The sequence below is a fragment of the Amycolatopsis sp. NPDC004772 genome (genome assembly GCF_053601215.1).
Window position 1 is genome coordinate 1 of the sequence record NZ_JBSGBK010000013.1, and the last position, 54687, is coordinate 54687.

The following is a 54687-nucleotide window of genomic DNA, read 5'->3' on the forward strand; positions in this document are numbered from 1 at the left end:
ATCCCCCCCCCGTCTCCCCCCCCCCCCGGGGCGCCCGCCCCCCGGGGCCCGGCCGCACGGGTGTAGCAACCCACAGATTTCCTGCAAAGGACGGATTTACCAGAATGGCGAACTACACCGCCGCTGACGTGAAGCGCCTGCGCGAGATGACCGGCGCCGGCATGATGGACTGCAAGAAGGCCCTCGAGGAGAACGGCGGCGACTTCGACAAGGCCGTCGAGTTCCTCCGGATCAAGGGCGCCAAGGACGTCGGCAAGCGTGCCGAGCGCGCCACCGCCGAGGGCCTGGTCACCGGCGACGGCGGCGTCCTCATCGAGCTCGACTCCGAGACCGACTTCGTCGCGAAGAACGCCGACTTCCAGGCGCTCGCCGCGAAGATCGTCGAGGTCGCGAAGTCGCTCAAGACCTCCGACGTCGAGGCGCTCAAGGGTGCCGAGCTCGACGGCAAGACCGTCAACGAGGTCGTCCAGGAGCTGTCCGCCCGCATCGGCGAGAAGCTCGAGCTGCGCCGCGTCGTGGCCTTCGAGGGCCAGACCGCGACCTACCTGCACCGCCGCGGCTCCGACCTGCCGCCGGCCGTCGGTGTGCTCGTCGAGTTCACCGGTGACGACGCCGAGGCCGCCCGCGGGGCTGCCATGCAGGTCGCCGCGCTGCGCGCGAAGTACCTGACCCGCGACGAGGTGCCGGCCGACATCGTCGAGAACGAGCGCCGCATCGCCGAGCAGACCGCCCGCGAGGAAGGCAAGCCGGAGCAGGCCATGCCGAAGATCATCGAGGGCAAGGTCAACGCCTACTACAAGGACAACGTGCTGCTCGAGCAGCCGTCGGTCAAGGACAACAAGAAGACCGTGAAGGCCCTGCTGGACGAGGCCGGCGTGACGCTGACCAAGTTCGCGCGCTTCGAGGTCGGCCAGGCCTGAGGCCAGGTCCGGGCGTAGGTTTCACCCAGTGCCCCGTCTCCGTCCAATCGGGGACGGGGCACTGTCAGGTCTGGATATGACAAAAACAGGTCGAGAGGCCTAGGAGGCGACATAGATGGGTGACCGGGTCGAAGGTGGCTACCGGCGGGTGCTGCTGAAACTGGGCGGCGAGATGTTCGGCGGTGGTTCGATCGGCGTCGATCCCGACGTCGTGCACTCGGTCGCGCAGCAGATCGCCGACGTCGCCCGCACCGGTGTCCAGGTCGCGGTCGTGATCGGCGGCGGCAACTACTTCCGCGGCGCCGAGTTGTCGCAGCGCGGCATGGACCGCGACCGCGCCGACTACATGGCGATGCTGGGCACCGTGATGAACTGCCTGGCACTGCAGGACTTCCTGGAGAAGGAGGGCCTGCCCACCCGCGTGCAGACCGCCATCACGATGGGCCAGGTCGCCGAGCCCTACATCCCGCGCCGCGCCGAGCGGCACCTGGAGAAGGGCCGCGTCGTGATCTTCGGCGCCGGGGTCGGCATGCCGTACTTCTCCACCGACACCGCGGCCGCGCAGCGGGCGCTCGAGCTGGGCTGCGAAGCCGTACTGATGGCGAAGGCCGTCGACGGCGTCTACACCGCGGACCCGAAGGCCGACCCCACCGCCGAGATGTTCCGCGAGATCACCCACCGCGAGGTGCTGGAGCGGGACCTCAAGGTCGCCGACGCGACGGCGTTCAGCCTCTGCATGGACAACAACATGCCGATCATCGTGTTCAACCTGCTCACCGAGGGGAACATCGCCCGCGCGGTGAGTGGTGAAAGAATCGGCACGTTGGTCAGCACCCCCACTGCCGGGGTGCCGGCCTAGACCTGCTGGGATCAGCAAGCGCCACCCATCACAACTACGGGAGTGACCGTGATCGACGAGACCCTCCTCGATGCCGAGGAGAAGATGGAAAAAGCGGTGTCCGTCGCCAAGGACGAGCTGCAGTCGGTTCGCACCGGCCGGGCTTCGTCGGCGATGTTCTCGCGGATCGTCGTCGAGTACTACGGCTCGCCGACCCCGCTGAACCAGCTGGCCAGCGTGAATGTGCCGGAAGCGCGGATGGCGCTCATCAAGCCGTACGACCAGTCGCAGCTCGGCGCGATCGAGAAGGCGATCCGGGAGTCGGACCTCGGGGTCAACCCGAGCAACGACGGGCAGGTCATCCGCATCGTCATCCCGCAGCTCACCGAGGAGCGGCGCAAGGAGATGGTGAAGGTCGCGAAGGGCAAGGGCGAGGACGCCCGGGTCTCGATCCGCAGCGTCCGCCGCAAGGCCAAGGACGAGCTGGACCGCATCGCCAAGGACGGCGAGGCCGGTGAAGACGACGTCGCGCGCGCGGAGAAGGAACTGCAGAACCTGACCGACACCTACGTGCACAAGGTCGACGAGCTGGTCAAGCACAAGGAAGCCGAGCTGCTCGAGGTCTGATGGCACAGGTGAGCGAGGAACGCGAGGACCGGGTGGACGCCACCGGAGCACAGCCGGCGGCCGCGCCCGGGACGCCGGAGCCGGGCGAAGCCGGCCCCCCGGCCACGCCGGACTTCCCGGGCGAGGGCGGGGCTTCGGCGACCTCGGAAACCGGCCGGGCCGCGGGGACGCCGGTCGTGCCGGAGACTTCGGAGGCCGGCGAACCGGCTCGGTTGTCGGCCGCCGGGACCACCGCTGCGGAAGCGCCTGCGGCCTCGGCCGACGGCACTCCCGCGGACCCGGAGACGGGGGCGTCGGACACGCCGGCGCCGCCCGAGGCGGTCAAGAAGGCCTCCAAGGCCGGGCGGAACCTGCCCGCGGCCATCGGGGTCGCCCTTCTGCTCGGGGCCGCGATCATCGTTTCGCTGCTCACCGTTCGCTACCTCTTCATCGGGATCATCGCGATCGCGATCGCGGTCGGCACCTTCGAATTCGCCGGGGTGCTGCGCCGGGTCGCCGACATCCGGGTCGCGATGATCCCGGTGCTCGTCGGCGGGCAGGCGATGATCTGGCTCGCCTGGCCGTTCGGGCGGGAAGGCGCGCTCACCGCGTTCGTCCTCACCGTGCTCGCCTGCCTGCTCTGGCGGCTGCCCGGTGGGGCGAAGGGCTACCTGCGCGACATCAGCGCGTCCACCTTCGCCGCCGCGTACCTGCCGCTCTTCGGAGCCTTCGCGGCGATGCTCGTGCCGCCGGAGGACGGCGTCGGACGGGTGCTCACCTTCCTGATCGGCGTCGTCGCGTCGGACACCGGTGGCTACATCGCCGGCGTTCTCGGCGGCAAGCACCCGATGGCGCCGACCATCAGCCCGAAGAAGACTTGGGAAGGCTTCGCCGGCTCGGTGATCGGCGGCGTCGTCGCCGGAGCGCTCACCCTCAGCCTGCTGCTCGACGGCCACGTCTGGCAGGGCGTGATCTTCGGTGTGGCCATCGTGCTGACCGCGACCTTGGGCGACCTCGTGGAGTCGCTGATCAAGCGCGATCTCGGCGTCAAGGACATGGGCACGCTGCTGCCCGGGCACGGCGGGATCATGGACCGGCTCGACTCGCTGCTGCCGTCGGCCGTCGTGTCCTGGCTGCTGCTTTCGGCGTTCGTGCCGGTCTAGTCGTCGTAGGGGTCGTCGACCTCCGCGCGGCCCCAGCCTTCGGTGACGCGCGAGTGGTCGATCACCGCGAACACCGCTCCCTCGGGGTCGGCGAGGATCGACATCCGGCCGAACGGCGTGTCGTACGGCTGGATCACCACCGTGCCGCCGTGCATGATCGCTTCGCCCGCGACCGCGTCGACCCCGCGGGCCGGGTCGATGTCGAAGTACACGAGCCAGTGCGGCGGGGTGTCGCGGCTGTACTCCGAACCCATCACGTACCGGTACAGCACCGGCTCGTGCTCGATGAGCCATTCGACGTAGTCCAGCATCTCGCCGTCGCCGATCTGATGGCTGCCGTAGGTGAACAGCTTGGTGTAGAAGTGATCCGCCGCGACGCCGTCGTGGGTGTTGAGGTCCGCGCCGCTGAAGGTGTTCGGGATGCCGGTGACGAACTCCCAGTTCGGCGGCACCTCCCAGAACACCACCGGCGCGCCGCACGCGTCGAGGGCGTGCATGATCGTGCCGCGGTCCGGGATGGCCACCGGCCCGAGCGTGATCCGCCCGCCGAGGTGCTCCACCCACTCGGCCGCGCTCGCGGTGTGCGGCACGGAAATGTGCGGCATCCACCCCAGCGGCGCGCCCTGGACCGCGCGGTAGAGCCCGCCGACCGGGAGGCCGTTGAGCGCGCCGATGGAGTAGCGGCCGTCGGACGTGGCCGGATCTCGCTGAGTGGTGTACTCCCAGCCGAAGAGGGCACCGTAGAATCTTTCCGCCACGGCCTGCTCCCGGCAGGCCAGCTCGATCCAGCACGGAATTCCGGCCGGGACCGGGGACGGGGTACTGGACGGGCCGATTGCCATGGGTGCTCCTCCCGATACCCACCGGATTCTAGGCGTGATCCGTGAGTTTTCCGCCAAGAATTCGCCACCGTGCGGGCACGGCCCGGCGACGAGGACCCGGAAGGAGCAGCGGGGGTGCGGTGGTCGTCGCGGCGCACGGAGGTCGTGCCGAGCCCCAACATCTGGTACTACCAGGCCGATTACGAGCTGGAGAACCGCGCGCAGGACAGCGGCGGGGAGATCTGGCGGGTGCTGCGGGAGGAGCACGACTGGGCCGGTCTGGACGTGCTGGACGTCGGCTGTGGTGACGGGTTTCACTTGCCGCGCTTCGCCCGGGACGCGCGCTCGGTACTCGGAGTGGAGCCACACGAGCCGTTGGTGCGGAGCGCGCTGAAGCGCATCGAGGGACTGTCGAACGTGGACGTCCGGATGGGCCGCGCGCAGCGGCTGCCGGTCCGCAGCGCGAGTGTCGACATCGTCCACGCGCGCACGGCGTACTTCTTCGGGCCTGGCTGCGAGCCCGGGCTGGCGGAGGCGGAGCGGGTGCTGCGGCCGGGCGGCGCGATCCTGATCGTCGACCTGGACGTCACCAGCGAGCCCTACGGCCGCTGGATGCGCGCCGACCTACCGCACTACGACCCGGGCGCCGTGGAACGGTTCTTCGCCCGGGCCGGGTTCGGCTGCCGCCGCGTCGCGACCGAATGGCGTTTCGCGACCGCCGCGGACCTCGAAGCGGTGCTGAAGATCGAGTTCAGCCGGCCGGTCGCCGAACAGGCGATCGCGGAGTCCTTGCAGCGTAACGGGAATCGCGCCGAGGACCTGACGTTGCCGGTGGGCTACCGCGTCCACGCGCGGGTCAAGCCCACCGGCCTCGTCCTGCCTGGTCACTCCGCCTTCTCCGGCGAAGCGGACTCGTCCTCGTCCTCGCCGAGGATGCCGTAGAGCGAGCGCCGGGCGTCGTTGAGGACCTCGGCCGCGCGGGCCTGCTGGCTCTCGGAGCCCGCGCGCATGATCTGCACGACGGCGGCGGCCAGGTTCTTGCCCGCCTTCGCGAGCCCGACCTCGACCGGGTCGACGTCCTGCGCGATCTGCTCCCACGGCGGGGTGCTGTCCTGCTCTTCCGCGGCGGTGCGGCCGGCGTCGGTCAGCTCGAACAGCTTCTTGCCGTTCTCGTCCTTGCTGATCACCAGGCCTTCGTCGGCCAGCATCTGCAGCGTCGGGTAGACCGAGCCCGGGCTCGGGCGCCAGAAGCCGCCGGAGCGTTCGCCGATCTCGCGGATGATCTCGTAGCCGTGCCGGGGCTGCTCGGCGAGCAGCGCCAGGATCGCGGCGCGGACGTCACCGCGGCGGCTGCGCCGTCCGCCGTGACCCCGCCGGTGCGGGCCGTGGCCGCGACCGCGTCCACCGGGGCCGAAGCCCGGGGGGAATTCGCCGAAACCACCGAAGGGCCCGAAAGGTGCGCGCCCACGTTCGTGAGCGAAGGGGTGTCGTTGCCTACGCATGTCATGTTCCTTTCTCGAACTGTTGCGACACGTTCACGATATATCGGAAACGGTCGCCTGGCAACCGGTCTTCGGTGACGCCGGTCACCTGGGAAGATCGGCGGGTGCCGGAAACCATCGACGAGATCGACGCGCGCCTGCTCCAGGCGCTGGGAGAGGACCCGCGGTCCACGGCGGTCGCGCTGGCCGAGCGGCTGGGCCTGTCCCGCAACACGGTGCAGGCCCGGCTCGTGCGGCTGGAGCAGCGCGGCGTCCTGAGGTCGTTCGAGCGCCGGATCGATCCGGCGCGGCTGGGCTACCCGCTGCGGGCGTTCGTCAACGCGCAGGTCGATCAGCGGCGCCTCGCCGAGATCGGCACCGCCCTCGCCGCGATCCCCGAGGTCACCGAGGTGTGCGGGCTGACCGGGGCGAGCGACCTGATGGTGCAGGTGGTCGCCGTCGACGCCGACGACCTGTACCGGATCGCCGGGCACATCCTGGCCTCGCCCGGCGTCGAGCGGACGAACATCTCGCTCGTCATGCGCGAGCTCGTCCCGTACCGGCTGGCGCCCCTGCTGGAGCGCGTGCATTCTGCGCAGCCGGAGGCCTGAGCCCTCGGGATCCGGTGCGCATTCTGCGCACCTGCGGCGGCATCGGTTGTGCGATGCGTCCACCAGTGCTGTCCTGGTGTGCGCTTCCTGCACGAAAGGTGTCGACGATGACCCATGCCCCCGTGACCGCCCCGGCGCTCACCGCGATCGAGCAGCGGGTCCTCTGGCTCGCCACCGCGATCGTGCACCAGGCCAATCGGGTCCGGCCGAACCCGTCCGGGCTCAAGGTGGGCGGGCACCAGGCGTCGTGCGCGTCGCTGGTCTCGATCATGACGTCGCTGTGGTTCCGGCACCTGCGTCCCGAAGACCGCGTCTCGGTGAAGCCGCACGCGTCGCCGGTGCTCCACGCGATCAACTACCTGCTCGGCGAGCTCGACGAGGCCTACCTGCCGACGCTGCGCGAGTTCGGCGGCCTGCAGAGCTACCCGAGCCGCGCCAAGGACCCGGACCCCGTCGACTACTCGACCGGCTCGGTCGGCATCGGCGCCACTGCCCCGATCTGGGGTGCGCTGGCCCGCCGCTACCTGACGACCCGCGGTTCGGCGGCCGGCACCGGACGGCAGTACTCGCTGGTCGGCGACGCCGAACTCGACGAAGGCGCGATCTGGGAGGCCATCCTCGACCCGGCCGTCGCCGAGCTGGGCGAGATCGTCTGGATCGTCGACCTCAACCGCCAGTCGCTCGACCGGGTGGTCCCGAACATCGCGGCCGGGCGGCTGCAGGGCATGTTCGATGCCTCCGGCTGGCAGGTGCTGACCCTGAAGTACGGGCGGCTGCTGGAGGAGCTGTTCACCCGGCCCGGCGGCGCCGAGCTGCGCGCCCGCATCGACGGCATGCCGAATCCCGAGTACCAGCGGCTGCTGCGCTGCGACGCCGCCCAGGTGCGCGACCGGCTGCCCGCGGGGAACGCCGCTTTGGGTGAGCTGGTCGCCTCGCTGGACGACGAGACGCTGCTGGCGGCGATCCGGAACCTCGGCGGCCACGACCTCGGCTCGCTCGACGAGGTCTTCGCGTCCATTGCGGACGACCGGCCGACGGTGATCTTCTGTTACACCGTCAAAGGTCGCGGCCTGCCCACGCAGGGGCACCCGCAGAACCACTCCTCGCTGCTGACCGTGGCCCAGATGGAAGAGCTGGCTGCTTCGCTGGGTACGGACCTCGCTTCGCCGTGGGAGGGCTTCGCTGCCGGGTCGCCCGAAGCGGCGTTGTGCGCTGAAGTCGCTTCGCGCCTTCGCCGTCCGGACGTTCCTTCGGCGTCTTCTCTGGACTTGCCGGTCGACATCGGACGTACACCGTCCGGGACCGCGACGACGCAGGCAGCGCTCGGGCGCGTCTTGCTCGACCTGACGCGCGAAGCGCCCGAAGCGGCGAAGCGCGTGGTGACGGTCAGCCCCGACGTCAGCTCGACGACCAACCTCGGCGGCTGGGTCAACAAGGTCGGCGTCTGGTCGGCGACCGAGCGCCGCGACTGGTTCGAGGACGACCCCGAGACGATCATGCACTGGCGGGAGAAGCCGACCGGCCAGCACGTCGAGCTGGGCATCGCCGAGACGAACCTGGTCGGCCTCCTGGGCGAGCTCGGCGCGACCTGGAGCCGCTGGGGCGAGCCGCTGCTGCCCATCGGCGTCATGTACGACCCGTTCGTCGAGCGCGCGCTGGAACCGTGGTCGTTCGGCATCTACGCGGGCGGGCAGTCGATCCTGATCGGGACGCCGTCCGGTGTCACGCTCGCCCCGGAAGGCGGCGCGCACCAGTCGATCACCACGCCGTCGATCGGCATCGAGCAGCCCGGCTGCGTCAGCTACGAACCGGCGTTCGCGATCGACACCGAGTGGACGCTGCTGGCCGCGCTCGGCCGGCTCGGCAAGCCGGGCGGGACGTCGTCGTACTTCCGGCTCTCGACGCGCCCGGTCGACCAGACCCTCGCCGCGGTGCCCGCCGACCCGGCCGCGCGCGAACGCCGTCGCCGTCAGGTCGTGGCGGGCGCGTACCTGCTGCGGCGCGCCGCTTCACCTGCCGTCACGCTCGCCGCGATGGGTGCGCTGGTGCCGGACACCTTGGCGGCGGCCGAGCGGCTGGCGCAGGTCGGCGTCGAGGCGGACGTCGTCTGCGTGACCAGCCCGGGCCTGTTGTTCGAGGCTCTCCAGGCGCGGTCGGGCCGGGGCGGCGCCGAGTCGTGGATCCTGGACCAGGTCTTCCCGGCTTCGCGCGCCAAGCCGCTGGTCACGGTGCTCGACGGGCATCCGCACACGCTGGCGTTCCTGGCCGGGATCAACCGGGTGCCGTCGGTCGCGCTCGGCGTCACCGGCTTCGGGCAGTCGGGGTCGCTGGAGGACGTCTACCGCTACCACGGCATCGACACGGACGCGATCATCCGGGCCGCACTCGACGCCGTCAGCTGAAGGTGGCGCCGGCGAGCAGGGTGTCCATCTTGGCGTCCCAGCCGGGGAAGGACCCGTACTGGACGACCAGGACCTTGCTCGTCGGCAGCCACCACATCCGGACCTGGTTGTTCTGCGCCGAGTTCTCGCAGGTGACCTGCCAGCGGCCGTACTCGGCCTTCTTGGGCCCGATCGGCGCGAAGCCGGAGTCGAGGAGCTTGCTGTCCTTGGCGCCCGAGGCCTTCCCGGGCGGCGAAGCGGGCGTGATGCAGGTCGGCAGATCGGTGCCGGTGTACCAGCCGAAGGGCCGCTTCGTGCTCGGCGGGTTGATCGGGGCATCGGGGTCCGTCTTGCGCAGGTCCAGAACGCGCGCTTCGCAGACCGCGGTGCCTTCGGCGATGCAGCCGTCGAGCAGGCCGTCCGGGCTGTGCTCGGTGTAGGTCGCGCCCGCCGGCAGAGGCAGGTGCAGGGCGCCGACGTTCGCCTGCGGCCCGCTCGGCTTCGCGGGCACGTTCTCCGCCGGGGTGCTGCAGGCGGCGACGCCCAGGGTGAGGGCGACAACCAGGACAAGGTGCCGGAGGGACACGCGCTCACCTCTCTCGTCGGACGCGGTGCACGGTGGATCATCCCTGTGGGTGATCCGGCCCCGCCGACCGGGGGCGGCCCGTGACCTGGGGTACACCTGGTGGGGGCGCCACGGGCAGCCCCGGCGGGCGCGTGGGACACTGGTCCGGTTATGACTGCCCTTCCCCTCGTCTTCGACGCGCCCAAGCGCGGCCTGCCGCCGCGCCACCTCGCCGACCTTTCGGTGTCCGAGCGTGCGGATGCCGTCGCCGAGCTGGGGGAGAAGCCGTTCCGCGCGAAGCAGCTGTCGAACCACTACTTCTCCCGCCTGACCGTGGACCCGGAGGAGATGACGGACATCCCGGCGGCTTCGCGCGCGCGGCTCGTAGAGTCGCTGATGCCGACGCTGCTGACCGAGGTCCGCGCCCTGGCGGCCGACAACGGCGCGACGCGCAAAACGCTGTGGCGCGCCCACGACGGCACGCTCCTGGAGAGCGTCCTGATGCGGTACCCGGACCGCGCGACGCTGTGCATTTCCAGCCAGGCGGGCTGCGGCATGGCGTGCCCGTTCTGCGCGACGGGCCAGGGCGGCCTGGACCGCAACCTGTCGACGGCGGAGATCGTCGACCAGGTCCGTTCGGCGGCGGCGGTCATGCGCGACGGCACGATGCCCGGCGGGCCCGGCCGGCTGTCGAACATCGTCTTCATGGGGATGGGCGAGCCGCTGGCCAACTACAAGCGGGTGGTGGCTGCGGTGCGGCGGATCACCGATCCCGCTCCCGGTGGGCTGGGGATCGGGCAGCGTTCGGTGACGGTGTCGACGGTGGGTCTGGCGCCGGCGATTCGCAAGCTGGCGGACGAGAAGATGCAGGTGCGGCTGGCGGTGTCGCTGCACACGCCGGACGACGAACTGCGGGACACGCTGGTGCCGGTGAACAACCGGTGGTCGGTGGACGAGGTGCTTTCGGCGGCGCGGTACTACGCCGATACCTCCGGTCGCCGGGTGTCGATCGAGTACGCGCTGATCCGGGACATCAACGACCAGCCGTGGCGGGCCGAGCTGCTCGCGAAGCGGTTGCGGCAGCACCTGGGGCAGCTGGTGCACGTGAACGTGATCCCGCTGAACCCGACGCCGGGCAGCAAGTGGGATGCGTCGCCGAAGCCGGTGGAGCGGGAGTTCGTGCGGCTGGTGAACGCCGGGGGAGTAGCGTGCACGGTGCGTGACACGCGCGGCCAGGAGATCGCCGCCGCCTGCGGGCAGCTTGCTGCCGAAGGCTGAGTTTTCGTTTCGGTTATGGAGAAATCGTCGTGATGTATGCGCCCAGCCTGCTGGACCCGGCTGCGGAATCGTTGAAACTGTCGGACTTCACCGGCGCCACGGACGTCGCCCGCCAGGCGCGGACGCTGCTCGGTGAGCGGTTCAGCTCGGTGACGTTCATGTACGTCCTGATGCGGGCGTACGAGGTCGAGTACAACGCGGCGCGCGACGCTTCGCGGTGGCACGAGTTCCACGGCGGCCCGCGGGCGCTTTCGGATGCCGATCTGGAGAAGCTGCTCGCTCCGTGGCTTGCCCGCTGACCGGCACGAATGGCGGCAGACACCCTGCGGCCGCGGTGTTAGAACGGTAGGCATTCCGCATCGGATTGCTCGATACGCCACGGTCGCCGTCGGGGTTGTCGCACTGAGCGGTGCCGGGGTTGCTCCCGCGCACGCCGTCAGTGGCCCGATCCGGAGCTTCACCTTCAGCGGGACCACGCTGACCGCGGTCAACCAGTATTCCTACTTCCCGCTCGGGCCCATCATCCCGTTGCCCGTCTCGATTTCGCGGCTTGCCGACGGTGGCGCGCAGGTCGTGGCCAGCGGCAAGGGTGTCGTGCAGTACGTGTGCCAGGGGACGGCGATCACCACCTACACCGCCAACGGCGCGGAACTCACCGTGCCGTGCGGCTGACCGGGGACGCCAGGGACTCCGACAACGTGACCAGCTCGCGGGCGTCCTCGTCCAGGCTGCCGCCGTCCGGGATGGCGATCGGCATCGGCTCCTCCGGGACCTGGTCCCGGCGGGCGTGGGCGCGCAACGCCTCCGTCAGCCGGTCCGGTAACGGCCCTTCCAGGCGAGCCACATACGGGCTGATCCGGACCAGTCCGTCGCGGCATTCGATCACCCTGCGGTAGTACCGGCGGTGGACGCCCAGGACGCTCAGCGTGTCCCAGTGGCCCCGCGGGGTGCGGCTCAGTGCGTCCTCCGGGAAGGCCTCGTGCAGCTTTGTCCACAGAGGACGGAGGCGGTGGTACGTGCGCAGGTGCTGCCACCACACCCTGGCCGCCGCCAGGCGGGTGGCGACGCCGGGGTAGGACAGACCCACCACGAGCAGGATCGCGCTCGGGAACACCAGGAACACCGTGCCCTGCACCAGCAGCCAGGGGATCGCCGCGCCCGTCCAGCGGACCAGGACCACCGCGATCAGGGTCGCCCCGCCCAGCGCGCCGATCGCAAAACCCACCGACGCCACCGACAACCCCCGCGCCAGCCGCGGGGCCGCCCCGCGCGCGTAGCGGCGTGCGAAGAAGCAGGCGCTGGCGATGCCGTACGTGAGATACAGGTCCGCCGCCAGGTAGAAGACCGATACCGCGGCCCGGGGGTACTGCGCCGGCGGGACGTCCGGCATGAGCACCGTCACCGTGGCCATCACCAGGATCGCCGTGGCCAGCGGGATCAGTTCCAGCAGCGCGCGGCGCCGGGCCCGCGCGGCCGGGAGGGCCGAGAACAGGAAGAAACACGCCAGGGAAAAGACCAGCCCGCACAGGAAGATGTGCTGGAACAGCAGCGGCACGATCCGCCCCGGGTCCGGCTGGTTGACGTCGCCCGCCAGCAGGCCCAGCGGGTACGCGGCCGCGAAGCAGGCCAGGCACGCGGTGACCATCCAGCGCGCGATGTCGCCCGGTGCGCGCGTCAGCTGGTAGATCTTCCACAGCAGCGCCGGGAACAGGATGACGCCCTGGAGCACGATCAGCGTGACCTTGCTGTTCACAGCCAGCCCAGCCGTTCGTCGAGCGCCGCGTCGATCCGCCGGGCGGCGCCCTCGTCCGACGACGGCGGTGCCACCCGGTCGAGGACCGAGGCCCACTCCAGGATGATCGTCGCCACCGTCTCGGCCTCCCGTTCGTGGTCGGTGTCGTAGGACGTGCGGAGCAGGGCGCGCCGGACCGCCTCCGGTTCCAGGCCCGGCGCCAGCTGGGCGACCAGGTCGGGGTTCTCCGCGGTGGCGCCGTGGCCGGCCAGCATGTGGCCCAGCTCGTGCAGGATGATGTGGCGCTGGTGGGCCTTGCTCGTGTCCTGCTGGTAGACGATGTAGTCGGCTTGGGCGGTGGCGATCCAGGCGCCGAACGGCCCCGGCACCGGGATCCGGTGCGGCAGCAGCCGGATCGGGCGGCCACGCTGCTCGCCGACGCTGCGGCACAGCTCGAGGACGTCCAGCGGGGGCCGGATGCCCAGTTCGTTCAGCAGCCGCCTGCAGCGGCGCCGCAACTCGCGTTCCTTCACCAGCCGCCTTGCCATCGCCGTCGGAGCACACGGACGGTAGCCCGTTCCACCCTTACGGTAGACGACGGCACCCCGGACGATCATCGCCCGCCCTGGGGACCCGGAGCCGCTAGCCGGTCTCCAGCGCGATCTCGCACAGCGACGCGCGCAACGGCGAACTGCCGCTCACCGGGTCGCTCGGTCCCTGGCTCAGCACGAGGTTGAGGTTGGCGCTGCCCTCGCCGGTGACCGGGTAGCCCGGCTCGCCGAGCCCCGCCGCCGGCTGCCACCAGCCGTGCTGGCCGCACACCACGCCCGGGTCGAGGTTGACGTTGAACTTCGCCCGCGCGCGGACGCTGCCCCGGGGCGTCTCCAGCCGCACCCAGTCGCCGGCGGAGATGCCGCGGGCCGCCGCCGTGTCCGGGTGCAGCTCGACCTGAGGGTCGGGGGCGGACTTGCGCAGGCTCGTGATCGCGCGGTGCTGGGTCTCGCAGAAGAACAGCGACTTGGCGCAGGTCAGGACCAGCGGGTAGCGGGCCGCCAGGTCCGGCCGCGACAGCGGGCCGATCGACGGCTCGTCGTAGGTCGGCAGCGGCGGATAGCCCTTCCGGAGCAGCGTTTCGGAGTACAGCTCGACGACACCGGAGGGCGTCCGGAAGCCCTGCCGTTCGTACTTGCGGTAAACCGTCTTCAGCGGCAGGCGGATGCCCTCCGGGGTGGCCCGCAGCTGGTCGAGGCTCAGGCCGCTCGGGGCGAGCCGGTGGCGCCAGGCCGCCTCGATGTCGCCGTCGAAGAAGTGCTCGCCCAGCCCGAGCGCGACGGCCAGGTCGAAGATGATCCGCAGGTCCGGACGCGCTTCGCCGCGCGGGGCGACCAGCCGACGCCGCAGCTGGACGGTGGCTTGCGCGTCCTGGCCGGTCTCGAACCCGATCCGCATGGCCTCGGCTTCCCACGCGCTCGTCGCCGGCAGCACGATGTCGGCCTGCTCCGCGGTCGGGCTCATGAACAAGTCCGTGTGGACGAAGAAGTCCAGCGCGCGCAAGGCGTCCCGGCCACGCGCGCTGTCGCCGTGGGCGAGCACCAGGTTGGCGCCGAAGTTGACCAGTGCCCGGGCCCGGTAGGGGACGCCGTCCAGCGCCGCCCGGTAGAAGTCCTCGCCGGTGACGTACTCGAACCGCGCCGGGCCGAGCGGCCGTTCGCCGACGCCGATGGCCTTGGCCCGCTGCCCGTCCGGCAGGAGCGCCGGTCCGTCGACCGGGTTCGCCGGCACGGACGTGAACAGCACGTTCCCGCCGGGCACGTCGAGGCAGCCGGTGAGGGCGTACAGCTGGCCGATCGCCCGGACGGTCTGCGTGGCGTTGCTGTGCTGCTCCAGCCCGCTCCAGGTGTAGAACGCGACCGGGCGCGCCTCCCACAGCAGCCGGGCCGCGGCGGTGATCCGGTCCGCGGGGACGCCGGTGATCCGCTCGGCGACGTCCGGGGCGAACCGGGCGCACTCTTCGGCGATGAGGTCCCAGACCCGGCGGGTCGCCACCCCGGCCGGCACCGGTGTGCCGGGGGCCAGCAGGTCGCCGGTGTCGGTCCGGACCGACCACGGCGCGTTGGTCCAGCGTTCGACGAAGTCCGGGTCGTACCAGCCGTTTTCGATCATCTCGTGGGTGATCGCCAGCGCGAGGGCGGCGTCCGTGCCAGGCCGGACGCGCAGCCAGTGGTCGGCCTTGCTCGCCAGGCCGGCCCGGCGCGGGTCCACCACGACGAGCTTCGCGCCCCGCCGCAGCGCCGCCGTGGTCGCGGTGGCGTGCGCGAGCCGGGACACCGACGGGTTGTACCCCCAGTAGAGGACGCAGCCGGCGTGGTCGAGATCGGGCAGGTAGGCGCCGGGCACCGGCTCGCCCCAGGTGTACGTGGTGGCCAGGTGCCGGCCCCAGCCGCATAGTTCCATGTAGCTGACCAGGTTCGGGCTCCCGAAGGCCCGCCGGAGCCGGGTCAGCCAGTCGACCGAGTCGGACATCGCCGACGTCGACGGCGAGGCGCTGCCGAACACGACGGCTTCCGGCCCGGACTCGGCGGCGACCGCCGTCAGCCGCGTCGCGACGGTGGCCAGGGCCTCGTCCCAGCCGATGCGCTCCCAGCCGGGGTCGGCCGCTCCCTTCGGAGCGGTCCGCCGCAGGGGGTGCAGCAGCCGGCCGGGGTGCTCGACGATCTCCGGCGCGGCCTTGCCCTTGACGCAGAGGGCCTGCCCGGTGGGGTGGCCGGGCAGCGGGCGCAGGGCGAGCAGGCGCCCGTCCTCGACGGTGGCGGTGGCTCCGCACCGGGACACGCACAGCGGGCAGAAGGTCGCCACTTCGGTCGCCATCGGCGCACCTTTCGATACGTCCGTCCGGAGCATTCATCGTGGCACCGGCGCACCCGGGTGGCGCACTACAAGTTGACAAAGGACTTTTCGTGGGGAACTCGCCGGGTTTAATTCGGTGGCGTGGCCGGGGAAGGCGGAGTTGAGTCCGGTCCCATGGTGCAGGTGCACGGAACGTGCGACGAGCGGTTCGGAGAGGTGCGCGACGCGCTCGCGGAGTCGTTGGCCAAGGACGACGTCGGCGCTTCGGTCGCGGTCGTTTTCCGCGGAGAGCTGGTGGCCGACCTGTGGGGCGGGTACGCCGACGCCGGCCGGACCGTGGCCTGGGAGGAAGACACGATCACCAACGTCTGGTCCACGACCAAGACGATGATCGCCTTGTGCGCCTTGATCCTCGCCGATCGCGGCGAGCTCGACCTCGACGCGCCGCTCGTCCGGTACTGGCCGGAGTTCGGCGCCGCGGACGTCCGCGTGCGGCACGTTCTGTCGCACACGGCGGGGCTGCCCGTCTGGGACACGCCGATCACGCTCGAAGATCTCGGCGACCCGGGCAAAGTCACCGCCTTGCTGGCCGCGCAGAAACCGCGGTGGACGCCCGGGGAAATCGGCTGCTATCACGCGCTCACGCAGGGGTTCCTGCTCGGGGAGATCGTCCGCCGGATCACCGGGAAGACGATCGGCGCGTTCTTCGCCGCGGAAGTCGCCGGGCCGCTGGGCGCCGATTTCCACATCGGACTGCCCGAGCGCCACCACCACCGCGTGGCGCCGTCCCTCGCCCCGCCCGGCGGGCTGACCGTGCCGCCGCCCACCGAACTCTTCGACGCCGCCCCGAATCCCGAGTTCGTGCCCGAGGACACGAACACCGCGGCCTGGCGGCGCGCGGAAATCCCGTCGGGGGCCGGCTACGGAAATGCCCGGTCGGTCGCCCGGGTCCAGTCGGTCCTGTCGGCCGGCGGAGCCGTCGGCGGCGTCCGGCTGCTCTCGCGGGCCGGGTGTGAGCGGGCGCTGGAGGAGCAGTACCACGGTCTCGACTACGGCTTCGGCGTCCCGATGCGGTACGGCCTGGGCTACGGCATCAGCGGCCGGAACTGCTTCTGGGGCGGCATGGGCGGTTCGCTGGTGTTCAACGACCTCGACGCCGGCCTCACCGTCGCCTACGCGATGAACCAGATGCTCGACGCCATCGTCGGCGACGGCCGCGGCATGACCATGGTCGGCGCGGCGTACAGCGGCCTGGGGTAGGCGTCAGCGCGGCCGGCCCGGCGCCCAGAGGCCGTCCGCGTCACCCGCCTCCAGGCGGCCCCGGTACACCCCGATCTTCCGGTCGATCAGCTTGAGGTTCTCCTCCAGCTCCGCCAGCCTCGCCAGCACGTCGGCGCGGTGTTCCTCCAGCAGGGCCAGGCGCTCCTGCTCGTTGCCGCGGCCGGCGGCGACCAGGTCCGCGTACCGGCGGATCGTCTTGATCGGCATGCCCGTCGCGCGGAGCTTGGTGCAGATCTTGATCCAGTCCAGGTCGAGCTTGTGGTAGCGGCGCCGGCCGCCGCTGGTGCGGTCGACCTGGGTCACCACCAGGCCCGCTCGTTCGTAGTAGCGCAGCGTGTGGGCGCTGACCCCGGTCCGGCGGGCCGCGTCCGCGATCGACAGGCCCTCCGCGGGGATCGGGTTGACTTCGAGCACGCTCTAAATCCTAGCGTCGAAAGCATGACCACCAACCGTCCCGGGCTCGTGCTCGCCATCTGTTGCGCCAGCATCGTCGTCGTGGTGATGGACATCTCCATCGTCACCGTCGCCCTGCCCGCCATCCGCCGTGACCTGGGTGCTTCCGTCTCCGGCCTGCAATGGACCGTCGACGCCTACACGCTCGTGCTGGCGGCCTTCCTCGTGCTCGCCGGGTCCGCCGCCGACCGGTTCGGCCGCCGCCGCGTCTTCCGGTGGGGGCTCGCCCTCTTCGGCCTCGGGTCGCTGCTGTGCAGCCTGGCCCCGGGCATCGGCTGGCTGATCGCGGCCCGTGCGCTGCAGGCCGCCGGCGGCACCATGCTCAACCCGGTCGCGATGGCCATCGTCGCCACCACCTTCCCCGCGCCGGCCGAACGCGTCCGGGCCATCGGCGTGTTCGGCTCGATGTCGGGCCTGGCGCTCGCGCTCGGGCCGATCCTCGGCGGTGCGCTCGTCGACGGCCTCGGCTGGCGGGCCGTCTTCTGGGTCAACGTCCCGATCATCGCCGCCGCGCTCGTCGCGACGACGCTGTTCGTGCCCGAGTCGCGTGCGCCGCGGGCCCGCCGGTTCGACCCGGTGGGGCAGGTGCTCGTGCTGCTGGTGCTCGGCAGCGTCGTCTCCGCGCTGATCGAGTCGCCGCGGCTGGGCTGGACGTCACCGTGGAGCGTCGGCCTGCTGGTCTTCGCCGGGCTCGGCGTCCTAGGCATCCTCGCGTACGAACCGCGCCGCGCCGACCCGCTGCTCGAACTGCGCCTGTTCCGCAGTCTCTCCTTCAGCGGGGCGATAGTCATGGCCCTCTTCGCGCTGTGCGGGTTCGGCGCCTTCCTGTTCGTCACGACGCAGTACCTGCAGGACGTCCGGGGCCTGACCCCGCTGACGGCGGGCCTGTGCCTGCTGCCGGTCGGCGTGCTGGTCCTGGTCCTGTCCCCGCGGACCGGACGGTTCGTCGGCGCGCGCGGGCCGCGGTGGCCGCTGGTGGCCGCCGGTGCCGCCCTCGCCGTGGGCGGCGTCGTCTCGGCGTTCCTCGGCCCGGCCACGCCGCTGCCCGCCGTGCTCGCGACCTTCCTGCTGTTCGGCGTGTTCCTCGGCACGGTGAACCCGCCGATCACCAACACCGCCGTCTCCGGCATGCCGGGTTCGATGGCCGGGGTGGCCGCGTCACTGGCCTCCGCCGGACGGCAGACCGGGACCACCCTGGGCGTCGCGCTCTCGAGCGCGGGGCACGGCGTGTGGTGGCTGGTCGCCGGGCTCGGAGCCGGTCTGGTCGTCCTGGCGCTGCTGAGCACCGGACGCCGGGCGGCCGCGACGGCCGGCCGGGCGGCGGCGCTGTTCGACGAGCTCAGCCTCCCGCGACCGACGGGATGATCTGCACCTCGGCGTCCGCGCGCAGCACGGTCGCGGTGCCGTCGCGGCGGCGGCACTCCTCGCCGTCGACGTAGAAGTTGACGTACCGGCGCAGCCCCGCCTGTTCGTCGCGCAGCCGCCGTTCCAGTGCCGGGTACCGTTCGGCGAGCGCGTCGAGCAGGGCGCCCAGGGTGGCCGGTTCGGCGACCTCGACGTCCAGCCGGGCCTCGCCGCCGGCCTTCTCCCGCAGCGTGCCGGGCAGCAGCACGGTGATCCGCACGGTTCACACCCTCGCGGCGCGGACGCTCAGCACGTCGGGCAGGTGTGCGACGACGAGCTGCCAGCTGTCGCCGTCGTCGCGGCTGGCGTAGACGTCGCCGGTCCGCGAGCCGAAGTACACCCCGGCCGGGTCGGCGTCGTCGGTGCACATCGCGTCCCGCATGACGCCGGCCCAATACCCGTCCGGCAGGCCCGGCCCCAGTGCTTCCCACGACTTCCCGGCGTCCTCGCTGCGGTACACCCGGCAGTGGCCCTCGGGCGGGAACCGCATCGCGTCGGCGACCAGCGGGAACGTGTAGATCACCTCGGGCCGGCCCGGGTGCACGACCATCGGGAAGCCGAAGTCGCTGGGCAGGCCCTCGACGATGGACTGCCAGGTCGCCCCGGCGTCGTCGCTGCGGTAGACGCCGTGGTGGACCTGCGCGAACAGGCGGTCCGGCGCGGCCGGGTGCCGGGCGACCTTGTGCACGCACTGGCCGTATTCGGGGTACGGGTCGGGCACGTGGACCGCCTTGATGCCGGTGTTGCTCGCCGCCCAGGACTCGCCGCCGTCCTCGGTGCGGTAGACGCCGCCGGTGGACATCGCGACCGTGATGCGGCCGGGATCGGTGGGGTGCGGGAGGACGGTGTGGACGGCCTTCCCGCCGCCCCCGGGCGTCCAGTGCTCGCGGTGCGGGTGGTCCCAGAGACCCCGGACGAGCGCGTAGGTGCGGCCACCGTCGTCGGAGCGGAAGAGGGCGGACGGCTCGGTGCCGGCGTAGACGACGTCCGGCTCGCTCTCCGGGCCCGGCACCAGCTGCCACGCCCTGGCCAGGGACTCGCCGGTGTCCGCGGGGAACGCGATCGGCGCGTGGTCCGGTTCGGTCCAGGTCGCGCCGAGGTCGTCGCTGGTGGCCACGCTCGGCCCGTAGTGCTCGCTGGTGACCCCGGCCAGCAGCCGCGGGGTGCCGCGTCGCGTGTCGATGCCGACCGCGTACACCTCGGTCATCGGGTGGTGCGGGCCGGTGACCTCCCAGGTGGCCCGGTCGTCCGTGCTGGTCGCCAGCCACAGGCCTTTGCGGGTACCGATCGCGAGGAGGATGGACATCGGACTCCCTCTCCGTGGTGATGCAGGTCACAGGTACTCTGCCGGAAAAATCTCCCCGGGGAAATGTCGAACGCCGGTCGCGGCCGTTCGACGCGGGGGTGAAGGCCGGTCACCGCGTCCGGGAACGCACCGGACCCCGGCCGACGGAACACCAGGGAGCACACCATGCGGTTTCTCATGATGCACCGGGTCGACGAGCAGGACCCGAAGAGCTGGAACCCGAGCCAGGAGTTCATCGAGCAGATGGGCGGGTTCATCCAGGAGGCGGCGGAGAAGGGCATCCTGATCACCGCGGAGGGCGTCCACCCGACGGAGAAGGGCTCGCTGGTCCGCAAGCCGCGCGGCGCCGCGATCCGCGTGACCGACGGGCCGTTCGCCGAGGCCAAGGAGGTCATCGGCGGGTTCGCGCTGATCAACGCGGCGGACCGGGCGGAGGCCGTCGAGTTCGCCAAGCGCTACGTCGAGCTGTTCGACCAGGACATCGAGGTGGAGGTCCGCCAGGTCGTCGAGTTCGACGAGCTGCCGACGCAGGACTGACGTCCGTCCGGTGGCGCTAGGCTGGCCGGGACGAACGACTCCGGGGGGTTGAGCGGATGTTCCTGGTCACCGGCGCCACCGGCAACGTCGGCGCGGAAGTGGTTTCGGCACTCGCGGCGGCGGGCGCCCCGGTCCGGGCGCTGGTGCGCCGGCCGGACGTCACCCTCCCGGACGGGGTCGAAGCCGCCGTGGGCGACCTCGATTCGCCCGGAAGCCTCACGGACGCGCTCAAGGGGGTCGCGGGCGTCTTCCTGCTGTCCGGGTACGAGGACATCTCCGGCCTGCTGCGCGACGCCGGGGTGCGGCGGATCGTGCTGCTGTCCGGCGGCTCGGCGGCGTTGGAGGACATGGACAACGCCGTCTCCCGGTACATGACGCTGTCCGAGCGCGCGGCGCGGGAATCGGGCCTGGACTGGACGTTCCTGCGGCCGCGCGCGTTCATGTCGAACGCCCTGCGCTGGCTGCCGCAGCTGCGCGCGGGCGACACGGTCCGCGTCCAGTTCCCCGACGTCCCGGTGGCGTGCATCGACCCGGCGGACATCGCGGCGGTGGCGGCGCTCGCTCTGGCCGGCGGGCACGAAGGGCTGGTGCACGAACTGACCGGGCCCGTGGCGATGCGGCCGGCGGAGCAGGTCGCGGTGCTGGCCTCGGTGCTGGGGCGGGACCTGCGGACCGTCGAGCTGTCGAACGACGAGACGCGGGTGGAGCTCGAAGCGGGCATGCCGCGCGAGTACGTCGACGCGTTCTGGAACTTCTACGTCGACGGGACACTGGACGAGGCGACGGTGTACCCGACGGTCCACGAGATGACCGGGCGGCCGGCGCGGACGTTCGACGAGTGGGCCGAGGCGCACGCGGGCATCTTCCGCTGACCCGGTGATCGGGCCCGGCCCGACCTGTCCGCCGTGCTCGCCGTCGACTGGCCGGGCACCCCGCCCACGTCGACCGGATCAAGAAGCTGCAGGACCGCCGCTTCCGAGCGTGAGCACGACCTTGCCCGCCGAGTGTCCCTTGTGGACGTAGTCGATCGCGGCCGCGGCGTCGGCGAGCGGGTACGTGCGATCCAGTGCGGGCGTGAGGCCGCCGGCTTCGATCGTCTCGCGCAGGACTTCGAGGTCGGCGCCGCGGACCGCGGAGACGAGGCCGCGCAGCCGGTGACCCACGAACAGGCTCAGCAGCGCCGCGCCGGCGAGCCGCTGGGTGCCGCCCAACCACCGCCCGCCGGTCTCGCTGCCGACGAGCACCAGCGTGCCGCGCGGCGTCAGCGCCCGGCGCAGGTGCGTGAGCCGGCGCGCGCCCGCCGTGTCCAGCACGAGGTCGTACCGCCGGCCGGTGAAGTCTTCGCGCGTGTAGTCGACGACGTGGTCGGCGCCGAGTTCGCGGACCAGGTCCGTCTTGCCGGTGCTGCACACCGCGGTGACTTCGGCGCCGAAGGTCTTGGCCAGCTGCACCGCGAACGACCCGACGCCGCCCGCGGCGCCGATCACCAGGACGGACTGGCCCGGCCGGACCCGGCCCGCGTCACGCAGGCCCTGCAGGGCGGTGCACCCGGAGATCGCGACGGCCCCCGCCTGCTCGAACGAGAGCCGGGCCGGTTTCGCGGCGACCCGATCGGCCTTCGCGACGGCGTACTCGGCGAACGCTCCAGCGCACTCGCCGAACACCTCGTCGCCGCGGCGGAACTTCGTGACACCGTCCCCGGTTTCCTCGATCGTGCCCGCGAAGTCGAGGCCGCGCACCGGGTTCTTCGGCCTGCGGACACCGAAACCGAGCAGGCGCACCAGGTACGGCTGCCCGGTGGTCAGGTGCCAGACGCCCGGGTCGACGCCGGCCGCGTGCACGCGCACGAGGACCTCGCCGAGCCCGGGCGCCGGTCTTTCGATGTCGCGCGGTTCGAGAACGCCGGGATTTCCGTAGCGGTCTTGGACAATGGCTTTCACGACGACTCCTCCGGGTACTGGAACACTTCTTCGAGCGGGACTGCGAACACGTGCGCGATCTGGAACGCCATTTCGAGTGAGGGCGAGTAGCGGCCCTGCTCGATGGCGATGACGGTCTGGCGGGTCACCCCGAGCCGGGTGGCGAGCTCGGCCTGGGTCATCTGGCCGTGCGCGAACCGGAGGGCGCGCAGCGAGTTCGTGACGCGGGTCGGCTTCACCACGGCTGGAAACCCCGCCGGTAGGCGAAGATCCGGGTGATCGACCCGAGGACCGCCGACAGGACGAAGGCCAGGTAGATGACGTTGGCGATCCAGAAGTGCGGCGCCTCGGCCATCGCCAGCAGCAGCGCGGCGACGGCGCCGATGACGACGAACGAGTGGCCGACGTGCTCGCCCAGCCGGCCGATTTCGACGTCGCGCTGATCCTTCGCGCCGTCCTTCGACACGATCGCGACGACGATGCTCAGCACGATCGTCGCGACGATGGACGTGCCGACCGTCCAGAGCAGCGCCGCGACGTACGGGACCTCGGTCAGCGGCCGCCCGCCGGCCCGGCCGAGGACCAGCACGAGGTACACCGCGTAGCTCACCACCGCGGCGATCCCGAGGATCCAGGCGTTCTTCTCTTCGTGGGTCACCTCGCCAAGGTAAAACAAATCAGACATCGTGTCAAAGTTTCTTGACATGAGAAAATTCCGGCGCAGGGGTGTCCAACGGGCCGGCCGTCGTTCGTAGTGCTGGCGTACGGCAACCGAGCCACAGGAGGAACCGTGAAGTACCTGATGCTGATCAACGCCGCTCTCGACGCCGACGGCGCGCCCACCGGCTGCAGCACGCCGGACGACTGGATGCTGTTCGACAAGTCCCTGAAGGAAGCCGGCGTCCACGTGGGCGGCGATTCGGTCGCCGACTTCACGACGGCGGCCACGGTCCGGGTCGACGAACGCGGCGAGCGGCTGGTCACCGACGGCCCGTTCGCCGAGTCCCGCGAGGTGCTCGGCGGCTACTTCGTCGTCGACGTGCCGGACCTCGACGTCGCGCTCGACTGGGCGGCGCGCTGCCCGGGATCCCGCGACGGCGGGTCGATCGTGGTCCGGCCGCTCGCCGGTTACGAGGGCTGACGGCGGTGGCGGGCGAGGCGCCCCGGCTCACCCTCGAGGCGGTGTTCCGGGAGGAGCGCGGGCTGCTGCTGGCCGCGCTCGCCCGCCGGTTCGGCGACCTCGACCTCGCCGAGGAGGTGACGTCGGAGGCGATCGAGGCGGCGCTGGTGCACTGGCCGGCCGAGGGCGTGCCGCCGAAGCCGGGCGCCTGGCTGATGACGACGGCCAGGCGCAAGGCGGTCGACCGCCTGCGCCGCGACCAGGCCTACGCGGCCCGGCTCGCGGAGATGCAGGTCGAGGCCGAGCGCACGGCGCCCGCCCCGCCCTCGCCGTCGGGTGGCTTGCCGGACGAGCGGCTCCAGTTGTTCTTCACGTGCGCGCACCCGGCGTTGCCGGCGGAGGACCGGGCGGCGCTGACGTTGCGCTGCCTTGCTGGGCTGACGACCCCGGAGGTGGCGCGCGCGTTCCTGGTGCCGAGCGCGACGATGGGCAAGAGGATCGTCCGGGCGAAGAACCGGATCCGCACGCTGCGGATCCCGTTCCGCGTCCCGGACGCTCCCGAACTGCCCAGCCGGCTGCCGGGCGTGCTCCAGGTGGTGTACTCGATCTTCACGGAGGGCTACGCGGCCAGTTCGGGCCCGGACCTCCAGAGGCTCGACCTGGCGGAGGAGGCCATCCGCCTGGCCCGCATCCTCCGGCGGTTGCTGCCGGGGGAGCGGGAGGTCACGGGCCTGCTGGCGCTGATGGTGCTGATCCACGCCCGCCGGGAGGCCCGAACGGGCCCGGACGGCGACCTCGTGTTGCTGGACGACCAGGACCGCACCCGCTGGGACCGCTCGATGATCGCCGAGGGAACGGAACTGGTGGAGAAGGCGCTGACGGGAGGCCCGCCGGGCTGGTACGGAGTCCAGGCGGCGATAGCGGCCCTCCACGACGAGGCGGCGGACGTGGCGAGCACGGACTGGCCGCAGATCGTGGCGCTGTACGACGTGCTGGGCAGGCTGGCACCGTCGCCGGTGGTGGACCTGAACCGAGCGGTGGCGGTGGCGATGAGGGACGGCCCGGAGGCAGGGCTGGCGTTGTTGGAGGGCCTGGCGGGGGAGCCGAGGTTGCGGGGGTACAGCCCGTTTCCGGCGGCGCGAGGGGATTTGCTGAGCCGGCTGGGGCGGGCCGAGGAGGCGGCTGCGGCGTATCGGGAGGCTTTGGAGCTGGCGGGGACGGAGCCGGAGCGGGTCCATCTGCGGGGGCGGCTGGCGGAGGTGGAGGGGTAAGGGGCTCGGGGTGGCGGGCGTTGCCGCTCGCTTCGCGCGGCTCGGCTTCCGCCGCTCCGCGGCTTGCGTTGCCGCTCGCTTCGCGCGGCTCGGCTTCCGCCGCTCCGCGGCTTGCGCCGCCGCGGTCGGCTTCGCCGCGGCGCACTAGCTCGTTCGGCCCGCCGCCGCAGCTTGCCTCGCCGCCGTGGGTCCACTTGCGGGGGCGGCTGGCGGCGGTGGGAGAGTAAAGGGCGCGGGATGGCGGGAGTTGCCGCTCGCTCCGCCGCCAGCCGCAGCTCGCCGCGGCTTGCTCCGCCGGTCGGCCGAAACTGTCGGTGGTCCCCGGTAAGCTGGATACCGGGGGCCGGAGGCCTACCCCGCCGTCCGCAGAGCCGCCACGGCCGGGGCGAACATCGTTGCCTTGATTGCGCCCAGCGTTCCGCGGTCCTTGCCCGCCAGTTCCTCCACTCGCTCCTGGGCCACCTTCAGCACGTCGCCCTCGGCCGCGACCTCGTCCACCAAACCGATCTCCGCCGCCGCCGAGCCGCCGAAGCGTCGGGCCGTCGTCATCGAGGCGATGGCCGCCGCGGGGGTCAGCTTTCCCTGGATCAGCGCCGCCATGCCCGGGGTGAACGGGATGTTGATGTCCGCCTCCGGGAAGCAGAAGTAACCCCGGTCGCTGCGCATCACGCGGAAGTCGTGGGCCATCGCCAGCATTGCGCCCGCGCCGAACGCGTGGCCGTTGATCGCCGCCACCGTCGGCACCGGCAGGGTCAAGACCCGCGCGAACAGCTCTTGGACCTCCGCGACGTACTCCGCCGCCCGGTCACCGTTCGCCGTCAGCCATTCGAGGTCCAGGCCGTTCGAATAGAACTTGCCGCTGCCGGTCGTCACCAAAGGACCTTCGACACCGTCCAAATAGGAATGGATGCGCTGGAGCCAGTCCGGCGAGAACCGGTTTTCGTCGGCGCCCAGGTCGAGTACGGAAACGGTCACGGTCGGTCCTTTTCTCGAGGGGGCACGGTCAGCACGGCCCGCACCGCGGCGGCCAGCCTGTCCCGCACCAGTTGATCGGTGATGTCACGCCGGAAGAACGCCGTCGGCAGGTCGACGACGCACGTCGTGATCACGTCGACGGCCCGTCCGTCCCCGCGGTCCCACAGCTGCCGGGCCAGCCGCACCAGCAGCGCGACCAGGCGCTTGTCCACCGCGTGCAGGGCCTCCGCCAGCTCGTCGGGCAGCTCCGGCCCGAACAGCCGGTCGCCGCGCACCGACAACAGCATCCGCGCGCCGTCGGGGCGCAGCAGCGCGAACTCCGCCGGCGTGTCCGCGGCCGCGACGACCGCCTCCACCGGCGAAGGAGCCTGATCCACCCGGGACGTCTGCAGGTCGAGGAACGCCGTGGCCGCGCGTAGCCAGACCTGAGCCTTCACCGCACTGAGCGACCCGAAAGCGTGGTAAATCGTCCCGTTCGGGACGCCCGCGGCCGCCGCCAGGCCACGGACCGTCACCTCCGTCGAGGAGGCGACGAGCCGCTCGGCGACGTCGAGCAGCGCGTCGAGGTCGTGGACGCGGGGGCGGGGCATGCCGAGACTTTAACAGAGCACGTGCTCCAAAACCAGGGCGGTAAGCTGCCGCCGTGGAGATCTGGATCAACCCGGCCTGCTCGAAGTGCCGGTCCGCCGTGTCGATGCTCGACGAGGCCGGCGCCCAATACACCGTGCGCCGCTACCTCGAGGACCCGCCGACGGCCGCCGAGCTCGAAGCCGTCCTGAAGCGCCTCGGCCTGGAGCCGTGGGACATCACGCGCACCGCCGAGCCCGTCGCGAAGGAACTCGGCCTCAAGACCTGGGGCCGCACGCCCGCGGACCGGCCGAAGTGGATCGACGCGCTCGCCGCGCACCCGAAGCTGATCCAGCGGCCGATCATCACGGCCGACGACGGCACGACGGTCGTCGCCCGCGATCCCGAGACCGTGCGGTCGGTCCTTTAAGGAATCGCGTCGGTCGTCGACAGGAGCGGGACGTCCAGAGGCACCGTCTCCGGGTACTTGATCCCGGCGCCGGTGTTGAGCACGACGACGTCTTCGCCGCCCTCGAGCCACCCCGACTCGCGTAGGTGCCTCAGCGCGGCGAAGCACGCTCCGCCCTCCGGGCAGACGAAGGTGCCTTCGTACGACGTCAGGTCCCGTTGCGCCTTGAGAAGCTCCTCGTCGGTGACGGCGATCGCGGTGCCGCCGGTCGCGTACACGGCGTCGAGCACCAGGAAGTCGCCCAGCGCCTTGGGGACCGTGATGCCGAAGGCGACCGTGCGGGCGTCCGGGAACGGCGTGCTTTCGCGTTCACCGCGCGAAAACGCCGTGACGATCGGCGCGCACCCGGTGGCCTGGACGGCGACGAGCCGGGGCAGCGGCCCGGAAACCCAGCCCAGCTCCCGCATTTCCAGCAGTGCCTTGTAGATCCCGATGATGCCGACGCCGCCGCCGGTGGGGTACAGGATGACGTCGGGCAACCGCCAGCCGAACTGCTCGGCGATCTCGTACCCCATCGTCTTCTTGCCCTCGATGCGGTACGGCTCCTTCAGCGTCGAGACGTCCTGCACGCCGGGCCGCCGCCCGACGGCCGCGGCGACGAGCTTGCCCGCGTCGCCGATGAGACCGTCCACCCGGTACAGCTCGGCGCCCGCCGCGACGCACTCGCGCATGGTGATCACCGGGGCGTCGTCCGGCATCGCGACCAGGCTCGACATTCCCGCGCGCGCCGCGTACAACGCCCACGCCGCGCCGGCGTTGCCGTTCGTCGGCATCGCGATCCCGTGCACCCCCAGCTCGGCCGCCCGCGAGACGCCGACCGCCGCGCCGCGCGCCTTGAACGTGCCGGTCGGGACCAGGCCTTCGTCCTTCATCCACAAGCGTGACAGCCCCAGCTCACGGCCGTAGCGCGGCAGGCGCAGCAACGGCGTCATGCCTTCGCCGAGGCTGACGACGTGCTCGGCCGAGCGCACCGGCAGCACCTCGTGGTAGCGCCACAGCGTCGGCTCGCGCCCGGCGATCTCCTTCGGCGTCACGGCTTCGCGGACCCCGTCGAGGTCGTAGCGCGCGAGCAGCGGCGCGCCCGCCGGGGACAGGCCCTGGACGGCGTCGGCGTCCAGGCAGTCGCCGGTCCGCGAGCACTCGAGGTGGCTGAGGAAGGAGTACGGCACAACGCCGATCCTAGGTCCTAAAGTGAGCACATGGACGCGCTGCGGGTGTGCCTGTACGTCTTCGCCGGGGTGACGCTCGGTACCTGGGTGGCCTCTGTGCTGACCAGGGAATACTCCTGGGTCGACCGGATCTGGTCGATCGTGCCGGTGGCCTACGTGGGGATCTTCGCCGGTTTCGCCGGGTTCGCCGACGCGCGGCTCGACGTGATGTTCGCGCTGGTCGCGCTGTGGGGCGCGCGGCTGACCTTCAACTTCGCCCGCAAGGGCGGGTACGCGCCCGGCGGTGAGGACTACCGGTGGGCCGTGCTGCGCGAGCGGATGGCGTCGTGGCAGTTCCAGCTGTTCAATTTCTTCTTCATCTCGCTCTACCAGAACGTGATCCTGCTGCTGATCACGCTCCCCGCGCTGACCGCGCTGGAGCACCCCGGCGGCTTCGGGGTCGCGGACGTCGTCGTCGCGCTGATCTTCGCCGCCTTCCTGGTCGGGGAGACGGTCGCCGACCAGCAGCAGTGGGCGTTCCACCGCGAGAAGCACGCCGGGCGGGCGCCGACGCGGTTCCTGCAGGCCGGGCTGTTCCGCTACTCGCGGCACCCGAACTTCTTCTTCGAGCAGGCGCAGTGGTGGGCGATCGCCGCGTTCGGCGTCGTCGCCGGCGGTCTGCAGTGGACAGTCCTCGGTGCGGTCCTGCTGACGCTGCTGTTCGTGGGCTCGACGCGGTTCACCGAGAGCATCACGAAGTCGCGGTACCCCGAATACGCCGACTACCAGCGGCGGACGTCGGCCGTGGTCCCGTGGCCGGTCCGCGGATGACGGTCGTCGCCGCGCTGCAGATCGCGACCGGCGTCCCGCTCGAGCGGGTCCTGGCGTTCGAGGACGAGATCCGGGGCGCCGACCTGGTCGTACTGCCCGAGGCCGTGCTCGGCGGCTATCCGGGCCGGACGCCGTTCGTGGAGTACTTCCACGCGGCCGTGACGGTGCCCGGCCCCGAAGTCGCCGAGCTGGCCGGGCTCGCGGCGCGGACCGGCGCGAGCCTGGTCGTGGGCGTCATCGAGCGCGGCGGCTCGACGCTGTACAGCACGGTCGTTTTCCTCGACCCGGCACTCGGCCTGGTGGCCCGGCACCGCAAGCTGGTCCCGACCGCCCGCGAACGCCTGGTCTGGGGCCGCGGCGACGGCTCGATGCTCCCGGTCGTCCCGACGGCGGCCGGCCGCGCCGGCGCGGCGATCTGCTGGGAGAACCACATGCCCCTGCTGCGGGCCGCGATGTACGCGAAGGGCGTCGACATCTGGTGCGCCCCGACGGCGGACGATCGCGACGTCTGGCAGGCGTCGATGCGCCACATCGCCGACGAGGGCCGGTGTTTCGTGGTTTCGGCGTGCCCGTACGAAACCACGGGCGACGACCCGTTCCGCGGCGGCAGCGTGATCGTCGGCCCGCTGGGGGACGTGCTGGCGGGCCCGTTGCGCGGCACCGAAGGCCTGATCACGGCGGAGATCGACCTGGCCGAGATCGTGGCCGCGCGGCACAGCCTCGACGTGTCGGGCCACTACGCGCGGCCGGACGTCTTCTCGCTGACGGTGGACGAGCGACCCCAGGACGGCGTCACCTTCCTGAGGTGACGCCGCCCCGCCGGACTCACACCGCCAGCCGGCCGCCGTCCACCGGGAGGATCGCGCCCTGGACGAAGCTCGCATCGCCCGCTGCCAGGAACGCGATCGCCGCCGCGATCTCCTCCGGGGACGCCACGCGCCCGGCCGGGCCCGCGGCCGCCAGCTCGTCCAGGCCGTCGCCGAAGACCGCCGTTCCTTCGGTGCGGGTCGGGCCCGGGCTGACCGCGTTGACGCGCACGCCCGACGGCCCGAACTCCGCCGCCCACGCCTTCGTCATCAGCTCGATCGCCGACTTCGACGCGCCGTACACCGCCATGCCCGCCATGCCGCGCACCGCGACCATCGTGGACACGTTCACGATCGCGCCGTGGCCGCGTGCCGCCATCTCCGGCCCCAGCGCGGCGACGAGGAAGAACGGCACCTTCACGTTCGTCGTGAAGACCGCGTCGAAGTCCGCCTCCGCGAAGGTTCCGGTCGGTCCGGTCGGGAAGATCCCGGCGTTGTTGACCAGCACGTCGATCGGCCCGGCCAGCTCCCGCGCCCGGTCCGCCAGCGCCCGCGCCGACGCGGCGTCGACGAGGTCGGCCGCGACGAAGTCGGCCTTCCCGCCCGCCGCGCGGATGGTCTCGACGGCCTCGGCGCCGCGCCCGGCGTCCCGGCCGGACAGCACCACGTGCGCGCCGAGCCCGGCCAGCGCCGCCGCCGTCGCGCGGCCGATGCCGCTCGTGGCGCCGGTCACCAGTGCCGCCGACCCGGACAGTTCTGCAGTCATCGTTCAGCTCCTCCGCAACCCGGGTGTTTCCCCGGTCGCAGAGTTCAAGCGAGACCACCCGGAAGGACTTCCGGCTGCGTGTTCGGCCCTCCTTATACCTCCGATCCGTTCCGCCGATGGTCTTCCAGCGCCGCGACGAACTCGGCGACGTCCCGCCGTCGCGACGCCGCCGGCCACACGGCCCAGGTCCGCCGGACGATCGGCGTGCCGGCCAGCGGCACCCACCGGACCGTGTCCGGCAGCGGGTAGGGCCACTCGGGCGGCGCGAACGCGTACGCCCCGCCCGCGCTGACCGCCGGGATCTTCAATTCGACGATCAGCCGCTGCTCCTCCGGCACCTCCGGCCCGACGTCGAGGCCGTGACTGCGCAGGATCGCGGCCAGCTCGTCGTACCAGGCCGGGCTGCCCGCACGCGGGAAGGCGAACCACTCCAGCCCGGCCAGGTCCTCCAGCCGGACCGGTGAACCCAGCTTCTCGGCGACCTCGGTGGCCAGCAGGACACCGACGTCCTCGGTCACCACGAGCGTCGCGTCCAGATCGGGCCCGGGCGGACGCTCGCGGACCAGCCCGACGTCCAGCTCGCCGGCCCGCAGCGCCGCCACCTGCGCCACCGACGACAGGTGCCGCGCCTGCACCCGCGTGTCCGGCAGCCGCGCGAGCGCCGCCGGCAGCAGCTCCGGCGGCAGTTCCAGCGGGACGCCGACGCGCAGCACGCCGCCGCCGTCCGCGGTGTGCCGGGCCATCGCGGCCAGCGCCTGGTCGTGGCGCGCCAGCACCGCGCGGGCCTCGCCGAGCAGCGTCGTCCCGGCGTCGGTGACCTGCACGCCGGTGCTGGTGCGCACCAGCAGCCGGACGCCGAGCCGCCGTTCGAGGGCCGTGATCGTCTGGGACAGCGCCGGCTGGCTCACGTGCAGCTGCCGGGCCGCCTTCGACATCGCGCCCGCCTCGACGACCGCGACGAACGCCCGCAGCTCCCGGATCTCCATCAGACGGCCCACCGGATCGGCAGCGACTTGAGGCCGTTCTGGAAGTTCGAGCGCAGCCGCACCGGGTCGCCCGCCAGGGAAACCTGGCCGAGCCGGTCGAGCACCGCGTCGAACATCGCCCGCAGCTGCACCCGCGCGAGGTGCGCGCCGAGGCAGAAGTGCGGGCCGTGGCCGAAGGTCAGGTGGTCGTTCGGGGTCCGGCCGATGTCGAACGTGTCCGGCTCCGGGAACACCGCGGGATCCCGGTTGGCCGCCGAGAACCAGACCACCACCTTGTCCCCGGCGGCAATGTCCACATCGGACAACCGGACGCCGGTGACGGCCGTGCGCCGGAAGTGCATGACCGGCGTCCACCACCGCAGCATCTCTTCGACCGCCGAGGGCAGCAGCGAGCGGTCGGCCAGCAGCCGGCGGTATTGCGCGGGGTGCGAGAGCAGCGCGAGCAGCCCGCCCGGCAGGCCGTTGCGGAGGGTTTCGTTGCCCGCCACGGAAAAGAGCCAGAACAGGTTCTCGAACTCGGCGAGCGAGACGCGGCCGCCGTCGTCCGCGACGTGCTGCATCAGGTTGCTCATCACGTCGTCACCCGGGTGGGCACGCTTGTACTCGCCCAAAGCGTTCGCGTACGCGTAGAGATCCGGCATGCCCGCGCGCGTCCGCGGGTCGGGCATCGACCCGTCCGGCCCCGGCGACGGCCGGACGGCGAGCGCGGCCCGGGCCAGCTCGCTCACCTCGGCTGCGGATACCGTCGAGCTCACCGCGTACTCGGCGTCCTGGTAGCCGATCACGCGGTTGCTCCAGTCGTACATCAGCCGCCGGTCCTGCTCCGGCACGCCGAACACCTCGGCCAGCGTCAGCAGCGGGAGATCGGCCGCCACCTGCGCGAAGTCACACCGGCCGTCGGAGGCGACGGCGTCGACGAGGTCCCGCGCCCAGGCCTCGATCTGCGACGTCAGCTTCGCGATCGCCCGCGGGGTGAACGCCTTGGTGAGCAGCCCGCGCAGCCGGCCGTGCTCCGGCGGGTCCATGTTCAGCATCATCCGGCGCACGTACGCGAGGTCGGCCGCGTCCCGGATCTGCGTCCCGCCCAGCTGCGAGGAGAACACTCCCGGGTCGCGCAGCACCCGCCGCACCTCGGCGTGCCCGAGCACGGCCCAGAAGTCGTCGACGCGCACCACCGGGCCGGCGCGCCGCAGCCGCGCCAGCTCGTCATACGGGACCCCTCGCACGTAGGTGTCCGGATCGGTGATCGTCACGGGCCGACCCTAGCCGCGGGCACCGACAATTTGGGAGGCTGCGCGGATGGACACGCTCAACATGCGCATCGGCGGCAAGGGCGAACCGGCCGTCCTCCTGCTGCACGGCCTCGGCGCGACCGGCGCCGTCTGGAACCACCTCGCCGTCCAGCTCGACCGGCGCGTCCTGGTGCCCGACCTGCCCGGCCACGGCCCGTCCGCACCCCTGCCGCACTACAGCTTCGCCACGCTCGCCGAAGCGGTGGCGCGAGCGCTGCCGGACGGCGGGCCGCTGATCGTCGCCGGGCACTCACTCGGCGGGGTGCTCGCGCTGGAACTGGCGTCCGATCGCCACGACGTCGAGGTGGCCGGCGTGCTGGCCCTCGGCGTCAAGGTCGAGTGGAGCCAGGACGACCTCAACCGCGCGGCGTCGTTCGCGGCCCGGCCGCCGCGGGTGTTCGCGACGCAGGAGGAGGCCGATCAGGCGTACCTGAAGGTGTCCGGGCTGCTCGGGATCGCGCCGGCCGACCCGGCCGGGCTTCGCGAGACCGAGGGAGGTTGGCGCCTCGCGATGGACCCGGCCGCGTTCGGCCTCGGCGCGCCGGACATGCCGGCCCTGTTGGCCGGGGCGCGCTGCCCGGTCGTGCTCGCCGCGGGGGAAAACGACCCGATGAGCCGTCCGGAGCAGCTGCGGGCGCTCGATCCCGGCGCCGTCACGCTCGCCGGTCTCGGGCACAACGCCCACGTCGAGGACCCGGCCGCCGTGCGGGCCCTGCTCGAACGCTTCGGCGTCTAGAAGGAGCGGGTGCAGCCGTCGTACCCCACTCGACGGCTGCTCCGCCAACCCCTCGCCACCATCGGACGCGAGAAGCCTAGGAAAGCGCGGTGGACGAGCGCCTGTACTCCCGCTCCGCGCCGCCGTCACGGTCCGTACCTGCGGAAACGGTTATCTTCGCCGATCGGTGGTACATCTCGGGCGGCACGATCGTGATGCTGGAGAGGTACGTTCCGCTCGGGGGACGCAGGAGAGGACGCCTGTGGACGAAGGTCCGTCGTTCGCCGGATGGCTGCGCGACCGGCGTGTGCTCGCCGGTCTCACCCAGGCCCAGCTCGCCGAGCGTGCGGGACTGAGCCTGCGCGCGGTGCGCAACGCCGAGCTCGGCAGCGTCCGGCGGCCCCGGCCGGAGACGGCCCGCAAGCTGCGGGAGGCGCTGGCCGAAGCCCCGCCGGAACCCGTGCGGCTCGGCGTCCTGGGCCCGTTGACGGTGACGCGCGGCGCCGAGGCCGTGGAGATCGGCGCGGAGAAGCAGCGCCTCCTGCTGGCGCTGCTGGCCCTGCAGCCGAACCGGACAGTCCGGCGCGAGGACCTCGTCGACGTCATCTGGGACGAGCCGCCGTCGTCGTGCCTGGAGCTGCTCCACACCTACGTCGCCCGGCTGCGGCGGGCGCTGCGGCCGGCCGACCTCATCGCCACGGACAAGGGCGGCTACCGGCTGGCCGTCGGCGAGGACGAGCTCGACCTGCTGCGTTTCGAAGCGCTGCTGGAACGGGACGCCCACAAGGAGGCCCTGGAACTCTGGCGCGGCCCGGCGCTCGCCGACGTCGAACGGCTGCGCCAGCACCCCGCCCGGCTCGCGCTGTCGATGCGGCGCGCGAAGGCCGTGCTGGCCTACGCCGCGGACGCCGACCCCGAGGACGCGGCGGTGCAGCTGCGGGTGCTGACCGCGGAGGAGCCGCTGAACGAGTCCGCGCACGCCAAGCTGGTGCTGGCGCTCGCCGCATCCGGGCGCCAGGCCGCCGCGCTGGATGTCTTCGACGAAGTGCGCCGGCGCCTGGCCGATGAGCTCGGCCTGGAACCCGGTCCCGAGCTGCGGGCGGCTCAGCAGCAGGTGCTGCGCCAGGACTTCGCCGCTCCGGAGCCGCCCGCGCGGGTGCCGGCCCAGCTGCCCGCCGACGTCCCCGGGTTTCGCGGCCGGGCCGCGCAGCTGGCCGAGCTGGACGCGCTGCTGCGGCGCGACGAAGGCGACACCGGCGCGCGCATCGCCGTCCTCTCCGGCACCGGCGGGGTCGGCAAGACCGCGCTCGCGGTCCGCTGGGCGCAGCGCGTGCCCGCGGAGTTCCCGGACGGCCAGCTCTACCTCGACCTGCACGGCTACGGCACGGTCCGGCCGGTGGACCCGGGCGACGCGCTGTCGGGGTTCCTGCGTGCCCTCGGCGTCGACGGCGCGGACATCCCCGCCGAGCCGGACGAGCGCGCCGCGAAGTTCCGGACCGCGCTCACCGGGCGGCGGATGCTGCTGGTGCTGGACAACGCCAACGCGGTCGGGCAGGTCCGCCCGCTGCTGCCCGGCTCGCCGACCTGCCTGGTGCTGGTGACCAGCCGGGACGCGCTGCCCGGGCTGGTCGCCCGTCACGGCGCCCGCCGCGTGCTCGTCGACCTGCTCACCGAGGCCGAGGCGCGTGATCTGCTGCGGGCGCTGCTCGGCCGGCGCGTCGACGACGAACCGGAGGCCACCGCGGCCCTGATCGGGTACGCGGCCCGGTTGCCGCTGGCGCTGCGGCTGGTCGCGGAGCTGGCGCTGAGCCGGCCGGGGGAGCGGCTCGCCGCGCTCGCGGCCGAGCTGGCCGACGAACGGCGCCGGCTCGACCTGCTCGATGGCGGCGGTGACGAACTGACCGCGGTCCGCGCGGTGTTCTCGTGGTCCTACCGCAACCTCGCGCCCGACGCGGCGCGCGTGTTCCGGCTCTGCGGCCTGCACCCGGGCCGCGACTTGACACCGCCCGCGCTGGCCGCGCTCGCCGGCGTCCCCCTGCCGGAGGCCGAAAGGCTGGCCGGCACCCTGGTGCGCGCCCACCTCGTGCAGCAGACCAGTGACGACCGGGTCCAGCTGCACGACCTGCTGCGCGTCTACGCGGCCGAGCTCGCAGCGGAGGACGCCGAGGAGAGCCACGAGGCGCAGCAGCGGCTGTTCGACTTCTACGTCACTTCGGCCGGGCAGGCGATGGACGTCGTCCTGCCGCAGGAACGGCACCTGCGGCCGCGCGTGCCCGACCCGGAGATCAAGGTGCTCGACGCGCCGGCGTGGCTGGAGGCCGAGCGGCGGAACCTGCTGGCGGTCGCCGCGCACGCCACCCGGCACGGCTGGCCCGAGCACCTGCGGCTGCTGTCCGGGATCCTGTGGCACTACCTCGACGTCGGCGGCTACCACGAGGAAGCGCTGGTGCTGCACACGCACGCGTCGGCGCTGGCCCACCACACCGGCGACCGGGCGGCCGAGGCCGAGCCGCTCATCCTGATCGCGCTGGGCCACTGGCGGGTCGGCCGGTCGCCGGAGGCCCTGCGGTACCTGGAGGAGGCGCTCGTCCTGGCCCGGGAAACCGGCGACTGGCGCACCGAAATCCACTCGGTCAACACCCTGGGGCTGGTGTGCCGCGCGCTGGGCCGGTTCGCCGACGGGATCCGGTACTCGACCGAGGCCCTCGCCCTGGCGCGGAAGACGGGCGACCGCACCAGCGAAGGCCTGGTCCTGGTGGTGCTCGGCTGTTCCAGCCGCGGCATCGGCCGCTACGGCGAAGCGATCGGCTACCTGGAAGAGGCCCTCGCCCTGGCGCGTGACATCGCCGACCGCACCAGCGAGGGCTACGCGCTGGTCAACCTGGGCGACGCGCTGTCGGCGCTGGGCCGGCACGACGAAGCCGTCCAGGCCCTGGAGGAAGGGCTGACGCACCTGCGTGCGATGGGCGTCCGGGTGAGCGAGGGGTACGCCTTGAGCATCCTCGGCGACATCGAGCACGCCCGCGGCCGGTACGCCGAAGCCGCGGAACACCTGGAGCGGGCCCTGGAAATCGCGCAGGAGACGGGAAGCCCGCCCAACCGCAGCATCTCGCTGAAGCACCTGGGCGACGTCCGGCTGGCGCAGGGACGGCACGCGGAAGCGGCCCAGCACCTCGAAGAAGCACTGAGCCTGGCCCGCGAATGCGGCGATCGGGGCGTGGAATCCCGCGTCCTCAACAGCCTCGGCAGCCTCTCCGCCGCGCGCGGCGCCACCGCGGACGCGCTGCGGTACCACCGGGAAGCCCTGGCCGTGGCGAAGGAAACGGGCTGCCGTCCGGAGCAGGGCCGGGCCCACTGCGGGCTCGGCGAAGTCCACAGCGGACTCGGTGACCCGGAGGCCGCCCGCTCGCAGTGGGAGCGGGCGCTGGCCTGTTACGCCGGGGAATGCGTGCCCGGCGCGATCCGGGTCCGGAACCACCTGACGGCCCTGGAGCGCGGCGCGCGGTGATCGGGTTCGCGGGCGGCCAGGTCGGCTTCGAGCCGCTGGAGGTCGCGGTCGACGACGTCGGTGCTGCCCGCGAGCCGGGCCCGGGGCTTCACGGCCTGCTCCCGGTGGCCTTGAAGAACGTGTAGTGGAAGGTGCCGTCGTCACGGGTCGTCCGGTGCAGGTCGGCGATGCCCTGGTCCCAGCGGTTCTGCGTGATCAGCCCGCGGCCGACGGCCGTTTCGCCGACGCCGTCGACCATCGCGGTGAACGTGTCGCGCGTGAACCCGGTGACCAGGCCGGGCCGGGACGCGTCGGCGTAGACCGTCCGCGGTTCGACCATGACGTCCCCGAACCCGGCGCCGGTCAGCAGCGGGTGGAGGCGGCGGCCGATGAGCCCGTCGCCGCCGGCGTCGGCCTGGAGCCGGATCAGGCAGTCGACGGCGGCCTGGGCGTGCTCGCTGCGCGGGTGGAAGAACGCCGAACCGTGGTCGCCCTCGATCACGGTGATCGTGCCGCCGGGGCGCAGCAGCGTCTTCAGGTGCGCGAGGGCCTTCTCCGGCTCCGGCAGGTGTTCGAGGACGAAGCAGACGAAGACGTGGTCGTACTCGCCGTCGAGGCCGAACAGGTCGGCCTGCCGGAAGTCGACGCCCTCGACCCGGGCCCGGGCCTGGCGCAGGGACGCCGCGGAGACGTCGACCGCGGTCAGGTGCGCGTCCGGGCTGCGGGCCGCGAGGTGGACGGTCTGGGCGCCGACCCCGCAGCCGGCTTCGAGCACGCGGCTGCCGGCGGGGTAGGCCGTCCCGGCGTGCAGGAGGTCGGCGAGGGTGTCGGCCTGGTCGCCGAGGCGGCGGGCTTCGGGTTCGGTGTATCCGTGCACGTAAACGGTGTCCATGCGTCCAGCGTGCTGCGACAATGGCCCGATGGACAGAGCCAAAACAGCGCCCTCGGAGGGGTCCATAGGCTCGGACTTCCTCCAGCTGGACGTCCGGTCGGCGCCACCGGGCGGGCTCGCGGACTGGCTCGCCGGGCAGCTGCGTTCCGCGGTCGCCGACGGCCGGTTGCCGGTGGGCGGACGGCTGCCCGCGTCCCGGGTGCTGGCCGCCGAGCTGCGCGTGTCGCGGGGCGTGGTCACCGAGGCCTACCAGCGGCTGATCGACGACGGCCACGCCGCGGGCCGCGGCCGGGCGGGCACGGTCATCGTCGCCGCGCCCGTGCTGCCGCCGTCCCCTTCGCCGGACCGGCGCTCTTCGGACGTGATCACGGCTTCGCCGGGCGTGGAGGTGTTCGACGCGGTCCGCGCGACCCCGGCCCGGATCGACCTCAGCCCCGGCGTCCCGGATCTGACGGCGTTCCCTCGGGCGGCGTGGCTGCGGGCGGAGCGGGCGGTGCTGGACGAGCTGGAGCCGTCCCACTTCGGCTACGGCGACCCGCGCGGCGCGCCGTCGATGCGGCTGGCGGTGTCGCGCTGGCTGGCCCGCAACCGCGGGATCCGCGTCGATCCGGGCGAGATCATCGTGGTGGCCGGGGTCGCGCAGGCGTTGACGCTGGTCGGCGAGGTGCTGCGGCAGCACGGCGTGACTTCGGTGGCCGTCGAGGACCCGAGTTCGCTGGGGGCGCGGCAGCACCTGCACCACTGCGGCCTGGCGACCCCGCCGGTGCCGGTCGACGACGACGGCCTGCGCGTCTCGGCGTTGACGGCGCCGGCGGTGCTGCTGACACCGGCGCACCAGTTCCCGATGGGCGTGGTGCTGGGCGGCGAGCGCCGTCGTGAGCTGATGCGCTGGGCGTCTTCCGGCGGCATCGTGCTCGAAGACGACTACGACGCCGAGCACCGCTACGACCGGGCGCCGGTGCCCGCGGTCCGGTCGATGGTGCCGGAGGTCTGCTACATGGGCAGCGTGTCGAAGCTGCTGGCACCGGCGTTGCGCGTGGGCTGGCTGGTGGCGCCGCCGCGGTTCTCCGCCGATCTCGTGGCGGCGAAGCGGTTCGCTGACCTGGGCAATCCGGTGCTGGCCCAGCTGGTCCTGGCGCGCTTGATGGAGACGGGCGAGCTGGAGCGGCAGCTGCGGGTGGTGCGAGGGCGGCACCGGCGCCGGCGGGACGCGATGATCCGGGCGCTGTCGGCGTCGCTGCCCTCGGCGGTGGTCCACGGCGCAGCCGCCGGCCTGCACCTGACGGTGACGTTCGACGCTGACGTGGACGACGTCGCGGTGGCGGCGGCCGCGCTGGCGGAGGGGGTGAAGGTCCAGCCGCTGTCGTGGCACCGGCAGCTCCCGGGGCGGCCGGGCCTGGTGCTGGGGTATGCGGCGCGGACGGCGTCGGAGATCGAGGACGGCGTGGCCGTTCTGGGCCCTCTGGTAAAGGGTCCCTAAAGGACAGTCAAGCGGCTGTGATCATGCTCTCCCATGCATTTCGCGCTGTTGGTTGCCATACGCAAGCAACTTGCTTAGCCTAGCTAAGGGACTTTGCGAGCAGAAGGGTTGCACAGTGGCGGAACGCCGGACGTATTCGATCGCGGAACTGGGGCCGCGGTACAAGTGGATCGCGCTGTCCAACACGACGCTGGGCATGCTGATCGCCACGATCAACTCCTCGATCGTGCTGATCGCGCTGCCCGACATCTTCAAGGGCATCGGCATCAACCCCCTGGAACCGGCCAACACGAGCTACCTTCTGTGGATGATCATGGGCTTCCTCGTGGTCACCGCGGTGCTGGTGGTGAGCTTCGGCAGGCTCGGCGACATGTACGGCCGCGCGAGGATGTACAACCTCGGCTTCGCGGTGTTCACGGTGTCGTCGATCATGCTGGCCATCACCTGGTTCGACGGCGACGCGGCCGCGTTGTGGCTGATCGGCTGGCGGATCGTGCAGGGCGTCGGCGGCGCCTTCCTGATGGCGAACAGCTCGGCGATCCTCACCGACGCCTTCCCGGCCAACCAGCGCGGCCTCGCGCTCGGCATGAACGGCGTCGCGGCCATCGCGGGCTCGTTCCTCGGCCTGGTCGTCGGCGGCGTGCTCGCGCCGGTCGACTGGAACCTGATCTTCCTGGTGTCGGTGCCGTTCGGCGTGATCGGCACGGTCTGGGCGTACCTCAAGCTGCACGACACCGGCGTCCGCAAGCACGCGCGGATGGACTGGTGGGGCAACATCACCTTCGCCGTCGGCCTGATCGCGGTGCTGATCGGCATCACCTACGGCATCCAGCCCTACGGCTCGTCCCCGACCGGCTGGGGGAGCCCGTTCGTGCTGACCTGCCTGATCGGCGGCCTCGCGGTGCTGGTGGCGTTCGTGGTCATCGAGTCGAAGGTGGACAACCCGCTGTTCCGCCTGTCGCTGTTCCGCATCCGCTCGTTCACCTGGGGCAACGTCGCCAACCTGACGGCGTCCCTCGGCCGCGGCGGGCTGCAGTTCATCCTGATCATCTGGCTGCAGGGCATCTGGCTCCCGCAGCACGGCTACACGTTCGAGCAGACCCCGTTGTGGGCGGGCATCTACATGCTCCCGATGACGATCGGCTTCCTGGTCTCGGCCCCGGCGTCGGGCGTGCTGTCCGACCGCATCGGCAGCCGCCTGCTCGCCTCGGGCGGCCTGCTCATCACGGCGGTGACGTTCCTGCTGCTGATCCTGCTGCCGGTGAACTTCGACTACTGGGCGTTCGCGGCGATCCTGCTGATCAACGGCATCGGCATGGGCATGTTCGCCTCCCCGAACCGCGCCGAGGTGATGAACAGCCTCCCGGCGGACGCCCGCGGCTCGGGCGCGGGCATGATGACCACGTTCCAGAACGCGGCGATGGTCCTGTCGATCGGCTTCTTCTTCAGCTTGATCATCGCGGGCCTGTCGTCGAGCCTCCCGTCGACGATGAGCGCGGGCCTGATCGAGCACGGCGTTCCGGCGTCGTCGGCCGCCCAGATCGCCAACCTCCCGGCGGTGGCGGTGCTGTTCGCGGCGTTCTTGGGGTACAACCCGATCCAGCAGTTGCTGGGCGGTCAGCTGTCGTCCCTGCCGCCGGACCAGGCGTCGTTCCTGACGGGGCGGAGCTTCTTCCCTAACCTGATTTCGGGCCCGTTCCAGTCGGGATTGGCGGTGGCGTTCGGCTTCGCGATCGTGGTGTGCCTGATCGGCGCGGTGGCGTCGCTGCTGACCAAGGACGCCCGCCCGAAGAACGGCGAGTCGGTGGGGGAGGAACTGGCCGCGGTGGCCGGGGAGTCGAGCGGCGGGCCGAGCGAATTGGTGTCGCCTTCGACCGAGCGCTGACGGTCGTTTCGGGAAGCCGGGTGCCGGGTGGCACCCGGCTTTTTCGCGTCGAAAGCGCCGTTGGAAGTAGGCCGAATGACGCAACTGTCAAAGAACAAGTAACTCTGCAAGTACGCCGAGACCCACCCGGTCAGTCGTGGGGACAACGGGCCGGAACTTCAGCTCGCGCCACCCAACCAGGGATATGACCCGTTCAAGGCGTGGGACCTGGTGGGTGACGACTGGAGCAACGGAACGAGTACGAAGCCTGGAACGGGGCCGGGCCGCGGCGGTGGCCGGCCGGACACGGGAACCGGCACGGGCCACGGTGGCAGTCGCGCCGGTGGTCCGCCGGCGATCGACTACCGGGCGGCGGGCCAGGCGGCGGTCAAGCACAACCCACTGCCCATCCCGAAGGCGGCGACGCAGCCGGTCTACGGCAACAACGGCGGGATCAAGCCGCCGGTGTCGTCGTCGCCGAACCTGCCGGCTTCCAGCGTGGCGCAGACGGTGGTCGGGGACCCGAACACGCAGAAAATCACGCAGGCGGTGACCGGGCAGGAGCCGGTGGTGCGGACGGTGGGCCAGGCACCGGTCTCGGAGCTGGCACCGTCCGGTCCAGTCCAGGCTCCGGGCTTCGAGGAGCAGGTCACCGGGCTGTTGAACTTGATCCCGTTCAGCGGCCTCAGCGTCGCGTGGCGCCTGGTGACGGCGGACAGCTGGGCGGACGCGGGGCACCAGCTGCTCGACCTGGTCGGATACATCCCGATCGCCGGCGAGGTGGCGGACGGTGCCAACGCGCTGTGGTACCTGGGCGAGGGTGACGGCCTGAACGCAGGCCTGTCCGCGGCGGCGGCGGTACCGTTCGTCGGCTGGGCGGCGGCCGCTGGGAAGATGGGCAAGCAGGCGGTGAAGTCTCTTGAAGAGGCAGCAGCCGACTTGCCGAAAAGCGCGGGAAAACCGGTTGTCAACACTGTTCCGCGGCGGCCTGGCGGAAAGTTCGCTCCGCGTGATGGTGCGCCTGGCCAAGATGGCGCGCTCGATGAGCGCACGGTACTAGACCAGTTGCAGCTTGACGGTGCTCCCATTATCAGCGGGCAGGTGCCGGCGTCGGTGCCAGGCTTTCCCCTCCGCAAATATGACGGTGCGGTCGAGTTGAACGGGAAATGGTATGGAGTCGAAACCAAGGGGGAAGCTCACCGCTGACGCATCTTCGACCAAGGGTTGAATACGCCTGGAAACTCTGTCACGTTGCGCAATGGGTTGACGCTTGAAGGTGTCTTCTACGCCTGGGTGCCTCGCTGATTGGTGGAATTCGTTGTTCTCGGCTGAGATGACCGCTGTGTGCATGTGCAAGCAAATGAGGATTGTCGGATGAGTTTTGATCTTGCGTTCTGGTGGGAGCCTCAGGCGATCTCTTCGGATGAGGCGGCCCGGAAGTATCATGCGATGGTGGAACTGCGCTCTGGTGTCGTGTTGCACAACGACAGGTTGGACAATTTCTTCGATGAACTGACCGAAAACTTCCCGGATCTGACAGAGGAAAACCTCGATGATTCTCCTTGGTCGGCGCCATTATATCGGACCTCTGAATGTGTCATTGTTTCGATGGATTTTCCTTCGCAGGGAACGATGGTCGATTTCCTTCTGTGGTTGAGTTCGGGTCATGGTGTTACCTGTTTCGACCCGCAGGCTGGGGAGGTTTTTCCTCCGGGGGAAAATTCTGGGATAGCGCTGGAGATGGCCGATGGTCGAAACATCGTCAACCCGGACCAGGGTGTCATTGAGCTGGAGCTGCGCAAACTGAGTGACGAGAATTGGTATCTCATCGCCGAGAAACGACCTGGATGGTATGTGCAAGTCGGGTACGGCACCGCCGCGGGGGTACGTTCGAACTCGTTCGTCGTGGAATTCAGAGAAGGTGGTCCACGGCAGCATTTCAGGGCAGTTTTGGACAGTATCGATGCGGTGCGGTCGGCCTTCCTGGGTTTCGTGAATGATCAAGACGGCTGGCGCGAGCGGTTGCCCTTTTATCGTGTGTCGGTTTAGGTTGCGGATGTGTCGGGAGGTATTGACGAGAGTTGGGTTCCGCCACCGGGGCAGAAGTCCATCGAGGAGCGGCTTTCAGCAGGGACTCGGGTGATCTACCAGCCGACTGTCGCTCGCTCAATCTTCACCGGCTTCGCCGGCGCCCCGTCCAGCGGCCCGTCCGGGTCGGTCGGGATGATCCCGTCCGCCACCATCCGATCAAGAGCGGACATCCCCCGGATCACCCGCCCCATCACCGAGTAGTTGGCCGGGATGTTCGCGAACGAGTGCACGATGAAGAACTCCGACCCGTTGGTCCCCGGCCCCTGGTTCCCCATAGCGATCGTCCCCCGCGGGTACGTCTCCGAACCCGAGACCTCGTCCGGGAACTTGTACCCCGGCCCACCCTTTTCCACCTCGTAGATGTCCCCGCATTGAAGAACACCAAGGCGAGCGGAGTTGGACAGCCGCCAGCACTGCGACCGGTCATAGAACCGCTGCAAAACCAGCGAGACCATGTTGTGCACCGCGCAAGGCGCCGCCCCGCCACGGTCCAGCCGCACGGTCACCGGCCCGTAGTTGAACCGGAGCGTCACGTCGACAGTCCCGCGCGTCAAGGCCACCGGCAAAGGACGCACCACCGGCCGCGCGGCCGGGTTCGAGGGCGTCGGCGTGAACTCGCACCGGACCAGCGGCACCGAAGCCGACGCCGGCGTGGCAGGGGCCACCAAGGCACTCAGAACGACACCGACGAGAGCAAGACCCCAGCGCAGCTTCATGCCGGGGACGTTAGCGAAAAACCGACTACTTGCGCCAGGCCGTGCGCTGCTTGCGGATGTCCAGCACGAGCAGCAGGATCAGGAACAACGACAGCCCCACCAGCCACACGTTCTCGGTGTTGTTCTCGTGGTTGCCCTTGATCATCACCAGCAGGATGATCGCGCTGACCCAGCCGGCGATGCGGGTGGCCTTCGGGAACGAGCCGTGCCAGCCCCAGGCCGCGGACGGCTCGTCGCGCGGGTCGACCTCGGGCCGCCTCTTCTCGACCGCCTTGCCTGCCACGATGAACTCCTCAAACCCCGTGAACCTCGGACCCGCCGATGATCCCACACCTCCGGGTGCGCCGCGGAGACGCCCCGCGCGACAATGACCGGCGATGACTACCTCGCGAAGCGTTCTCGTGCTCGGCTCGACCGGGTCCATCGGCGTGCAGGCCCTCGACGTCGCCGCGCGCAACCCGCACCTGTTCCGGGTGGCCGGGATCGCCGCCGGTGGGGCCGATCCGGCCGCTCTCGCCGCGCAGGCGATCGCCCACGGCGTCGAAGCCGTCGCCGTGACCAGGGCCACGGCCGCCGAGGACGTCCAGCTCGCGCTGTACGCCGAGGCGCAGAAGCGTGGGTACGCGCAGGGTGACTTCAAGCTCCCGCGGCTGTTCGCCGGCTCCGACGCCGTCACCGAGCTGATCGAGGCCGTCGAAGTCGACACCGTCCTCAACGCCCTGCCCGGCTCCCGCGGCCTCGAGCCCACGCTCAAGGCCCTGGCCACCGGCGCCACCCTCGCGCTCGCGAACAAGGAGTCGCTCATCGCCGGCGGGCCGCTGGTGCTCGCCGCCGCGAAGCCCGGGCAGCTCGTGCCCGTCGACTCCGAACACTCCGCCATCGCGCAGGCGCTGCGGGCCGGGAAGGACAGCGAAGTCGCCCGGCTCGTCCTGACCGCGTCCGGCGGCCCGTTCCGCGGCCGCAAGCGCGCCGAGCTGGCCGGGGTCACCGTCGAGCAGGCGATGGCGCACCCGACCTGGTCCATGGGACCGCTGATCACGATCAACTCCGCCACCTTGGTCAACAAGGGCCTGGAGCTGATCGAGGCGGCCCTGCTCTTCGGCATCGCGCCGGAGAAGATCGACGTCACCGTGCACCCGCAGTCGATCGTGCACTCCATGGTGACCTTCACCGACGGCTCGACGATCGCCCAGGCCAGCCCGCCCGACATGCGGCTGCCGATCGCGCTCGCGCTGCACTGGCCCGACCGGGTGCCCGGCGCCGCCGCCGCGTGCACCTGGAACACCGCCGCGACCTGGACCTTCGAGCCGCTGGACGACGAGGCCTTCCCGGCCGTCGAGCTGGCCCGCCACTGCGGCAGCGCCGGCGGCTGCCTGCCCGCCGTCTACAACGCCGCGAACGAGGAGGTCGTGGCGGCTTTCCTCGCGCAGAACACCAGCTTCACGTCGATAGTGGACACTGTTTCCGAGGTGGTGGGAGCCGCCGACGAATGGCGTCGCGAACCACGCGACGTGGAGGACGTACTCGCGGCCGAGCGCTGGGCTCGTGCGCGGGCCGGTTCGATCATCGAGGGGAAGTAGCGGGTGCTCGCCTACATCATCGGTGTGGTGCTCTTCGCGCTGGGGATCTGCGTCTCAGTCGCACTGCACGAGGCCGGCCACATGCTGACGGCGAAGGCCTTCGGCATGAAGGTCCGCCGGTACTTCGTGGGCTTCGGGCCCACGGTGTTCTCCTGGCGCCGCGGCGAGACCGAGTACGGCCTGAAGTGGATCCCGCTCGGCGGGTTCTGCGACATCGCCGGCATGACCGCGCTCGACGAGGTGACGCCGGACGAGGCGCCGCGCGCGATGTGGCGGTTCAAGACCTGGAAGCGCACCGTCGTGATGTCGGCCGGGTCGGTCACCCACTTCATCCTCGGCTTCGTGGTCCTCTACCTGATGGCCGTGACCATGGGCCTGCCGAACCTGGCCCCCGTCGACACCACGCCGGTGCTGGCGGCGACGTCGTGCGCGCAGTCGGCGACGACCGAGGCGCAGGCCCAGGCCCAGTCCGACAACCCGGGCTGCCCGCCGGGTGCGGTGCGGCCGGCCGAGGCGGCCGGGCTGCGGGCCGGCGACAAGATCCTCGCGGTCGGCGGGAAGCCGGTCGCCAGCTGGACCGAGATGCTCGCCGCCGTGCAGGCCACCAGCGGCCGGACCCAGTTCGACGTCCAGCGCGGCGACCAGCGGCTCGCGCTCATCGTCGACGTGCCGCAGGTGCAGCGCTGGACCAGCGCCGGCGTCAAGACGGTCGGCATGATCGGCGCGTCCCCGAAGCAGCCCGCGGTCACCACCCAGTACGGCCCGGTCGCCGCGGTCGGCGCCACCTTCAGTTTCACCGGCACGATGTTCGCCGAGACGGCGCAGCGGCTCGTCGAGTTCCCCCAGCGCATCCCCGCCGTCGTCACCGCGATCTTCGGCGGCGAGCGCGACCCGAACACCCCGGTCAGCGTCGTCGGCGCGAGCCGGATCGGCGGCGAGGCCGTCGAGCGGGGCATCTGGGTGCTGTTCTTCTTCCTGCTGGCCAGCCTGAACTTCTTCATCGGCGTGTTCAACCTGCTGCCGCTGCTGCCGCTGGACGGCGGCCACATCGCGGTGGTCTGGTACGAGCGCGTCCGCGACTGGATCCGGGCCCGGCGGGGCAAGGTCGCCGGCGGGCCTGTCGACTACACCAGGTTGTCCGGGATCACGATGGTGCTGGTGCTCATCGGCGGTGCGGTCACGCTACTCACCGTGACCGCGGACATCGTCAACCCGATCCGCCTGCAGTAGCGAACCGCCACGGAGGGGTTCCGGCCCCTCCGTGGGGCGCCACACCGCGCGTAACGCTGCTCACCGTGACGGTTGACATGGTGAAGGTGGCCCAGTAGGGGTAGGTACGCTGGAAGCCGTGACCGTCGCACTCGGTATGCCCGCCCTGCCCCCGCCCGTCCTCTCCGAGCGCCGCAAGACCCGCCAGCTCCAGGTGGGCCCGGTCGGTGTCGGCAGCGACTTCCCGATCTCCGTCCAGTCGATGACGACGACGCTCACCTCCGACGTCAACGCGACGCTGCAGCAGATCGCCGAGCTGACCGCCGCGGGCTGCGACATCGTCCGCGTGGCGTGCCCGTCGGCCGACGACGCCGAGGCGCTGCCGGCGATCGCGAAGAAGTCGCAGATCCCGGTAATCGCCGACATCCACTTCCAGCCGAAGTACGTCTTCGCGGCGATCGAGGCCGGCTGCGCGGCGGTGCGCGTCAACCCCGGCAACATCCGCAAGTTCGACGACCAGGTCAAGGAGATCGCGCAGGCCGCGAAGGACCACGGCACGCCGATCCGGATCGGCGTCAACGCCGGCTCGCTGGACAAGCGGATCATGGACAAGTACGGCAAGGCGACGCCGGAGGCGCTGGCCGAGTCGGCGCTGTGGGAGGCGTCGCTGTTCGCCGAGCACGACTTCCACGACATCAAGATCTCGGTGAAGCACAACGACCCGGTGGTCATGGTGCGCGCGTACGAGCTCCTGGCCGAGCAGTGCGACTACCCGCTGCACCTCGGCGTCACCGAGGCCGGCCCGGCGTTCCAGGGCACGATCAAGTCGGCGGTCGCCTTCGGCGCGCTGCTGCGCCAGGGCATCGGCGACACGATCCGCGTCTCGCTGTCCGCGCCGCCGGTCGAAGAGGTCAAGGTCGGCATCCAGATCCTGCAGTCGCTGAACCTCAAGCAGCGCAAGCTGGAGATCGTCTCCTGCCCGTCCTGCGGGCGTGCGCAGGTCGACGTCTACACGCTCGCCGAGCAGGTCACGGCCGGGCTCGAGGGCATGGAGATCCCGCTGCGCGTGGCCGTCATGGGCTGCGTCGTGAACGGCCCCGGCGAGGCCCGCGAGGCCGACCTGGGCGTCGCGTCGGGCAACGGCAAGGGCCAGATCTTCGTCAAGGGCGAGGTCATCAAGACCGTGCCCGAACACGCGATCGTCGAGACGCTCATCGAAGAGGCCATGCGCATCGCCGAAGAGGCGGGCGAGTCCCTCGGCGAGGGCGCGCCGGTGGTCACCGCCGGCTGAGCACTCCCGCTCGGAGCCCTCCTCGCCGGATCGGTGAGGAGGGCTCCGGCGCGTTTTCAGCCCTGCAGGTGGTGCTGGGCGGCGTCACGGATCTGCAGCCGCACGTTCTCGAGCGCGGCGGCGACCTCGTCGATCTGCTGCGAAGCGAGCTGGATGGCGCCCTGGATCGCGGTCGCGGTGGACGTCTCCCCGAGCAGGCCGAGCACCTGGGCCTGGAGGTCTTCGAGGTCGCTCTTCGTGGCGAGCGCGATGCCGGTCGGCACCTGGTCGGCGAGCAGCTCCAGCTGCTGCGCCTGCTCCTGGATCGTCATCGGGTGGTTCCTTCCGCGGTGGGGACGCACGTCCGTGTTATCAGACCCGGAACTGTCGGTGGTGACGTTTACCCTGGCAATCGTGAGCGTGACCTGGGCCATCCACGAACCGCACCCGGTGGTGCGGCCCCTGGTCACGCGCTACGTCGGGTACGCCCAGGACGACGTCACGCTGCCGGTCCACCGCGGGCTGCCGTCCCGGCATGTGACGCTCGTCATCAGCCTCGCCGGGCCGGTGCGTATGGGCGGGCGGAGCCTCCAGGCGCTGGTCGGCGGGCTCCATACGCAAGCGGTGCTGATCCGGCAGGACCGCGTGCAGGAGGGCATCCAGCTGGAGCTCGACCCGCTGGGCGTGCGGACGCTGTTCGGCGTCACGGCGGCGGAGCTGTCCGGCGAAGTGGCCGACCTCGCCGCATTCGGTCTCGGCTCGCTGCCGGATCGGTTGCGGGAGCTGCCGTGGCGCGAGCGGTTCGCGTTGCTGGACGACGTCCTGGCCGCCCGGGCCGTCGAGCCGGTGGTGCCGCCGCCCGAGCTGGGGGAGGCGTGGCGCCGGATGCGGGGCGCGGACGGGCAGGTGCGCGTCGCGGACCTCGCCGAGGAGGTCGGCTGGAGCCGTCGCCACCTGGGCGAGCGGTTCCGCACGGAGCTCGGCCTGGCGCCCAAGCAGGCGGCGCGGGTGCTGCGGTTCGAGCGGGCCGGGCGGCTGCTGCGGCGCGGCCGGACGGACCTGGCGGCGCTGTCCGCGGAGTGCGGGTTCTACGACCAGGCACACCTGACCAACGAGTGGCGCGCACTGGCGGGCTGCACGCCGGGCACGTGGATCGCCGAGGAGCTCCCGTTCCTCCAAGACCAGGAGGCGGAGGTGGCGCGAAGCTGACGGCATGACTCCTGAACCGAACGTCTGGCCCGCTCTCCGGTACGACGACGCCCCGGCCGCGGTCCGCTTCCTCGTCGACGTCCTGGGCTTCACCGAGGCGCTGGTGGTGCCCGACGGCGAGCTGATCGCGCACGCCGAGCTGCGCTGGCCCGAGGGCGGCGCGGTGATGCTGGGCAGCGTCCGGCCACCGGACGGCGTCCACGACGCGATGAAGCCGGGCGCGTCCGCGGTGTACGTGGTCTCGGACCGGGTGGACGAGGTGCACGCGCGGGTGAAGGCGGCGGGCGCCGAGATCACGGCCGGGCTGACGGACACCGAGTACGGCTCGCACACGTTCAGCCTGCGTGACCCGGAGGGCAACTCCTGGACGATCGGCACCTACCGCGGCGCGGCCTGACCCTGCGAAGGACGCGTCCGGGGCCTCCGGCGGCCCGGATGCGGCGTTCGCGGCTGTTCATCTCACCGTGTCGGGAGGCTTGCGTTCCGTTTAGCAGTCGAATCTGGCACCCTGGAGCCCGTGTTGCGGCTTGCAGGTGCACGGCTGCTCGATGATCGGGACTATCCGGCGGTCCGTGCCGCTCTGGCCGCGGACCCGGTGGGCAGCTGCATGGTCAGCGCCCGGGTCGAGGCCGCGGGCCTCGACCCGTGGCGGCTCGGTGGTGAGCTCTGGGCCGCCGACAGCCGTCCGGTCCGGGCCGGACGGCTCCAAGGGCTGTGCTTTTCCGGGCCGAACCTGATCCCGCTGAGGGGCAACGCGCCCGCGTTGCGCTCCTTCGCCGACCGCGCTCTGAGACGGCAGCGCACCTGCTCCTCGCTCGTCGGCCCGGCCGAACAGGTGCTCGGCCTGTGGGACGAGCTCGAAGGCGAGTGGGGCCCGGCCCGGGAGGTCCGCGACGACCAGCCGCTGATGGCCCTCGACGCCACCCCGCTCGTCGCCGCCGATCCGCTGGTGCGGCCGGTCCGGCCGGACGAGCTCGAGCGGTACTTGCCCGCGGCCGTCTCGATGTTCATCGAGGAGGTCGGCGTCGACCCGCGCAGCGGCGACGGCGGGGCCAGCTACCGGGCCCGGGTCACCGAGCTGATCGGGGCCGGTCGCGCGTTCGCCCGCTTCGAGGACGGCGAGGTCGTCTTCAAGGCCGAGATCGGCGCCATGTCGGCCACCGTCGGGCAGATCCAGGGCGTCTGGGTGCACCCCGACCGCCGCGGCGACGGGCTCGGCACCGCCGGCACCGCCGCGGTCGTGAACCGGCTCGTCCGCGGCCTCGGCCGCACCGCCAGCCTCTACGTCAACGCCTTCAACACCCCCGCCCTCGCGGCCTACCGCAAGATCGGCTTCCAGCAGGTCGGCCAGTACGCGACGGTGCTGTTCTAACCACTCTTCCGTGGCGGTGTTGCGAAGCCGTCACAACGCCCTGGCCAGGCATGATCCGGCCATGAGTGCACGTCGACACCGTGCTCTCGCGGCACTGCTGCTGCTCGTCGCCGCGACCACGGCCGGGTGCTCGGGCGACGGTCCCGAGGACGCCCTCTCCGCCTTCCTGGACGCCCTCGCGTCCGGGGACGTCGCCGCCGCGGCCGCGAACACCGACTCACCCGATGCCGCCAAGACCGTGCTGAGCCAGGTCCGCGGCGTGCTCGACCCCGAGGCGCTCGACGTCGACGACGAGGAAGTGAAACAGCCGGAGGGTGACGTCGTGACCGCCGGCTACCGGCTCACCTGGCACCTCCCGCACGGCCGCACCTGGGCCTACCGCGCCGACGCCCAGTTGCGGGCGGCCGAGAGCGGCTGGCAGGTGCACTGGCAGCCGACGGTCGTCCACCCCCAGCTCGCCGTCGGCCAGACCCTCGGCATGCTGCCGCAGCTGCCCGAGACGGCGCCGGTCCTCGACCGCGACGGTGTGGCGCTGATGCGCCCGCAGACCGTGATCGGCGTGGTCGTCGACCCGCAGAAGACCGGCGACGCGAGCGCGGTCGCCGGGACGCTGGCCAAGGCGCTGCACCGGTACGAGCCGTCGGTCACCGGCCGGTCCGTGCTGGACGGGATGAACAAGACCAAACCCGGCGACGCCTACGCGGTGATCACCCTGCGCGCGGGCGACTACCAGCGGGTCAAGCCGGTGATCTACGACCTGCCCGGCGTCCGCTTCGCCAGCCAGGAGCGGCTGCTGCCGGTGACCCGCGGGTCCGGGCAGCAGGTCCTGCCGGGCATCCGCGCGCTGGTCGAGCAGCAGCTGGCCGGGGCGGCGGGCTGGCGGATCGTCACCCGCGACGTCACCGGGGGCGAGGCCGCCGAGCTCAAGGCCGAGCCGCCGCGGCCCGCCCCGGCTGTCACCAGCACGCTCAGCGCGAAGATCCAGGCCGCCGCCGAGAAAGCCCTCGAAACCGAGCCGTACTCCGCGGCGCTGGTCGCCATCCAGCCTTCCAGCGGGGACATCCTCGCCGTGGCCCAGAACGACGCCGCCGACGAGGAGGGCTCGCTGGCCCTGTCCGGGCGTTACCCGCCGGGGTCGACGTTCAAGATCGTGACGGCGGCGGCCGCGCTGTCGGCGGGGGAGGTCGAAGCGGGCAGCCCGGTCGACTGCCCGGGGACGACGACGATCGAAAACCGCGTCGTGCCGAACGAGGGCCGGTTCGACCTGGGCCGGGTGCCGCTGAAGACGGCGTTCGCGCGGTCCTGCAACACGACCTTCGCCCGGCTCGCCGCCGGCCTCGACAAGGCGGCGCTCACCGACACCGCCCGCTCCTTCGGCCTCGGCGCCGACTTCGTCGTCCCGGGCCTGACCACGGTCACCGGGGACGTCCCGGGCAGCGACTCGGCCGTCCAGCGGGCGGAAAACGGCTTCGGCCAGGGCCGAGTGGTGGTCAGCCCGTTCGGCATGGCGCTGGTCGCGGCCACCGTGCAGGCCGGGAAGGTGCCGTCGCCGTCGATCGTCAAGGGCTTGCCCGCGGCGACGCAGAACGTCGGCGACCCGCCGTCGCAGGAGGTCCTGGACGCGCTGCGCGGGATGATGCGGGAGGTCGTCACGGCCGGTACCGCGACCGGCCTGCGGGACATCCCCGACGTCGCGGGCAAGACCGGCACCGCCCAGTTCGGCGACGGCTCCCACTCGCACGGCTGGTTCGTCGGCTACCGCGGCGACCTGGCGTTCGCCGTGCTCCTCACCGACGCCGGGTCGTCGAAACCGGCGGTGCAGGCCGCGCACCGGTTCCTGGCGGGGATCGGCTGAGCGGACCGTCGTAAGGTGGGGGCATGTCCGTTCGTGCTCCGCTCGTTCCCGGCGTCCAGACGCCGCGCCGTGACGTCCCCAGTTCCATCGCCCGTCCCGAGTACGTGGACAAGCCGGCGCCGAAGCGGGACACCGGCAACGGCGTGCGCACGCCCGAGGTGATCGAGAAGATGCGGATCGCCGGCCGCATCGCGGCCCAGGCCCTGGAAGAGGGCGGCAAGGCCGTCAAGCCGGGCGCCACCACGGACGACATCGACAAGGTGGTGCACGAGTTCCTGCTCGACCACCACGCCTACCCCTCGACGCTGGGCTACCGCCGCTTCCCGAAGTCGTGCTGCACGTCGCTCAACGAGGTGATCTGCCACGGCATCCCGGACTCGACGGTGATCGAGGACGGTGACATCTGCAACATCGACGTCACCGCCTACATCGGCGGCGTCCACGGCGACACGAACGCGACCTTCCTGGCCGGCGACGTCTCCGAGGAGGCCCGCCTGCTGGTGGAGCGCACCCGCGAGGCGACCATGCGGGCGATCAAGGCGGTCCGCCCGGGGCGTCAGCTGAACGTCATCGGCCGGGTCATCGAGTCCTACGCCAAGCGCTTCGGCTACGGCGTGGTCCGCGACTTCACCGGCCACGGCGTCGGCCCGGCGTTCCACACGCCCCCGACGGTCCTGCACTACGAAGAGCCCTCCGTCGACACGATCATCGAGGAGGGCATGACCTTCACGATCGAGCCGATGATCACGCTGGGCACCATCGACTACGACATCTGGTCGGACGACTGGACCGTCACCACGAAGGACAAGAAGTGGACGGCCCAGTTCGAGCACACCCTCGTGGTGACGGCCGACGGCAGCGAGATCCTCACGCTGCCCTGAGTCAGTGGCTGGTGGCCTTCTTGTAGCAGCGCACCGAAAGCGGCACGAAAACCACCAGCAGCAGCGCGATCCACAGCACCGAAGCCAGCACGGCGTGCTGCATCGGCCAGGCGGCGTGCACCGGCATCGCCGCGCTCGTGTTGCCGAACAGCTCCCGGGACGCCTGGGTGATCGCCGAGACCGGGTTCCAGTCCGCGATCACCCGCAGCGGGGTGGGCAGGCGGCCGCTGTCGACGAACGTGTTGGCCAGGAACGTCAGCGGGAAGATCGCCACGCTGGAGACGTTGTTGAACACCTCGGGCTTGCGGACGGCCAGGCCGAGCGTGCCCATCACCCACGACAGCGCGTAGGCGAAGGCGAGCAGCAGGAGCACCCCGCCGAGCGCTTCGAACACGCCGGTGTGGATGCGCCAGCCGACCAGCAGGCCGACCAGGCCCATGATCAGCAGGCTCGTCACGTTCAGGATGAGGTCCGCGGTGGTGCGGCCGATCAGCACCGCCGCCGGGGACATCGGCAGCGATCTGAACCGGTCGATGATGCCTTTCTGCAGGTCGTCGGTCAGCCCGTAGCCGGTGACGATGCTGCCCATCGCCACCGCGAGGACGAAGATCCCCGGGAGCATGAACTCGCGGTACGACATGTCGGGGATGTCGATCACGCTGCCGAAGACGTAGCCGAAGAGCAGCACGAACATCACCGGCATGAAGACGATGGACCCGAGCAGGTCCAGCGATCGGACGATCTTGATCGAGTTGCGCTTGGCGACGGTCACGCCGTCGGTGACGGCCATCTGCACCGCGTTCATCACACGGCCTCCTTCGCGGGTTCGGCCGTCTCGTGGCCGGTCAGGGTGAGGAAAACGTCGTCGAGGGTGGGACGGCGGACGCCGACGTCGCGGACGTCGACGCCTTCCGTGGCGAGCAGGGCGAGCGCTTCGGTAAGCGCTTTCGCGCCGTGGGTCACGGGCACGGTGAGCCGGAACGCCTCGGCCTGCGGCTCGCCGCTGGCCAGCCGGGCCAGCGCCCGCCGGGCCACGAGGACGTCGTCGTGGGTGCCGACGGTCAGCTCGATCCGCTCGCCGCCGACCAGGTCCTTGAGCTCGTCGGCGGTGCCGCGGGCGATCACGCGCCCGTGGTCGACGACGGCGATGCTGTCGGCCAGCCGGTCGGCTTCTTCCAGGTATTGCGTGGTCAGCAGCAGCGTGGTGCCGCCCGCGACCAGCTCGGTGATGACGTCCCACAGCTCGGTGCGGGCCCGCGGGTCGAGCCCGGTCGTGGGCTCGTCGAGGAACAGCACCGGCGGGTTCGCCACGAGCGCGCCGGCCAGGTCGAGCCGGCGCCGCATGCCGCCGGAGTAGCCCTTCACCGGCCGGTCGGCGGCGTCCTCCAGGCTGAACCGGGCGAGCAGCTCGCGGCCGCGGGCCTTGGCCCGCTTGGTGCCCAGGTGGTAGAGCCGCCCGACCATCTCGAGGTTCTCCGCCCCGGTCAGTTCCTGGTCGACGGCGGCGTACTGCCCCGAAGCGCCGATGTGCGAGCGCAGTTCGTGGGCGTCCTTCACGACGTCGAACCCGGCGACGGTCGCGTGACCCGCGTCCGGCTTCTGCAACGTCGTGAGGATCTGGACGGTGGTGGTCTTCCCGGCGCCGTTCGGCCCCAGCACCCCCAGCACCGTGCCCTCCGGTACGCGCAGCGA

General features: G+C 71.5%; 58 protein-coding genes (1 of these 58 only partly in view). 34 read left to right on the top strand and 24 right to left on the bottom strand.

Translation table 11 applies throughout. The features are described 5' to 3' along the window. The first annotated feature begins 104 nt into the window (after positions 1-104). The 4 genes from tsf to ACWEF6_RS10830 all read left to right on the top strand — a co-directional run bounded on the left by tsf (position 105) and on the right by ACWEF6_RS10830 (position 3527). On the top strand, positions 105-920 hold the full coding sequence (tsf, locus tag ACWEF6_RS10815; protein WP_310974433.1) for a translation elongation factor Ts: 816 nt from the start codon (positions 105-107) through the stop codon (positions 918-920). A 115-nt stretch (positions 921-1035) separates the two neighbouring features. Next, positions 1036-1779: a UMP kinase gene (gene pyrH, locus ACWEF6_RS10820; protein WP_013223864.1), complete on the top strand. Its 744-nt coding sequence runs from the start codon at positions 1036-1038 to the stop codon at positions 1777-1779. A 48-nt stretch (positions 1780-1827) separates the two neighbouring features. Continuing rightward, positions 1828-2385, top strand: coding sequence for a ribosome recycling factor (gene frr, locus ACWEF6_RS10825; protein ID WP_003065592.1), 558 nt, complete (start codon positions 1828-1830; stop codon positions 2383-2385). Next, the gene (locus ACWEF6_RS10830) at positions 2385-3527 is read left to right on the top strand and encodes a CDP-archaeol synthase (RefSeq protein ID WP_449682725.1); all 1143 of its coding nucleotides are present in this window, start codon (positions 2385-2387) and stop codon (positions 3525-3527) included. The genes frr and ACWEF6_RS10830 overlap by 1 nt, the downstream gene beginning before the upstream one ends. On the opposite strand, the gene ACWEF6_RS10835 is transcribed toward ACWEF6_RS10830, so the two are convergent. Beyond that, positions 3524-4369, bottom strand: coding sequence for a VOC family protein (locus ACWEF6_RS10835; RefSeq protein WP_449682726.1), 846 nt, complete (start codon positions 4367-4369; stop codon positions 3524-3526). The genes ACWEF6_RS10830 and ACWEF6_RS10835 overlap by 4 nt on opposite strands. 114 nt (positions 4370-4483) lie before the next feature. Here ACWEF6_RS10835 and ACWEF6_RS10840 point away from each other — a divergent pair, with 114 nt between their 5' ends. Beyond that, positions 4484-5290: a class I SAM-dependent methyltransferase gene (locus ACWEF6_RS10840; protein WP_449682846.1), complete on the top strand. Its 807-nt coding sequence runs from the start codon at positions 4484-4486 to the stop codon at positions 5288-5290. Here ACWEF6_RS10840 and ACWEF6_RS10845 read toward each other — a convergent pair. Further along, positions 5233-5850: a PadR family transcriptional regulator gene (locus ACWEF6_RS10845; protein ID WP_449682727.1), complete on the bottom strand. Its 618-nt coding sequence runs from the start codon at positions 5848-5850 to the stop codon at positions 5233-5235. The genes ACWEF6_RS10840 and ACWEF6_RS10845 overlap by 58 nt on opposite strands. A 104-nt stretch (positions 5851-5954) precedes the next feature. Here ACWEF6_RS10845 and ACWEF6_RS10850 point away from each other — a divergent pair, with 104 nt between their 5' ends. Next, entirely contained in the window at positions 5955-6440 is a 486-nt protein-coding gene (locus ACWEF6_RS10850; protein WP_310974429.1) for an Lrp/AsnC family transcriptional regulator, read from the top strand. A gap of 107 nt (positions 6441-6547) precedes the next feature. Beyond that, on the top strand, positions 6548-8842 hold the full coding sequence (locus ACWEF6_RS10855) for a transketolase-like TK C-terminal-containing protein (protein ID WP_449682728.1): 2295 nt from the start codon (positions 6548-6550) through the stop codon (positions 8840-8842). Here ACWEF6_RS10855 and ACWEF6_RS10860 read toward each other — a convergent pair. Next, entirely contained in the window at positions 8835-9407 is a 573-nt protein-coding gene (locus ACWEF6_RS10860) for a hypothetical protein (protein WP_449682729.1), read from the bottom strand. The genes ACWEF6_RS10855 and ACWEF6_RS10860 overlap by 8 nt on opposite strands. A gap of 150 nt (positions 9408-9557) precedes the next feature. Here ACWEF6_RS10860 and rlmN point away from each other — a divergent pair, with 150 nt between their 5' ends. From rlmN to ACWEF6_RS10875, 3 genes are read left to right on the top strand one after another with little or no spacing between them, the layout of a single operon-like run. Further along, a complete protein-coding gene (gene rlmN / locus ACWEF6_RS10865; protein WP_310974426.1) occupies positions 9558-10664 on the top strand; it encodes a 23S rRNA (adenine(2503)-C(2))-methyltransferase RlmN in 1107 nt (368 codons plus the stop codon). Positions 10665-10696: 32 nt separating this feature from the next. Beyond that, positions 10697-10963: a hypothetical protein gene (locus ACWEF6_RS10870; RefSeq protein WP_449682730.1), complete on the top strand. Its 267-nt coding sequence runs from the start codon at positions 10697-10699 to the stop codon at positions 10961-10963. Further along, entirely contained in the window at positions 10953-11336 is a 384-nt protein-coding gene (locus ACWEF6_RS10875) for a hypothetical protein (RefSeq protein ID WP_449682731.1), read from the top strand. Before ACWEF6_RS10870 ends, ACWEF6_RS10875 begins: the two co-directional genes overlap by 11 nt. Here ACWEF6_RS10875 and ACWEF6_RS10880 read toward each other — a convergent pair. The 3 genes from ACWEF6_RS10880 to ACWEF6_RS10890 form a co-directional block, all read right to left on the bottom strand. After that, positions 11317-12417: an MAB_1171c family putative transporter gene (locus ACWEF6_RS10880; protein WP_449682732.1), complete on the bottom strand. Its 1101-nt coding sequence runs from the start codon at positions 12415-12417 to the stop codon at positions 11317-11319. The genes ACWEF6_RS10875 and ACWEF6_RS10880 overlap by 20 nt on opposite strands. After that, on the bottom strand, positions 12414-12929 hold the full coding sequence (locus ACWEF6_RS10885; protein WP_449682847.1) for a hypothetical protein: 516 nt from the start codon (positions 12927-12929) through the stop codon (positions 12414-12416). The genes ACWEF6_RS10880 and ACWEF6_RS10885 overlap by 4 nt, the downstream gene beginning before the upstream one ends. Positions 12930-13038: 109 nt before the next feature. Beyond that, positions 13039-15264: a molybdopterin-containing oxidoreductase family protein gene (locus ACWEF6_RS10890; protein ID WP_449682733.1), complete on the bottom strand. Its 2226-nt coding sequence runs from the start codon at positions 15262-15264 to the stop codon at positions 13039-13041. A gap of 153 nt (positions 15265-15417) precedes the next feature. Between ACWEF6_RS10890 and ACWEF6_RS10895 the strand changes: the two genes are divergently transcribed. Further along, complete coding sequence (locus tag ACWEF6_RS10895) at positions 15418-16503, top strand: serine hydrolase domain-containing protein (protein ID WP_449682734.1); 1086 nt, start codon at positions 15418-15420, stop codon at positions 16501-16503. 3 nt (positions 16504-16506) lie between these two features. Here the strand turns inward: ACWEF6_RS10895 and ACWEF6_RS10900 are convergent, their stop codons facing one another. Continuing rightward, on the bottom strand, positions 16507-16938 hold the full coding sequence (locus ACWEF6_RS10900; RefSeq protein WP_449682735.1) for a MerR family transcriptional regulator: 432 nt from the start codon (positions 16936-16938) through the stop codon (positions 16507-16509). A 24-nt stretch (positions 16939-16962) separates the two neighbouring features. Between ACWEF6_RS10900 and ACWEF6_RS10905 the strand changes: the two genes are divergently transcribed. Continuing rightward, the gene (locus ACWEF6_RS10905) at positions 16963-18342 is read left to right on the top strand and encodes an MFS transporter (protein ID WP_449682736.1); all 1380 of its coding nucleotides are present in this window, start codon (positions 16963-16965) and stop codon (positions 18340-18342) included. Here ACWEF6_RS10905 and ACWEF6_RS10910 read toward each other — a convergent pair. Both ACWEF6_RS10910 and ACWEF6_RS10915 read right to left on the bottom strand, forming a co-directional pair. Next, a complete protein-coding gene (locus ACWEF6_RS10910; RefSeq protein WP_449682737.1) occupies positions 18317-18601 on the bottom strand; it encodes a ubiquitin-like small modifier protein 1 in 285 nt (94 codons plus the stop codon). The genes ACWEF6_RS10905 and ACWEF6_RS10910 overlap by 26 nt on opposite strands. Before the next feature lie 3 nt (positions 18602-18604). After that, positions 18605-19687: an exo-alpha-sialidase gene (locus ACWEF6_RS10915; RefSeq protein ID WP_449682738.1), complete on the bottom strand. Its 1083-nt coding sequence runs from the start codon at positions 19685-19687 to the stop codon at positions 18605-18607. Positions 19688-19852: 165 nt separating this feature from the next. Here ACWEF6_RS10915 and ACWEF6_RS10920 point away from each other — a divergent pair, with 165 nt between their 5' ends. Both ACWEF6_RS10920 and ACWEF6_RS10925 read left to right on the top strand, forming a co-directional pair. Next, positions 19853-20224, top strand: coding sequence for a YciI family protein (locus tag ACWEF6_RS10920; RefSeq protein ID WP_310974419.1), 372 nt, complete (start codon positions 19853-19855; stop codon positions 20222-20224). Between the two features lie 56 nt (positions 20225-20280). Then, a complete protein-coding gene (locus ACWEF6_RS10925; protein ID WP_449682739.1) occupies positions 20281-21096 on the top strand; it encodes an NAD(P)H-binding protein in 816 nt (271 codons plus the stop codon). 78 nt (positions 21097-21174) lie between these two features. On the opposite strand, the gene ACWEF6_RS10930 is transcribed toward ACWEF6_RS10925, so the two are convergent. From ACWEF6_RS10930 to ACWEF6_RS10940, 3 genes are read right to left on the bottom strand one after another with little or no spacing between them, the layout of a single operon-like run. Next, positions 21175-22164 (bottom strand): NAD(P)-dependent alcohol dehydrogenase, encoded by a 990-nt coding sequence (locus ACWEF6_RS10930; RefSeq protein WP_449682740.1) that lies wholly within the window; start codon positions 22162-22164, stop codon positions 21175-21177. Continuing rightward, complete coding sequence (locus ACWEF6_RS10935) at positions 22161-22385, bottom strand: helix-turn-helix transcriptional regulator (RefSeq protein ID WP_449682741.1); 225 nt, start codon at positions 22383-22385, stop codon at positions 22161-22163. Before ACWEF6_RS10935 ends, ACWEF6_RS10930 begins: the two co-directional genes overlap by 4 nt. Next, positions 22379-22828: a hypothetical protein gene (locus ACWEF6_RS10940; RefSeq protein ID WP_449682742.1), complete on the bottom strand. Its 450-nt coding sequence runs from the start codon at positions 22826-22828 to the stop codon at positions 22379-22381. The genes ACWEF6_RS10935 and ACWEF6_RS10940 overlap by 7 nt, the downstream gene beginning before the upstream one ends. A gap of 105 nt (positions 22829-22933) precedes the next feature. Here ACWEF6_RS10940 and ACWEF6_RS10945 point away from each other — a divergent pair, with 105 nt between their 5' ends. Both ACWEF6_RS10945 and ACWEF6_RS10950 read left to right on the top strand, forming a co-directional pair. Continuing rightward, entirely contained in the window at positions 22934-23284 is a 351-nt protein-coding gene (locus ACWEF6_RS10945; RefSeq protein WP_310974413.1) for a YciI family protein, read from the top strand. A gap of 5 nt (positions 23285-23289) precedes the next feature. Then, a complete protein-coding gene (locus tag ACWEF6_RS10950) occupies positions 23290-24534 on the top strand; it encodes an RNA polymerase sigma factor (protein WP_449682743.1) in 1245 nt (414 codons plus the stop codon). Positions 24535-24885: 351 nt separating this feature from the next. On the opposite strand, the gene ACWEF6_RS10955 is transcribed toward ACWEF6_RS10950, so the two are convergent. Together ACWEF6_RS10955 and ACWEF6_RS10960 are read right to left on the bottom strand one after the other, a co-directional pair. After that, the gene (locus ACWEF6_RS10955; protein ID WP_449682744.1) at positions 24886-25509 is read right to left on the bottom strand and encodes an enoyl-CoA hydratase/isomerase family protein; all 624 of its coding nucleotides are present in this window, start codon (positions 25507-25509) and stop codon (positions 24886-24888) included. Continuing rightward, positions 25506-26099, bottom strand: coding sequence for a TetR/AcrR family transcriptional regulator (locus ACWEF6_RS10960; protein WP_449682745.1), 594 nt, complete (start codon positions 26097-26099; stop codon positions 25506-25508). The genes ACWEF6_RS10955 and ACWEF6_RS10960 overlap by 4 nt, the downstream gene beginning before the upstream one ends. 53 nt (positions 26100-26152) lie before the next feature. Here ACWEF6_RS10960 and ACWEF6_RS10965 point away from each other — a divergent pair, with 53 nt between their 5' ends. Further along, the gene (locus ACWEF6_RS10965) at positions 26153-26506 is read left to right on the top strand and encodes an arsenate reductase family protein (RefSeq protein WP_449682746.1); all 354 of its coding nucleotides are present in this window, start codon (positions 26153-26155) and stop codon (positions 26504-26506) included. Here the strand turns inward: ACWEF6_RS10965 and ACWEF6_RS10970 are convergent. Continuing rightward, positions 26503-27714: a threonine synthase gene (locus tag ACWEF6_RS10970; RefSeq protein ID WP_449682747.1), complete on the bottom strand. Its 1212-nt coding sequence runs from the start codon at positions 27712-27714 to the stop codon at positions 26503-26505. The two genes, ACWEF6_RS10965 and ACWEF6_RS10970, sit on opposite strands and share 4 nt — an antisense overlap. A gap of 30 nt (positions 27715-27744) precedes the next feature. On the opposite strand from ACWEF6_RS10970, the gene ACWEF6_RS10975 reads away from it, so the two are divergent. After that, the gene (locus ACWEF6_RS10975; protein WP_449682748.1) at positions 27745-28524 is read left to right on the top strand and encodes a DUF1295 domain-containing protein; all 780 of its coding nucleotides are present in this window, start codon (positions 27745-27747) and stop codon (positions 28522-28524) included. Beyond that, positions 28521-29333, top strand: coding sequence for a carbon-nitrogen hydrolase family protein (locus tag ACWEF6_RS10980; protein ID WP_449682749.1), 813 nt, complete (start codon positions 28521-28523; stop codon positions 29331-29333). The genes ACWEF6_RS10975 and ACWEF6_RS10980 overlap by 4 nt, the downstream gene beginning before the upstream one ends. A gap of 16 nt (positions 29334-29349) precedes the next feature. Here the strand turns inward: ACWEF6_RS10980 and ACWEF6_RS10985 are convergent, their stop codons facing one another. The 3 genes from ACWEF6_RS10985 to ACWEF6_RS10995 form a co-directional block, all read right to left on the bottom strand. Continuing rightward, complete coding sequence (locus ACWEF6_RS10985; protein WP_449682750.1) at positions 29350-30096, bottom strand: SDR family NAD(P)-dependent oxidoreductase; 747 nt, start codon at positions 30094-30096, stop codon at positions 29350-29352. Between the two features lie 92 nt (positions 30097-30188). Continuing rightward, positions 30189-31082, bottom strand: coding sequence for a LysR family transcriptional regulator (locus tag ACWEF6_RS10990; RefSeq protein WP_449682751.1), 894 nt, complete (start codon positions 31080-31082; stop codon positions 30189-30191). Further along, positions 31082-32335 carry a cytochrome P450 gene (locus tag ACWEF6_RS10995; RefSeq protein ID WP_449682752.1) on the bottom strand — a complete coding sequence of 418 codons (1254 nt, stop codon included), beginning with the start codon at positions 32333-32335 and terminating at the stop codon, positions 31082-31084. The genes ACWEF6_RS10990 and ACWEF6_RS10995 overlap by 1 nt, the downstream gene beginning before the upstream one ends. 46 nt (positions 32336-32381) lie before the next feature. Here ACWEF6_RS10995 and ACWEF6_RS11000 point away from each other — a divergent pair, with 46 nt between their 5' ends. The 3 genes from ACWEF6_RS11000 (at position 32382) to ACWEF6_RS11010 (ending at position 36722) form a co-directional block, all read left to right on the top strand. Continuing rightward, positions 32382-33110 (top strand): alpha/beta fold hydrolase, encoded by a 729-nt coding sequence (locus ACWEF6_RS11000; RefSeq protein WP_310974402.1) that lies wholly within the window; start codon positions 32382-32384, stop codon positions 33108-33110. Between the two features lie 241 nt (positions 33111-33351). Next, positions 33352-36597, top strand: coding sequence for a tetratricopeptide repeat protein (locus ACWEF6_RS11005; RefSeq protein WP_449682753.1), 3246 nt, complete (start codon positions 33352-33354; stop codon positions 36595-36597). After that, entirely contained in the window at positions 36594-36722 is a 129-nt protein-coding gene (locus tag ACWEF6_RS11010; protein ID WP_449682754.1) for a hypothetical protein, read from the top strand. The genes ACWEF6_RS11005 and ACWEF6_RS11010 overlap by 4 nt, the downstream gene beginning before the upstream one ends. Here ACWEF6_RS11010 and ACWEF6_RS11015 read toward each other — a convergent pair. Continuing rightward, positions 36686-37468, bottom strand: coding sequence for an L-histidine N(alpha)-methyltransferase (locus ACWEF6_RS11015; RefSeq protein ID WP_449682755.1), 783 nt, complete (start codon positions 37466-37468; stop codon positions 36686-36688). The two genes, ACWEF6_RS11010 and ACWEF6_RS11015, sit on opposite strands and share 37 nt — an antisense overlap. A gap of 28 nt (positions 37469-37496) precedes the next feature. Here ACWEF6_RS11015 and pdxR point away from each other — a divergent pair, with 28 nt between their 5' ends. The 4 genes from pdxR (at position 37497) to ACWEF6_RS11035 (ending at position 42861) form a co-directional block, all read left to right on the top strand. Beyond that, the gene (gene pdxR / locus ACWEF6_RS11020) at positions 37497-38948 is read left to right on the top strand and encodes a MocR-like pyridoxine biosynthesis transcription factor PdxR (RefSeq protein ID WP_449682756.1); all 1452 of its coding nucleotides are present in this window, start codon (positions 37497-37499) and stop codon (positions 38946-38948) included. 115 nt (positions 38949-39063) lie between these two features. Further along, the gene (locus ACWEF6_RS11025) at positions 39064-40833 is read left to right on the top strand and encodes an MFS transporter (RefSeq protein ID WP_449682757.1); all 1770 of its coding nucleotides are present in this window, start codon (positions 39064-39066) and stop codon (positions 40831-40833) included. 210 nt (positions 40834-41043) lie between these two features. Further along, complete coding sequence (locus ACWEF6_RS11030; RefSeq protein WP_449682758.1) at positions 41044-42018, top strand: hypothetical protein; 975 nt, start codon at positions 41044-41046, stop codon at positions 42016-42018. A 168-nt stretch (positions 42019-42186) separates the two neighbouring features. Further along, a complete protein-coding gene (locus ACWEF6_RS11035) occupies positions 42187-42861 on the top strand; it encodes a hypothetical protein (RefSeq protein WP_449682759.1) in 675 nt (224 codons plus the stop codon). Positions 42862-42956: 95 nt separating this feature from the next. On the opposite strand, the gene ACWEF6_RS11040 is transcribed toward ACWEF6_RS11035, so the two are convergent. Then, positions 42957-43619, bottom strand: coding sequence for a peptidylprolyl isomerase (locus ACWEF6_RS11040; RefSeq protein ID WP_449682760.1), 663 nt, complete (start codon positions 43617-43619; stop codon positions 42957-42959). Between the two features lie 25 nt (positions 43620-43644). Further along, positions 43645-43902 carry a DUF2631 domain-containing protein gene (locus tag ACWEF6_RS11045; RefSeq protein ID WP_003057577.1) on the bottom strand — a complete coding sequence of 86 codons (258 nt, stop codon included), beginning with the start codon at positions 43900-43902 and terminating at the stop codon, positions 43645-43647. Between the two features lie 94 nt (positions 43903-43996). Between ACWEF6_RS11045 and dxr the strand changes: the two genes are divergently transcribed. The 3 genes from dxr to ispG all read left to right on the top strand — a co-directional run bounded on the left by dxr (position 43997) and on the right by ispG (position 47699). Next, positions 43997-45199 carry a 1-deoxy-D-xylulose-5-phosphate reductoisomerase gene (gene dxr / locus ACWEF6_RS11050; RefSeq protein ID WP_449682761.1) on the top strand — a complete coding sequence of 401 codons (1203 nt, stop codon included), beginning with the start codon at positions 43997-43999 and terminating at the stop codon, positions 45197-45199. A gap of 3 nt (positions 45200-45202) precedes the next feature. Beyond that, positions 45203-46429 (top strand): M50 family metallopeptidase, encoded by a 1227-nt coding sequence (locus ACWEF6_RS11055; RefSeq protein ID WP_449682762.1) that lies wholly within the window; start codon positions 45203-45205, stop codon positions 46427-46429. 136 nt (positions 46430-46565) lie between these two features. Then, positions 46566-47699, top strand: coding sequence for a flavodoxin-dependent (E)-4-hydroxy-3-methylbut-2-enyl-diphosphate synthase (ispG, locus tag ACWEF6_RS11060; protein ID WP_310974753.1), 1134 nt, complete (start codon positions 46566-46568; stop codon positions 47697-47699). Between the two features lie 56 nt (positions 47700-47755). Here ispG and ACWEF6_RS11065 read toward each other — a convergent pair whose 3' ends face one another. Continuing rightward, positions 47756-48010: a hypothetical protein gene (locus ACWEF6_RS11065; RefSeq protein WP_003057586.1), complete on the bottom strand. Its 255-nt coding sequence runs from the start codon at positions 48008-48010 to the stop codon at positions 47756-47758. Between the two features lie 82 nt (positions 48011-48092). Here ACWEF6_RS11065 and ACWEF6_RS11070 point away from each other — a divergent pair, with 82 nt between their 5' ends. The 5 genes from ACWEF6_RS11070 to map all read left to right on the top strand — a co-directional run bounded on the left by ACWEF6_RS11070 (position 48093) and on the right by map (position 52995). Beyond that, positions 48093-48887 (top strand): helix-turn-helix domain-containing protein, encoded by a 795-nt coding sequence (locus tag ACWEF6_RS11070; RefSeq protein ID WP_449682763.1) that lies wholly within the window; start codon positions 48093-48095, stop codon positions 48885-48887. A 4-nt stretch (positions 48888-48891) separates the two neighbouring features. Further along, positions 48892-49284 carry a VOC family protein gene (locus ACWEF6_RS11075; protein ID WP_449682764.1) on the top strand — a complete coding sequence of 131 codons (393 nt, stop codon included), beginning with the start codon at positions 48892-48894 and terminating at the stop codon, positions 49282-49284. A gap of 120 nt (positions 49285-49404) precedes the next feature. Continuing rightward, on the top strand, positions 49405-50259 hold the full coding sequence (locus ACWEF6_RS11080; RefSeq protein ID WP_310974389.1) for a GNAT family N-acetyltransferase: 855 nt from the start codon (positions 49405-49407) through the stop codon (positions 50257-50259). A gap of 61 nt (positions 50260-50320) precedes the next feature. Beyond that, positions 50321-52114, top strand: coding sequence for a penicillin-binding transpeptidase domain-containing protein (locus ACWEF6_RS11085; protein ID WP_449682765.1), 1794 nt, complete (start codon positions 50321-50323; stop codon positions 52112-52114). A gap of 23 nt (positions 52115-52137) precedes the next feature. Beyond that, positions 52138-52995 carry a type I methionyl aminopeptidase gene (gene map / locus ACWEF6_RS11090; protein ID WP_449682766.1) on the top strand — a complete coding sequence of 286 codons (858 nt, stop codon included), beginning with the start codon at positions 52138-52140 and terminating at the stop codon, positions 52993-52995. A gap of 1 nt (position 52996) precedes the next feature. Here map and ACWEF6_RS11095 read toward each other — a convergent pair whose 3' ends face one another. Both ACWEF6_RS11095 and ACWEF6_RS11100 read right to left on the bottom strand, forming a co-directional pair. Beyond that, positions 52997-53800, bottom strand: a complete 804-nt coding sequence (locus tag ACWEF6_RS11095) for an ABC transporter permease (protein ID WP_449682767.1) — start codon at positions 53798-53800, stop codon at positions 52997-52999. Then, on the bottom strand, positions 53800-54687 hold the 3' portion of the coding sequence (locus ACWEF6_RS11100; protein WP_449682768.1) for an ATP-binding cassette domain-containing protein. The gene runs 69 nt beyond the window's last position; the window shows 888 of its 957 coding nt (coding positions 70-957); its start codon lies beyond the right edge, outside the window; its stop codon occupies positions 53800-53802. The genes ACWEF6_RS11095 and ACWEF6_RS11100 overlap by 1 nt, the downstream gene beginning before the upstream one ends.

Bases quoted from the DNA above. Each gene is read 5' to 3' on its own strand.
- ACWEF6_RS10895 (WP_449682734.1), top strand. From the start codon at position 15,418: ATGGTGCAGGTGCACGGAACGTGCGACGAGCGGTTCGGAGAGGTGCGC.
- ACWEF6_RS11015 (WP_449682755.1), bottom strand. From the start codon at position 37,468: ATGGACACCGTTTACGTGCACGGATACACCGAACCCGAAGCCCGCCGC.
- ACWEF6_RS10960 (WP_449682745.1), bottom strand. From the start codon at position 26,099: ATGCCCCGCCCCCGCGTCCACGACCTCGACGCGCTGCTCGACGTCGCC.
- map (WP_449682766.1), top strand. From the start codon at position 52,138: ATGTCCGTTCGTGCTCCGCTCGTTCCCGGCGTCCAGACGCCGCGCCGT.
- ACWEF6_RS11040 (WP_449682760.1), bottom strand. From the start codon at position 43,619: ATGAAGCTGCGCTGGGGTCTTGCTCTCGTCGGTGTCGTTCTGAGTGCC.
- ACWEF6_RS11065 (WP_003057586.1), bottom strand. From the start codon at position 48,010: ATGACGATCCAGGAGCAGGCGCAGCAGCTGGAGCTGCTCGCCGACCAG.
- ACWEF6_RS10905 (WP_449682736.1), top strand. From the start codon at position 16,963: ATGACCACCAACCGTCCCGGGCTCGTGCTCGCCATCTGTTGCGCCAGC.
- ACWEF6_RS10870 (WP_449682730.1), top strand. From the start codon at position 10,697: ATGTATGCGCCCAGCCTGCTGGACCCGGCTGCGGAATCGTTGAAACTG.
- ACWEF6_RS10920 (WP_310974419.1), top strand. From the start codon at position 19,853: ATGCGGTTTCTCATGATGCACCGGGTCGACGAGCAGGACCCGAAGAGC.
- pyrH (WP_013223864.1), top strand. From the start codon at position 1,036: ATGGGTGACCGGGTCGAAGGTGGCTACCGGCGGGTGCTGCTGAAACTG.
- ACWEF6_RS11035 (WP_449682759.1), top strand. From the start codon at position 42,187: ATGAGTTTTGATCTTGCGTTCTGGTGGGAGCCTCAGGCGATCTCTTCG.
- ACWEF6_RS10830 (WP_449682725.1), top strand. From the start codon at position 2,385: ATGGCACAGGTGAGCGAGGAACGCGAGGACCGGGTGGACGCCACCGGA.
- ACWEF6_RS11000 (WP_310974402.1), top strand. From the start codon at position 32,382: ATGGACACGCTCAACATGCGCATCGGCGGCAAGGGCGAACCGGCCGTC.
- tsf (WP_310974433.1), top strand. From the start codon at position 105: ATGGCGAACTACACCGCCGCTGACGTGAAGCGCCTGCGCGAGATGACC.
- ACWEF6_RS11095 (WP_449682767.1), bottom strand. From the start codon at position 53,800: ATGAACGCGGTGCAGATGGCCGTCACCGACGGCGTGACCGTCGCCAAG.
- pdxR (WP_449682756.1), top strand. From the start codon at position 37,497: ATGGACAGAGCCAAAACAGCGCCCTCGGAGGGGTCCATAGGCTCGGAC.
- ACWEF6_RS10890 (WP_449682733.1), bottom strand. From the start codon at position 15,264: ATGGCGACCGAAGTGGCGACCTTCTGCCCGCTGTGCGTGTCCCGGTGC.
- ACWEF6_RS10985 (WP_449682750.1), bottom strand. From the start codon at position 30,096: ATGACTGCAGAACTGTCCGGGTCGGCGGCACTGGTGACCGGCGCCACG.
- ACWEF6_RS10855 (WP_449682728.1), top strand. From the start codon at position 6,548: ATGACCCATGCCCCCGTGACCGCCCCGGCGCTCACCGCGATCGAGCAG.
- ACWEF6_RS10980 (WP_449682749.1), top strand. From the start codon at position 28,521: ATGACGGTCGTCGCCGCGCTGCAGATCGCGACCGGCGTCCCGCTCGAG.
- ACWEF6_RS10925 (WP_449682739.1), top strand. From the start codon at position 20,281: ATGTTCCTGGTCACCGGCGCCACCGGCAACGTCGGCGCGGAAGTGGTT.
- ACWEF6_RS10915 (WP_449682738.1), bottom strand. From the start codon at position 19,687: ATGTCCATCCTCCTCGCGATCGGTACCCGCAAAGGCCTGTGGCTGGCG.
- ACWEF6_RS10975 (WP_449682748.1), top strand. From the start codon at position 27,745: ATGGACGCGCTGCGGGTGTGCCTGTACGTCTTCGCCGGGGTGACGCTC.
- ACWEF6_RS11075 (WP_449682764.1), top strand. From the start codon at position 48,892: ATGACTCCTGAACCGAACGTCTGGCCCGCTCTCCGGTACGACGACGCC.
- ACWEF6_RS11085 (WP_449682765.1), top strand. From the start codon at position 50,321: ATGAGTGCACGTCGACACCGTGCTCTCGCGGCACTGCTGCTGCTCGTC.
- dxr (WP_449682761.1), top strand. From the start codon at position 43,997: ATGACTACCTCGCGAAGCGTTCTCGTGCTCGGCTCGACCGGGTCCATC.
- ispG (WP_310974753.1), top strand. From the start codon at position 46,566: ATGCCCGCCCTGCCCCCGCCCGTCCTCTCCGAGCGCCGCAAGACCCGC.
- ACWEF6_RS10845 (WP_449682727.1), bottom strand. From the start codon at position 5,850: ATGCGTAGGCAACGACACCCCTTCGCTCACGAACGTGGGCGCGCACCT.
- rlmN (WP_310974426.1), top strand. From the start codon at position 9,558: ATGACTGCCCTTCCCCTCGTCTTCGACGCGCCCAAGCGCGGCCTGCCG.
- ACWEF6_RS10835 (WP_449682726.1), bottom strand. From the start codon at position 4,369: ATGGCAATCGGCCCGTCCAGTACCCCGTCCCCGGTCCCGGCCGGAATT.
- ACWEF6_RS10990 (WP_449682751.1), bottom strand. From the start codon at position 31,082: ATGGAGATCCGGGAGCTGCGGGCGTTCGTCGCGGTCGTCGAGGCGGGC.
- ACWEF6_RS10940 (WP_449682742.1), bottom strand. From the start codon at position 22,828: ATGTCTGATTTGTTTTACCTTGGCGAGGTGACCCACGAAGAGAAGAAC.